We start from the raw sequence: 57,671 nt of genomic DNA, 5'->3' as shown, positions 1-57,671 counted from the left end.
AGATGACGCGCTCCTTGGCGCGGCTCTTGTCCTCGTCGCGCCGCGCCCCGCCGAAGGCCGCATCGAAGCCATGCGCGTCGAGCGCCTGCTTCAACCCTTGCGTCTTCCACATGTCGGTATGCAGCGGGCCGTGATCGAAGGGATTGATCCCGCGTTCCTCGGCTTCCGGATTTCGGTGGACGATCAGCTCGACCCCGTAATCCTCGGCCACGTTGTCGCGGAATGCGTACATATCGCGGAATTTCCACATCGTATCGACATGAAGCAGCGGGAAAGGGATCGGGGCGGGGAAGAAGGCCTTGCGCGCGAGGTGGAGGAGCACGGCGGAATCCTTGCCCACCGAATAGAGCATCACCGGGTTTTCGGATTCCGCGACGACCTCGCGAAAGATGTGGATGCTCTCGGCCTCGAGCATCTGGAGATGGCTGAGCGGCGCGGTCATGCTACGTCTCCGAGTGCTGCGGCACCATTCTCGCGCGCGACTTGGCCGATCACGACCAGAACAGGAGCGCCTTCGGGCAGTTTCGCCGCCATCTGCGGCAGAGAGGCGAGCGAACAGCGGACGTCGGCCTGCTGCGGCAGGGTGGCCGAGGCCACCGCGAGTGCTGGAGTCAGCGGGTCGAGCCCGGCGGCGATGGCGCGGCTGGCGAATTCGGCGAGCGTGGCGCGCGGCATGTAGACCGCGGTGGTGGCGTGAGGATCGGCGATGGCCCGCCAGTCGAGGTCTTCGGGCAAGGTCCCGCTCATCCCGTGACCGGTGACGAACTGGACCCGGCGGGCGTGAACCCGCTCGGTCAGCGAGAAGCCGAGCGCCGCAGCGGCACCCTGCGTCGCGGTGATGCCGGGCACGATGGTCACCGGAACGCCGGCGGCGCGGCATGCGTCGAGTTCTTCGGTCGCGCGCCCGAAAACAAGCGGATCGCCGCCCTTGAGCCGCACGACCCGCTCGCCGGCACGCGCGAGCCTGACCAGCTCGGCATCGATCACATCCTGCCCGACCGAGGGGCCGCGCCCGCGCTTGCCGACGGACACTCGCCGCGCCTCCCGGCGAGCCAGTTCGAGCACTTCGGGCGCGACGAGATCGTCGTAGAGGATCACGCTCGCGGTCTGGAGCGCGCGAACGGCCTTGAGCGTCAACAGTTCGGGGTCGCCGGGTCCCGCCCCGACCATGGTGACGCTGCCGCCGGTCTCGCCTGTGTCGTTCAGGAGTTCGGAAAAATCGGACTCGACCGGAGCGTGCTCGGGCGCGTTCCAGGCAGCCGCGGTGAAGCGTTCCCAGAAGCGACGCCGCGCCTTGCCGTCCGGGACCTTGCGCTTGAGGCGTTCCCGCCAGCGGCTGGCCGCGGCCGCCCAGCCGGCGAGGCCCGGGGGCAGCACGGCCTCGATCCGGCTGCGAATCGACTGGCCGAGCATCGGTGCCGCCCCGTCCGTCGAAATGCCGATCACGACCGGTGATCGATTGACGATCGAACCGATCTGGAAATCGCACAGGGCCGGCTTGTCGACGACATTGACCGGCACATGCGCCGCGCGGGCAGCGGCGGCAAAGGCCTCACCCTCCGCAGGCTCGAGATCGGCGATGGCGAGCGCCAGGCCGTCGAAATCTTCGGTTGTCCAGTCTCGCGCTTCGAGCAGGACCGGGCCGTCGACCGGCGAGGCGGTCAGTCCCTCCCAGCGCTCGCGCTGCGGAGCCTCGCCCGCCAGCACCAGCACCTGCGCACCGGCGGCGCTGAGCAATTCCGCCTTCCAGCGCGCGCCATCGGTATCGCCAGCGACGAGGACGCGGCGATCGTGAAGGGCGTGAAACAGCGGCAGCTTGGCCAGCGGCGCGATGCGCGGCGGGGTCTGCAGTGGCTCGCGATTCATACCACCGCCTCCTTCGCGCGCACGAACTTGCCGTCGGCACCGACATGCAACCCGCATTCCTTCGCTGCGTCCTGTTCCCACCACCAGCGGCCCGCGCGTTCGGGTTCGCCCGGTGCGACCGCGCGGGTGCACGGCTGGCAGCCGATCGACAGATACCCTTCGGCATGAAGCGGGTTTACCGGCACATCGTGGGCCGCGCAGAATTCGGCTACGTCCTCGCGCGACCAGTCGAACAGCGGCGCCGTCTTGATGAGGCCATGCCCCTCGTCGTATTCGATGCCCATGATATCGCCGCGCGCCTGCGACTGGTCGGCGCGTAGCCCGGTAACCCAGGCCTGTGCCCCGGCAAGCGCCTGCTTCAGCGGCCCAACCTTGCGCACCCCGCAACAGGCGAGCCTCGCGTCCTTCGCGAGGTAGAAGCCGTTAGCGCCCCAGTCGTCGAGCAGCTGGGCCAGTTCGGCGGGATCGGGATGGAAGGAACGGATGCGCAGGCCGTAACGCGCCTCGGTCTCGGCCCACAGCGCATGGGTCTCACCGAACAGCCGTCCGGTATCGAGCGTGACGATGGCGATATCGTGGCCGCCTTCGCGGATCATATGCGTGAGCGCCTGATCCTCGAGCCCGAAGCTGGTGGTGAACACGATCCGGCCCGGAACCGCGCCGCGCAGCGAAGCCAGCCGCTCCTGCGGCGTATCACCCTCGATGACGGGAAGATTCACGCCGCGCTCCGCCTGGCGAAGATACCGTCCGACCCGACATAGGTCCGTGATATCGTGCCCGCGGAGGCGAGCCATTGGTCGAGCGGTTGGCGTGCCAATTGTTCGTCGGTGATTTCCACCTGATCGATGCCGCAGGCCAGCGCGAAGGCGAACTGATCGGGGATCAGCGGGCCCACGGCGCGGATGATTCCGTGATAGCCGCGCTCGCGCAAGGTCGCGGCCAGGCTGAACACGCGCCCGTCTCCGGTCCGCGGCACTTCGATCGCGATCGCGCCCGCACTGCCGGCACGCCGCGCCAGTTCCTCGCCATCGACGTCGCAGGGGACCCGAACGCCGAAGCGATCGCCAGGTCCCCGGTCCGCCTGTTCCTCCTCGAGCGCGTCGAGATCCACGAATTCGGTGGCGTCCGTGGCCAGCCCGCCCTTGTCAAGCAGTGGCATCGGCCGCCTCCTTCTTCGCTTCGAGCGCTGGCTTGAAGGGATCGTGCCCGACACGCGCGAGCGTCTGCAGGAACTGCTCTTCCGGGCCCTGGCGCAGTTGCAGATAAGTGTCGACGATCGCCTCGATCGCACCCGGAACGGCATCGGCATCGATGCCCGGGCCGAGCCGCTCGCCCAGCGCCGTCGCATTGCCGGGATCGCCGCCGAGCGTGATCTGGTAATTCTCGCGCCCCATCCGCTCGAGCCCGAGGATACCGATATTGCCGACGTGGTGATGTCCGCAGGCATTGATGCAGCCGGAAATCTTGATGCTGAGCTTGCCGATCTCGGCCTGGCGCGCAGGATCGGCGAAGACGCGCTGGATGTCTTCCGCGATCGGGATCGAGCGCGCGGTGGCGAGCGCGCAGTAATCCATGCCCGGGCAGGCGATGATATCGGTGATCAGCGCGGCATTGGGCTCGGCCAGCCCCGCCTCGAGCAGTCGTTCGTGGATCGCAGGCACATCGTCGAGTCGAACGTGCGGCAGGATCACGTTCTGCATGTGGGTGATCCGCATCTCGTCCTGCGAATACTGCTCCGCCAGATCGGCCAGGACCCGCATCTGCTCGGCGGTCGCATCCCCGGGTGGCTTGCCGATGGGCTTCACCGAGACGATCAGCGCGGTGTGGCCGCGGACCCTGTGCGGCACCAGATTGTGCCGCGCGAAGAGCTCCAGCGCCGGGTCGGCCGCGCGGGCCTCGGCCAGCGTATCGGACGGTTCGGCACGCTCTTCGAGCCTGGGCGGCGCGAAATATTGCGCGATACGTTCGAGTTCGGCCCGCGCGACCGCAATTCCGTCGCGTTCCAGCTGGCGGTATTCCTCCTCCACCTGCGCGGTGAATTCCGCCGCGCCCAGTTCGTGGACGAGGATCTTGATCCGCGCTTTGTACTTGTTGTCGCGGCGGCCGTGGCGGTTGTAGACCCGCATGATCGCCTGCAGGTAATCGAGCAGTTCGGCACGCGGCAGGAAATCGCGCACGGTCTTGCCGACCATCGGCGTCCGGCCGAGCCCGCCGCCGACCAGGATGCGATAGCCGACCTCGCCCTCGCCATTCGTCACGATGCGGATGCCGATGTCGTGGACCGAGATAGCCGCGCGGTCCTCCTCGGCGCCGGTCACCGCGATCTTGAACTTGCGGGGCAGGTATTCGAACTCGGGATGCAGCGTCGACCATTGCCGGATCAGCTCGGCGGTAGGGCGCGGGTCCTCGATCTCGTCAGCGGCGACGCCCGCGAAGTGATCGGCGGTGACGTTGCGGATGCAATTGCCCGAGGTCTGGATGGCATGCATCCCGACATCGGCAAGCAGGCCGAGGATATCGGGCACGTCGACCAGTTTCAGCCAGTTGTACTGGAGGTTCTGCCGGGTGGTGAAGTGGCCGTAGCCGCGATCGTAACGCTCGGCGATCAGCGCAAGCTGGCGCATCTGCGCGGAATTGAGCGTGCCGTAGGGAATGGCGACGCGCAGCATGTAGGCGTGCAGCTGGAGGTAGAGCCCGTTCATCAGCCGCAGCGGCTTGAACTCGTCTTCGGTCAGCGAGCCGTCCAGCCGGCGCTCGACCTGACCGCGAAACTGTTCGACCCGTTCGCGGACCAGCTGTTCGTCGAATTCGTCGTAGCGATACATCAGGCAGTCTCCCCGAAACCGATGGTTGGGCCGGCGGCGCGGATCGCCTCGCGGTAATGCGCCGGGGCGGGCCTGCCATCCTCTCCCTTCGCAGCGGTCACCAGATAGGGATCGACCACGATCCCTGCGCTGTCCGCAGCGATCGTCTCCAGATGACGCGCGGCGGGCTCGTCCTCGGCGAGGAAGGCGCTCGCAAGGTTCGCGCCCCAGCCCTCGCCATCGAAATAGACGACCTCGCCGCCACGCAGCAGATTGGCGGTCAGCACGACCGGCAATTTCGGAAGCTTGGAAGATTTTTCCATCACGGGCATATAGCGCAAGGAAGCCGCCTTCCCAATCCGGGCTTGGCAAAAACACGCGGGATGCTAATTTTCACGGCGATTGAGCATTTTCTTCCAATTTAACGGTAGCTGACGCATGGATGCCATCGATCGGGCCATTCTTCGCCTGTTGCAGGACGATGCCTCGCTGCCCGTCACCGAGATCGCCGACCGGGTGAACCTGTCGCAAACGCCGACCTGGCGCCGGATCCAGAAGCTCGAACAGGCGGGGGTGATCACCCGCCGCGTGGCGTTGCTCGACCCGGCGGCAATCGGTCGCGACATCACCGTCTTCGTCGATGTCGAGACCTCCGACCATTCGCCGCAATGGCTCGACAGTTTCGCCAGGGCGGTTTCGGACATGGCGCAGGTCATGGAAGTCTATCGCATGGCGGGCGAGATCGACTACACGCTGCGGATCTCGGTGGGTTCGATGGCCGATTTCGACGCCTTTTACCGCGACCTCATCGCGGCCGTCCCGCTCAAGAACGTCACCTCGCGCTTCGCCATGGAGCGGATAAAATATTCCACGGCCTTCGACATCTGATCCTTTTGCGTGCGGAGGCGGGTCGACGCAGCCTTCATGAGCCACAAACGTCGGTCTACTGCTTGTTGGGAGCCGTGAGCGTGTTCGCCGTGCCGTAGCGGTCGAGCCAGTCGGGGGGCGGAAGCGGAAGGGCGGCACTCTCTCTCGGCCGAGCGGGGGTGAATGCCCGTGCCGGATGCGGGTGCCGGATCTGTTCCAGCCAGATCACGCCGTCGAATGCGCCGCTGTTGCCCCGCGTGGTGACAAGGTCGGGATCGCCGTCCCCATCCATGTCGCGGGCGATGAAGGCATCGTACATGCCGCGCACCCGCCGCGAGATGTCGTGCCTGACCCAGCCCTCCCCTCCCGTGCCCGGATTGGCGAACCAGGCCAGGCGACCGACCGTGGAACTTGGCGTTACATTGGGGCTGTCGAAATCGCGGGCTGCATCGGAATAGCCGCCCTGGATAATGTTGAGGCCGGAGTAGCCCCCGGTGACGACATCCGGATCGCCGTCGCCGTCGAAATCCGCGATTGCGATCCCGATCGGAATGTCGGGCAGGATGTCGCCGATGCGGTGGTAGCGCCAGGGCATGTCCGGCGCGGTCGGCTGCCGCAGCCAGCCGAGCGCCGGAAGTCCGTTGGGTGCCCGCGGGTCGCCGCAATCTTCGATGACGCCGACGACCAGATCGAGCCGCCCGTTGCCGTCCATATCGGCAAAGTCCGACTGGAAAGCGGAAGTGACGACGGTGCAGGGGGAACTGCCGACATCGATCTCGATCGGGTGCGCTTCGATGCCGACCTTGCCGTTCGAACCGGTGCCGGTGTTCACCAGCAGGAACGCCTGCTGGGCCAGCCGCGCCGCCGCGAGGATGTCGATATCGCCGTCTCCGTCGATATCGACCGGCATGGCGGTATTGGGCAGGTCGCGCCTCAACAGCACTTGTTCCCGCCAGCTCGCATCGTCCAACGGGTCGCCCGCGATGGTGAAGAGCGACGTAGAGCGGTCCGCCCGCGGGGCGGCAGGATCGACGATGTCGCTCGCCCCCTTGTTGGCGCCGAGAACGTCGGACCGTCCGTCGCCGTCGACATCGGCGATGAAGGTGCGCAGCCATGATCCGCGTCCGCGCGTGATCTCCGGGATCAGAAAGGGCCAGCGACCGTCGCGGGCCCGTTTGCCCGGGTTCCTGAAGAACGCGAGGTGCGCCTCCTCGCTGGCGGTGACGAGATCGATCCACCCGTCCCCGTCGATATCGCCCGCCGCGACATCCTCGATCGCCCTCGCCACGTCGCCCTCGGCAACGCTCGCCAGGATCCAGCGGTCGGGATCGGATGTGCCGAAAGCGATGCGCAGGTGGTTCGAATCCTCGTGAACCGAGACGATGTCGAGACGGCCGTCGCGATCGATGTCGGCCTCGACCAGCCCGTCGCCGCCGCGGACCGGCACACCGCCGTTGACGCCCTCGTCGTCGATCCGGTGTTCGCGCCAGGAGATGTAACGGCCGTCCACCGCCAGCGCCCGGCTCGGCGTCTCCGCCACTGTCGCGCCGCTCGGCCGATCGACCGGGGCCAGCGGTGCGCAACCCGCCAGGATCGCCGCAAGGAAGCAGCCGATCCCGGACGCGCGCATCGTCATGCTAGGCCGACATCCCGTCGTTGGTCGGGCTGGCGTCGAGATCGGCGCGAACGGTGCGCGACGCCAGCACATAATGCAGCACGGCCCATAGCGACGCGAAGCAGCCGGTGATCAGCATCGCATGCGCCAGCGCATCGTCGTTCCCCCCGGCGGCGAAGCTGTCGCTGAGATAGCCGACGATCACTGGCCCCAGCCCGAGGCCGATCAGATTGATGAAGAAGAAGAAGATCGCCGAGGTCAGCGCGCGCATGCGCAGACCCACGAGGCCGTGCGACACCGCCAGCGCCGGCCCGAGATAGGAGGCGGAGAGAAAGTGGAACACGCCGGTCAGGATCAGCGCAACCAGCAGCGTCGGCGTGGTCAGGATCACCAGCAGGACCGGGGCGATCGCCAGCATCAGGATCGCCGGGCCCCAGACATACCAGCGGGCATCGCGCGCGCCGAGCCTGTCGGCCATCCAGCCGCCGAAGAAGGAACCCGCACCCCCGCCGAAGCCGGAGGTCAGGGCCATCCAGATGCCGAGTTCGGTCAAACCGATCTCGAAATTGCGCAGGAAGTAGGACGGCAGCCAATTGCCGATTCCGTAGATGACCAGCGCCTGGAGGCTACCGGCCAGCGCCAGATTGCGGAAGGTCCGCCGGGACCAGAGAAACCCGAGGACCTGGCGGAACGGCGGAGCGGGCGTGGTGTCCGCCTGCCGCCCTTCAGACCAGCCCCGCATCGGTTCCTTGACCGTGAACCGCAGGAAGACCGCGACCAGCACGCCAGGCAGCCCGACGACGAAGAATGCCGTCCGCCAGCCGAAGGTGTCGGCGACCCAGCCACCGAGCGCGAAGCCCAGCAGAATGCCGATGTAGATCCCGATCGAATAGATCGACAGCGCCGTCGCCCGCTCTTCCTTGCGGAAGATGTCGGAGATCATCGAATGCGCGGGCGGGCTGCCCCCGGCCTCGCCGACACCGACGCCGATGCGGGCCAGCAGCAGGTGCAGATAGTTCTGCGCAAGCCCGCTCGCCGCGGTCATCACGCTCCACACCGACAGCGCGAGCGCGATGATGCTCCGCCGGGTTCCCTGATCCGCCCAGCGAGCGATGGGAATGCCGCAGGAGACGTAGAACAGGGCGAAGGCGAAGCCGGACAGGAGACCGAGCTGGGTATCCGAGAGGAGCAACTCGGCCTTGATCTGCTCCTGCAGAATGACCAGCAGCTGCCGGTCGAGGAAATTGAGTGCGTAAACGAGAGTAAGCACCCCGAGCACGAAGTAGCGATAGGATTTGCGCGCATAGGGATTCGCCGAATCCGGCGGCACCGCTGCTTGGCTCGTGGTTTCGGTCATGTTCGCGCTCTCCACATGGATTCCGTCCCTAGTTCCCGTCATCGCGCGCCGGCATGGGTGCCGCGGCAAGGCCGATCAGCTGACCCCAGGAACGGCCTTCGCGCCGTTCGCGGTCGGCGAAATCCTCGTGCAGTTCGAACATGCCCGGCCGGGGATCGCGCCCCGCCACCGGGCTGTCGGCGAAAAGCATGAAATTCTGCTGCTCCCCGTAGGCGGGCCAGACGGGAAGCCTCGGCGCCAGCGGACGTCCGCTGGCCGCGAAGCTCGTCCAATAGGCGATCATGGCGTCGGATACCGCCCTGTCGTGGGTCCCGTCGGGCACCGGCCAGCGGGCGGGCAAATCCTCCGCTGCCATGTTGCCGAAGGTGAACGGCAGTTCGCTCGCATGAAATCCGCACAGGTCGCGCGCGGCGGCGGAAGGATAGCAATAGTCGAAAATGTAGAAATAGGATGGCAGGCCCAGTTCGCGCTGGCTGCGCGCGATCCGTTCGCCCGACCAGCCGAAGATCCCGTCGCCGGTCGCATCGAGCAGCGCGTCGACCCCTTCGCTTTCCGGATAGAGCCGCAGATATTCGGGGGCGAGATCGCCGTAAATGCTGGCGATCGCGGCCTCGTATGCCCCGGGAACGGACGGCATGCGCACGGCCGGCACGCCTTCGGGGCGATATTCGTGCGCGTTGTAGCCGACGATCACCGGCACATGCGCCTGTTCGCCGCTGTCGAACACGTCGATCAAGTGGCGTGGCAGGAAATGTCCGTCGATCGTGCCCTGAGGCGAAAAACCGGCCGCCGTCGCCCGGCTGGTCAGGTCCCGCGCGTCGAGTTCGCGGGCGGCGGCTATGTCGGGGACGCCCAGTTTTTCCAGGACATCGGCGCCGATCTGCTCGCCAGAAGGCATGGCGTTTCTGGCCTCGCGCAATTCCGGGAAGCTGCGCACATTGGTGCTCTGGATGATCGCCTTGTCGAACAGGCCCCGCGCCTGGGGAGCGACCATCAGATAGGTGACGCTGAGAGCGCCGGCGGATTCGCCCATGATCGTCACATTGCCCGGATCGCCGCCGAACGCGCCGATGTTGTCCCGCACCCATTCGAGCGCGGCGATCTGGTCGAGGAGTCCGTAATTGCCGGAGACGCCGAGCTCCGATTCCCGGCTCAATTCCTCATGGGCCAGCCAGCCGAGCGGGCCGAGCCGATAGTTCACCGAGACGAAGGCGACGCCCTTCTCGGCATAGCGCGTGCCGTCGTAGATCGGCAGGCTGTTCGCTCCGATGCGCAGCGAGCCGCCGTGCAGCCAGACGACGACCGGCACGTCCTGCGCGCCCTGCGGTGTCCAGACGTTGAGATTGAGGCAGTCCTCCGACATCGCCGCCGGCGGATCGTTGTAGATGCTGGCGGCCGGAACTTCGGGCTGGACGCAGGCGGGGCCGAAACTTTGGGCGTTCCGGACACCGTCCCAACCTGCCGGTTCGCTCGGCGGGCGCCAGCGCATCTCGCCCGCCGGCGCGGCGGCATAGGGAATACCGAGGAAGCGGTTTACTCCGCTCTCGCGCGAACCGCGGACATCGCCGTCCTGCGTGCGAACGATCGGCGCACCCGAAGATCCTGGTGCGGTCGGCGCGTGCATGCACCCTGCCAGCGTGGCGAGCCAGGCCAGCGAGGCGAGGCGCAGAAAACCGAGCGGATTCATTGCGTTCCGTACTCCGACCGGAGTTGCCGCTTGTCGATCTTGCCGGTCGTGGCGAGCGGCATCGACGCGACCCTGATGATGTCGTCGGGCAGCCACCATTTGGCGAAGCGGCTGCGCAGCGGATCGAGAAGCTCGGCATCGCTCATGCTGGCCCCGTCCGCCAGCTCGACGATCAGCACCGGCCGTTCCCCCCATTTGGGATGGCTGCGGGGGATGACGGCGACCTTGCGGATGCCGTCGAGCGAACCGACCACCGTTTCGAGCTCGACCGGATTGACCCACTCGCCCCCCGACTTGATCAGGTCCTTGCTGCGCCCGGTGATCTCGACGCTGCCGCTTCCGTCGATCACTGCCAGATCCCCGGTGTCGAACCAGCCGTCGGCCGTGGCCGGTGTCCGTTCGCCGAAATAGCATTCGACCACGGAGGGGCCCCTGACATGGAGCCGCCCTTCCTTGCCGCGCTGCTCGGATATCGGCACGCCCTCGTGGTCCATCAGGAGAAGATCGAGCCCGAGTGCCGGAGTCCCGGAGGCACGCGAAGCGCCATGCCCCGTTCCGGGTCGTATCGCGGTGCCGAGGGGCGACAGCTCGGTCATGCCCCAGGTCTGCTGCACCTCGATCCCGCGCGCAAGGATGCGCCGCGACAGGGCTTCGGGCATGGAGGCGCCCCCCACCATCAACCGCTTGAGCGAAGGCAGTTCGATGCCCTCGCGCTCGGCATGGTCGAACAGGTCGAGCCAGACGGTCGGCACGCCGACGGCGATGGTGACCCCGTGCCGGGCGATCAGCGCGGCGAGGCTGGCCCCGTCGGTCCTGCGGCCCGGCAGCACGAGGCTCGCCCCGACCGCCGGACAGGCGAAGGGAAGACCCCAGCCGTTGGCATGGAACATCGGCACCGCCGGGAGCACCACGTCGGCCTCGACGATGCCGGCGACGTCGGCCTGCAATTGCCGCAGGGTGTGCAGGAAAATCCCGCGGTGGGTGTAGGTCACGCCCTTGGGCGCCCCGGTCGTGCCCGAGGTGAAACAAAGCCCGCAAGGTGCATTCTCGTCGAAGCCCCCCCATTCGGCGGGGGCGACATCCGCATCGACGTCCAGCGAAAGAATCCGCACGCCGGGCTGCGGCGTCGACCATTCGGCCTTGCCGTCGATCACGAAGATGGTGTCGAGCGAGGGACAGCGCGCCGCGATCCCGGCCGCCAGTTGCTCCTGGTCCGCGCTCGCGATCAGGATGCGCGCCTGCGATTGAGCCACCATGTCCGCGAGGGTCTCGACCGGCAGCCTCGGATTGAGCGTATGACAGACCGCGCCGATCCCCATGATCGCATACCAGCATTCCATATGCGCCTGCGTGTTCCACGCCAGCGTCGCGACACATTCACCGGTCTTCGCGCCCTCGTGGCGAAGCCGGGTGGAGATGGCCCGTGCTCGATCGCGCAGAGTGTCGTACGGCAGGTAAGTGTTCTGACCATCCTCGCTCGCGGTCACAACGCCCTTGCCGGGGTGCCATTTGGCCGCGTGGTCGATGAATTTGTCGAGCGTCAGCGCATAGGGCTGGGAACTGCCAGGGATTATCGACACGATGGTATCGGAGCCGGATTGACGGGAGAGGCGATGCCCACGTTCCAATGCCACGGCGTGGCTCCCTGCGCGCTGCGCCGGCACACCACCTCGTCCTGCAGCGCGAAGGCCGGGCCGATCCCTCCCGAGCGAACATCGAACCCGTCCGCCAGCACCATCATCTTGCCTTCCGAACCATAGGCGGGCCACGCCGGCGCGCCGGGGGCCTGTGGCTGGCCGCCCCGGGCGAAGGACACCCAATAGGAAAACAGCGTGTCTGCGAATCGGCGTTCGGCAGGCGTGTCGGGAATGGCCGGCCAGTTCGGCGTCACCTTGTCGGTGTTGCCGAGGACGAAGGGAATTTCCGCCGCATGGAAGGCGTGCAGCCCAGCCGCATCGGTCGAAGGATAGCCGTGGTCGTAGAGGTAGAGCCAGGCATCCTTTCCAAGCGCATGCTGATCGCGCACCATCCGCTCCGCCGTCCAGCCGTAGAGCGCGTCCCGCGTGGTCGCGAGCATGCTCTCGTCGATATCGGTCGGCGGGTAGAGCGCCAGGAAGCGCGGAGCTAAATCGCCGTAGCTGGCCTCGATAGCGGTACGATAGGCCGCTGCATCGTCGGGAGGCGGCGGCAGCAGGCGGCGCAGCGTGCGGATTTCCCCGCTGTTGAAGCCGGCCAGAAGCGGCACCGGTGCCTGCTCGCCCCGGCGGAAGGATTCGTAGGTCTGCCGGGGGATCACCTTGCCGTCGATCGTGCCCCAGGTGAGGAACCCGGCCCCGAGCGCAGTATCGGTCAATTGCCGCGCGTCCATCGCGCGCAGGCCCGCCAGATCGGCCTTCCCGAGCTTCTCCTGCAGCCACAGCCCCTGGTTTTCGGCGGATAGATGGCCGTGGACCGTCTCGTCGAGAGCGGGGCTGGAGATCATGTAGCCGCTCTGCGAGATCGCCCGGTCGAACAGTCCGCGCGCCGCGGGCGAGGTCATCAGATACATCACGCTGAGCGCACCTGCGGATTCCCCCGCCACCGTGACCTGGTCGGGGTCGCCGCCGAACGCCGCGATATTGTTTTCCACCCAGCGCAACGCCGCGATCTGGTCGAGCAACCCGTAGTTCCCGGAGACACCGTCCGCCGATTCCGCCGAAAGCTCGGGATGCGCGAGATAGCCGAGCGGGCCGAGGCGATAGTTGACCGAAACGAAGACGATCCCCTGTTCCGCCATCCGGGCCCCGTCGTACATTCCGAACTTGCTGCTACCCGAAACCAGCGCGCCGCCGTGGATCCAGACGAACACCGGCGCATCCCGCGCGTCCTCCGGCGCCCAGACGTTGAGGAACAGGCAGTCCTCGCTGATCGGAGTGGGGTCGTCGGCATAGACCGAATTGGCGGCGGTGCTGACGACCGGCTGGACGCAGGACGCACCGAATTCCACAGCCTGCCGGGTTCCGCTCCAGCCCGGGTGGGGCCGTGGCGCCTGCCAGCGCAGTGGGCCGACAGGAGCTTGCGCGAAGGGAATGCCCTTGAAGCTGCGGACGCTGCCGTCGCGCGATCCCTGCAGGCCACCCTGGGATGTCCGGACGACGGGTGCATCGCTGCTTGCCGGTGCCAGGACGGGGTCGACGGGCGAATGCGCGCAAGCTGCCAGGCTGGCGGCGGCGAGAAATGCGGTGAGGTATCTGATCATGATTCTGCGCCCGTCTGCTGTTGAAACGCCGAAAGGCGGAAGGAGCACTTTGGAAGAGGAAAAAGTGCGCTCCTTCCGCCCGCTCGCCCTTCAGAAGGCGAAGCTCGTGCGCACGCCCCATGTGCGGGGCTGCAGCCGCGCATAGCGTCCGTCGAGAAAGGCCTCGGGATGCACATAGACGATCGCGTCGTTGTCGAAGACGTTCTCGACATAGGCCGTGACCGAGAGGTCGGGACTGATCTTCACGCCTGCGTAGAAATTGGCATAGGTGTAAGCGTCGGTGAAATCGTATTGCGGCGATCGGACCCCCGGCTGCCCCGGCACATTGGGGAAGAGACCGGGGAAGGACCCGACATAGGACAGGCTGCCGGTGACGAAGGCTTCCTCCGTATCGCCGACCGGAAAAGTATAAGTGGCCGAGGCGGAGCCCGAGAATTTGGGCGCTGCAAGCCGGACATCGTCGACCGCACCCGAAATCGCCGCTTCCTGCGCCGTCAGATCGTCGATTCGCGCGTCGATATAGGCCCCGCTCGCGGCCAGCCGCAGAGCATCCGTCGGCCGGGCGATGAGCTCGAATTCGAACCCCTTGCTGACCGCGCCGCCGATGTTCGTGGCGAACTGGACCGAATCGGAAACCCGGTTCGCCTGGACCTGGATGTTGTTCCAGTCGATGTAGAAAGCGGCGAGATTGGCGATCAGCCCGCCCCGGAAGAAATTGCCTTTCAGCCCGATCTCGTAATTGGTCAGCTTGTCCGAAGTCGCACCCGGCGGGATGATGATGTCGGCGGGATTGACCGTGCTGGCGAGGCCGGCGCGGTCGTTCACGACCGGCGGGCGGAAGCCCGTCGAGACGGTCGCGTAGGTCGTTACGCTCTCGCTGGGCTTGAAAGATGCGCTCGCCTTCCAACTGAGCCGGCTGTCGCTGGCTTCCAGTCCGACCGCCGCGGGAATGGGCGTGACCGTAAGGCGGGTGTTGCGCAGCCCGAGGATGGCGGCGAGCAGATAGTTGCTGTTGTAGCCCCCGGCGCGCGTCGTCGTCTGCACTTCGGTTCCGCCGTAGCGCAGGCCGCCGGTCACCCACAGCGCATCCGAAAAGCGGAAGGTCGCTTCGCCGAAAACCGCCTTTTCGTTGATGTCGGTATAATTGGCGAAGCGCTGGTAATATTCGTCCGGGAGACCGGTCAGGTTCCGGGCCGCGAGGAATTCCGGCGAACTGCGGTATTCGAAGGTCACGTCGCGCCGCTTGTCGAAATAGTACGTCCCGACGATCCAGTCGAGTGGGCCACCGTTGGGGTTGGACGCCAGCCGGGTTTCCTGCACGAAGATCGTGTCGTAACCGACCGCGTCGAGCGCGAAGGGAAAGGCCTGCGCGAAAGTGCCGGCAAGATCGACGATGAATTCGCCGTTGATGTCGGCGAAGGTGCTCGAGCTTGTCAGTTCGGCGAAGCCGATGTCCCAAACGACCGTCGCGTTGAGGTTGCTCAATTCGCTCTGGAAACGGTCGGGCCGATCGGTCCGGCGGATGTAGGTGCCCAGCGTCGGATTGGTCAGCCCGCTGTCCGCAGGCTTGCTGTGCTCGTAGTTGCCCGTGATGCGGACCGAGAAATTGGGACTCGGTTCGACGAGAAAGGATGCCCGGGCACCGTAATTGACCAGCGAATTGGCATTCTCGATACCGGTCCCGATATTGTCGACCCAGCCGTCCTCGTCCTTGTAGAAGCCGACCAGCCTGAAGGCGGCCTCGTTCTCCTTGACCGGAAGGTTGATCATCGCGTTGTAGCGCTGCCGCAGACCGCCACCCTCGGTGTAGCCCAGATCGACCAGCGCCGAGGCTTCGAAAGCGTTGGGATTGGGAGCGTTGGTGATGATCCGCATGGCCCCGGCGAGCGAACCCGAACCGAACAGCGTGCCCTGCGGTCCACGCAGGAATTCGACGCGCTGGACATCGTAGAGATTGGGGTCGAGGATCGTCGAATTGCCGTTCGCCGAGATCGGCAGCTCGTCGATGTAGATGGCGACAGGAGCCTGCAGTCCGGCGCTGTAGCCATTGGTGGAAATCCCGCGAGCGGTGAAATTGTTGAAGTTCTGGGTCGGCCGGTTGAGCACCACCCCCGGTGTCTCGCGCGCGAGCCTTTCGTAGCCCACGATGCCCTTTTCGGTCAGCTCTTCCTGCTGGAAGGCGGTGACGCTCAGCGGCACGTCCTGAAGCCTTTGCTCGCGCCGTGTGGCCGTGACGATGATCGTGCCGCGATCGGCATCCGCGGCCGGAGAGAGATCTTCCAGGGTTTCGGTTTCGGCCTCCTGCTCCTCCTCGCCGGTTTGTTGCGCCAGGGCGGGGGTGGTGACCAGGGCGATAGCCGCGAAGGACGCGGTCGCCGCGAGATGCGATCTCATATTCTCTCTCCCAATCCGACCGGAGTGTTCTCTCGGTTGAATCGGGAATTACCATCGTTCACGCGTGTGTCAACATTCACTCTCTTGCGCGTGAATGATGTTTTTCTAGCACGGTATTTCCATCCTTCGGTTATTCACACACTTGATAATCATTCCGACGCCGATTACCCAGCTTCATGGTGCGCCCGGCCGGTCGCATCGCCTCCATTCCAGCACAGGTGAGCAAATTGCCCGCTTCCACGAAACGAAAAGGAAAGGTGCAGACCAAGGCGGAGCGGCGCGCGGAGACCACCGAGCAATTGCTCGATGCCGCCGAGACGCTCTTTTCCCAGCGGGGATTCCACGGGGTCGCGCTGAAGGACGTCGCGAAACAGGTCGGCGTTCACCACACGCTCGTGAACTACTATTTCGACGACAAGCAGAAGCTGTTCGACGAGGTCTTCGCGCGGCGCGCGATCGAGGCGAACCGAGTCCGCCTGGAGGCGCTCGACCGTTACGAGGAGGAAGTCGGGGAGAACGTCACCGTCGAGGGCGCGCTGCGGGCCTTTCTCGACACCAATCTCGATCTCTATGGAGATGGCGGCCCGCAATGGCGGGACGCCGGGACGCTCGCGGCCCTGGTCGCCAGCACACCGGATTGGGGCGCGGAAATCTTCGACAAATGGTTCGACCCGGTGGTTCTCCGGCTCACCGGACTTCTCGAGAAAGCCATGCCCGAATGCGACCGGACGGAAATATTCTGGGGCTTCCACTTCGTCTCGGGCGCCCTGATGCTGACTCTCGCGCGGACGGGGCGCATCGACCAATTGTCCGGCGGCCTGTGCCATTCGGACGATTTCGACGCGGTAAAGCAGAGGATGGCCTCGTTCATGGCGGCAGGTTTCCGCCAGATCTGCTCGAAGACCCCGGCCTGACCGCGACGACGACCGATCGCCCGAATACGGTGAAATGCAAGAACAAATGGTGCCCAGAAGAGGCATCACATTCGAACTTCTTTTCCGTTTAATTTCTGATGTTTAGATATTTCGGTCAAGCTGAAAAGCCCGCAAAAGGCCCGCAAAATCCCTCTAATGTATTGGTTCGATGCCTTTTTTAGGACTCGGAATTTCAATTTCAAACTTGACCGCGGAGTAGGTCGTTATCCGCTTTGCGCTCCAATCTCCGCTATTTTACGGGCTGCGCGCTCTGCCCGGAAGCAGTCATCCGTTCGGTTTACTTTAAATCATCGATATTCGTTCCAGCTTCTCTTCTTTTTGGCCGATAGTCTGGGAGGGGAGGATTTGATGTAATTCCCTCAACCTGAATATCTTCGATTTTTTCACTGAGAGGAGCAAGTTCGCGACTAAGTTCGCGAAGGTCCGTTTCACCTTCAACCAAAGAATCTTCGACCGCCGGAATGCCACTCCTTATCTGGGAAAGTTTGTTTTCAGCGTTCTGCACCCCCTCCCTGAATTGGCGAAGGCGTAGTTGCGCGATAGCAGAAGCGCTCCGCCCTGAGATCCGCCGATCTGCATCTCGAAGATTATTTCCCCATCCACCAACCCTTTGCCCTAAGTCTAACAATCTTCCTTTTGTTGAGGCCAATCGTTCGTCCCAACCTTCGGCGTCCGATGCGAGTGCGGCCGTCGTGACTCGAAGCCGGACAAGATCGGAGGTGATCACCCGTTGCTTTTCTGGCTCCAGTCCTTCGTTCAGAGCGCGAATGCTATTTGCCACGGTCTCTACAGTGGCGGTCGCATCCCTCCCCAATAGTCCGGTTTCGTCCGCGGCGGGAATGATCTTTTTTCCTGACTTGTCGGTGTAAATGCCCTCACGACCCCGTCGGCCCTCGAGCACGAGCGCAGCCTCTCCAGTTATCAGATCCGTGCTGATTGTCGCTTCAAGGCCGTGGACTTTCGCCGCAGAAGGATCGAGAGTCAGAACAACGACCACGTTTTCCGGTTCATTTTCCGCCAGACGGACCGATGTTACCTGTCCCACAGGGACTCCCAATAGTGTTACAGTCGATCCCGACTGAAGGCCTTCCACGGAGCGATCAAACTTGATCTGATATGTTTCCTGATTTGGTCTGGGATCGATTAGCCACATCGCGAAAGCGATGGTCGTAAGCATCAGAATGCCAACGATCCACGCCACTAGGGAGAAGTTTGCGTTAGTTTCCATCTAGCACGCCGCCAGCGGTTTGTTCGTCCGGCAGAGGGCCGGTGCAATGAAAGTTCGCGTCCCGCATGCTCCATTCGGTTGTCCGCTATAGAACATGACCGAGGTTCGTCCCCTGGCGCAATCGCCACGAGCGGGGCATCCGGGCGCGTCGAATGTGTTTTGGTTTGAGATCGGCCTAGTCCCAACACGGGCGTGATGCCGCCCCGCCCGTGGCGACCGAATATTGCTATGACTTGCGCAAGCCGCGTCCGGTCACTCAAGCGCGAAGGCGTCATGTCTTCCAGGCCGCTGCTGGAGGATGTGATTTCAAGTCTCCTGGCGATGTCCGTCTGGTTCAGGGCAGGAGCTCTGATGAGCTGCGCCAACACACGCCACTGCGTACGATTGAGGCTCAGCGGCTGTGCTCGGTCATCGAATGCCTTGCGCGCGGCGCGGCTGATCTGGCCCATCATGAAGATCGCTCGATCATCGTGGGTGATGACATTGTCGAGTGCGAGAGTGCCCTCATCTTCTGGCATGAGACATTCCTATCGATCGGAGAAAAATAGTAAAGGACTTTCGCATTTTGTTTTGGCCGCTATATCGCTCGCGCAGCGGCTCAAACGATGGCGAGGAGCGAAATAATCATGGCGGACGAGACAGCAGGGGCTAGCGATGAAGGCGCACGTCCGACGGGGTTGTCCAGTCCGCGGGTCCGGCTGGGTCTGCTGATCGCCGGCATTCTGGTCCTGCTCGCCGGGAGCTACTGGTATTACAATCATCAGACGTACGGCAGATTCCAGCAGTCCACCGACAACGCTTATATTGCCGCCGACAGCGTCATCATCTCCCCCAAAATTGCGGGCTACGTCGAGCGCGTATTAGTGACGGAGAATCAAACGGTCGCGTCGGGCGATGCACTTGTCCAGCTGGACGTGCGAGATTATCGTGCCCAAACGAACCAGGTCGAAGCCCAGATCGCCGCGTCGCTCGCCGGAGCAGATACGGTACGCGCCCAGCAACAAGAGCAGGACGCGGCAATTGCCCAGGCCCGTGCACAGCTCGCAGCAGCATCTGCACAGGCTGGTCTCGCTGCTGAGCAGGTTGTCCGGTACCGCCCCCTTGCCGCTTCGGGAGCGGAGCCGCGCGAGAGGCTCGATCAGCTGGAGGCCCAGGCCAGAGAAGCGCAGGCTCAAGTCGCGGCAGCGCGCGCCGCGCTCACGGCGGCACAGCGCCGACAGAACACGCTTAGCGAGCAGATAGACCAGGCCAATTCGCAAGCCAACGCCGCTCGTGCGCAACTCGAGGCCGCCCGTCTGAACCTGTCATCGACCACGCTCCAGGCCAGTATTTCCGGGCGGGTGGGTGACCTCACGGTCCGACCTGGACAATTTGTCCAGCCTGGCCAACGCCTTATGAGCCTCGTACCGACCGACCGCCTCTACGTGACAGCAAATTTCAAGGAAACGCAGCTCGGACTTGTCCGCCCGGGGCAACCCGTCACCTTGGAAATCGACGCGCTGCCGGACCTCGAGCTATTAGGAAGAGTGGAAAGCATCGCCCCCGGGACCGGGGCAGAATTCTCAATCCTTCCGCCACAGAACGCGACGGGTAATTTCACCAAGATCGTTCAGCGCGTCCCGGTGCGCATATCCATTCAGGCTTCGCCCGAGATCCTGCGTCTGCTGGTGCCGGGCATGTCTGTTGTCGCGAGTGTCGATACGCGCGCCGCTAGAGACCAACTCGATTCGATCCGCAACGCGGCCGGAGACTGACCGATGGCAGGCGCCGCTGCAGCGGTTTCGCCGCCGGTCGAAAAGGCCGATGCTACGGCCTGGATCGCCGTAGCCGCCGGTGCGCTGGGGGCGATGCTGGCAACGCTTGACATCTCGATCGTCAATTCGGCGCTGCCGACGATCCAGGGGGAAATCGGCGCGACCGGAACCGAAGGCACCTGGATCGCGACAGCCTTCCTTGTTGCCGAGATCATCATCATCCCTCTGAGCGCGTGGCTGGAAAGACTGCTCGGCCTTCGCACGCTGCTCATCGTCGCGGTTTCTGCCTTCACGGCCTTTTCGGTGTTGTGCGGCATTGCCACCGATCTGACGACGATGATCATCGGTCGCACCGGTCAAGGGTTCATGGGCGGCGCGCTTATTCCAACCGCCATGACCATCGTCGCAAAGCGACTGCCTCCATCGCAACAGCCGATTGGCATGGCGCTCTTCGGAATGACCGTGGTTCTTGGGCCGGTAATGGGCCCGTTGGTGGGGGGCTGGCTTACCGAGAACCTGAGCTGGCACTACGCCTTCTTCGTCAACGTGCCCGTCTGCGCGTTGCTCCTTGCTTTACTATTCATCGGGTTACCCCATGAAAAGCCCGACTGGGTTTACCTGCGCGAGGCTGATTGGGCGGGAATAGCTGGTATGATCCTTGGGTTGGGTGGGCTGACCATCGTTCTGGAAGAAGGCCACCGTGAGGAGTGGTTCGATTCCACGCTGATCGTCCAGCTCACACTGATGACGGTCGTGGGTTTTGCACTTCTGACCTACGGACAGCTTTACGCGCGCAAACCCGTGCTCAAATTGCGCCTGATGCTCAGCAGGCAGTTTGCCAGCGTCGTGGTGATGGCACTGGCGCTTGGCATGGTCATGTATGGCTCGACCTACGTGATCCCGCAATTTCTCGCGATAATTTCCGATTATAATGCCTTGCAGACCGGACTTGTGATCTTCTGGATGGGCGTTCCGGCTTTCCTGTTGATGCCCGTTCTCCCGTTCATGATCCGCAGGATTCACATCCGCATTGCGGTCGGCGCGGGCATGTTCATCATGGCGCTAAGCTGTTTCGTCAGCATAAATCTGACAGCGGAATCGGGAGGTGGAGTGTTCACCGAAAGCCAGTTCCTGCGCGGCATCGGCATGATCCTCACGATGATGTTCCTCAACCAGGCGACGGTAGCTTCGGTTGCCAAGGAGGATGCCGGCGATGCTTCGGGCATCTTCAACGCGGCGCGAAACCTAGGGGGCTCTTTCGCGCTCGCCGGGCTTGCTTCGTTCCAGGACCAGCGCCTGTGGCATCATAGTCGGCGGATGGAAGAAACTCTCAACGCCAACAGCCCCCGGCTACAGGAATACCTGGACACCATGACGGCGTCGTTGGGCAATCCACAGGCCGCGCTGGAGATGCTTTCCGGCATCATTCAGCGCGATGCGTTCGTGATGACCTACAACGATGTCTTTTTCGCCATGGGCGCGATTACCCTGGTCACGGTGCCGCTGGTACTGTTCCTCAAGCCTCTCCCGAAGAACTTATCCCTTTCGATGCACTGAGAACTCTATGCGCAAGACCCTAACCCTCCTCGCTCCCATGGCGCTCCTCGCGGGTTGCATGTCCGGTCCCGACTATGCCGGCCCCCCGCAACTTGCGACCGACGCAGGCAATGCGTTCGTACGGGCCGGCCCCGAAATCGATCCGTTGGCGCCGATTGCCGGCGACTGGTGGACGCTGCTCGGCGATCCGGTTCTCAATGAACTTGAGGCGCGTGCGCTGGCCGGCAATCCGGGCGTGGCCGCAGCGCGCGCTCGCATCGAACAGGCAAGGGCTTCTGTCCGCCAGGAGCGCGCCAACCGGCTACCCGCCGTGGCTGCGCAGGCGACTGCGGTCCAGGCGAATATCCCAGGGCTAGATATCGGCAGCGGCCCGCCCCCGGGATCGCCCGGCGCTCCTGCAGACACCGAAGAGCAGGACAGCCTCAGCGTCTACAACCTCGGGCTCAACGCAAACTGGGAGATCGATTTCGCTGGGGGGCAGGCACGGCGTGTCGAGGCCATTAACGCTCAGGCTGCGGCCTCGGTGGCGAACGCCGAGGATGCGAAAGTCCAGCTCGCCGCCGAAATCGCGCGGGCGTATGTGAGCCTGCGAGAAGCGCAAGGGCGGCTCGAGCTTGTCCAGCGAGAGCGCGACTTGCAGCAGCAAATTCTCGAATTGACCTATCAGCGCTATACACAGGGCGCTCTCGCGCTGTTCCCGGTCGGTAACGCGAACGCCGAGCTCGAACTGCTCAAGTCGCAGATCGCGGAAGCTCAAGCGGACATCGATGTATTCAAAGACACGCTCGCGGTGCTGACGGGCGAAGCGCCCGGCGCACTCGACGGGCTCCTGGCGGCTCAGGCCGAAATTCCGCTTCCCCCCGAACGGGTCGCGGTGGGCGATCCCGCAGCGCTAATAGCGCGGCGGCCGGATGTTCGAGCCGCCGAACGCATGCTGGCCGCGGCGAATGCGCGGATTGGCGTGGCAGAGGCTGCTCGCTTCCCCAAGATTTCCTTCATGGGGATTCTCGGTTTGGGCGGATCGGAGCCCGACGACATCCTGGACCCGGGCAACTTATCGGCAATCGCTTTGCCGCGGCTACAGTGGAACCTGCTTGATTTCGGCCGCACGGCAGCATCGATCGATCAGGCCGAGAGTGCGCGCGACGAGGCCGAAGCGCGTTATGTTGAAGTGGTCCTTGGCGCACTGCGCGACGCCGAACAATCGCTTGCCCGGTTCGGGCAACAAAGAGCCAACGTAGCCGCGCTGGCGCAGATCAGTCGACAGGCCGACACGGCTGCGGAGCTTAACGAGCAACGCCGCGCCGCGGGGGTAATCTCGCAAGGCGAACTCAACACTTCGATCCGCAAGCGCGAACAGGCCAGAGCAAATCTCGATCGGGCGATCGCCGCCATGACAAATGGCTGGATCGCGATCCAGAAGTCGCTTGGGTTGGGATGGGTCGAATTGTCTCGCGACAATCGCACGTCGGTTGAGCCTGCTCCGGTCGATCGAAAATCAGTTATGAAACCTGAACAGAGTTAGGATAAGTTTTCTCAGAAGTCTGCCCCGCAGCCCCTTCCAACTTTTCCTAACGCGTCAGCACCTCGTGCACTTTGACCCAATCTTGGATCATAGGGGTCAGCATGTTTCCGCCTTTCGCAGAGTGCGTTTGCCAGTATCACCATCGGATATCCCGATTGCACTATTCGGTGACTCTTCATTGTCGTATCTATGTAAGGCCTTAAGCTTTCCGCGAGCATCTCGTAGCGACATCAACGAGCGATCGTAAAAGCATTTCGAGTGCAGCTCGCATTTGGCCGGTTCGATGACCGCCTTGTCGGTAGGCTTACGAGGCGGTCATCGAGCATTACGCCGCTCTGGAAAAGCTATAAAGTCATGGGTCGAAATACGAACTAGCTGGCACTGTCCGTTCGGGTCGTTGGGAGGACCACCAATCTCCCCGCCAACACGATCTGGACCTGTTAGAAACTGAACCCCAAAGCAACACCATATCTACGAGGATCCAAAGTGTAGATATTGGTAAAATTCCCCGAGGATGCGTCGGTCAAGTACAAGCCTGTCACCGAGCTGCTGTCGAAAATGTTCTGAACAAATCCGCGCACGAACCAACGCTCATCCGCACTGTTCAACTGCACGATCGCGTTGGCTTGCACGAATGGCTCGATCCGGTTGACCCTGCCGTTAAAGATATTGCCGTATTGCTCACCAGTCAGCGCTACGTCCACGCGAGGAACCAGAGTCATGCCATTGTCGAAAGTGGCGGTGTACTGCACACCCATCGAAACCTTCATTTCGGGGGCCTGCGGCAACTTGTTCCCTTTTAAGTTGACCTCTACGCCAGGGCTTAATACCGCAAGGCCGCTGCCCGCCGGAACGGCTCCGGCCAAGACATCGCAAATGCTGAATGCGCCGCTTGACGCAAGATTGCCGTCGTTAGGAAATTCTTCGGGACCACGAAGACCCAGAGCTGCGTTCACTCCGGCGACGAATGCGTCGGCCACGCCGGGGGCTGGCCCGGTTACGGCACAATTAGCACCGTTGCTGATATCCTTGATGATGACGGCATCAGGATCGCCGCCACCCGGGTCGCGCGGATTGGAGAAGAACTGGTCGCCGGCAACTTCCGCGTTGAGATAACTGAACGTCAAGTTGACAAGCCAATCGGGATCGGGCCGGATAACGGACTCTAGTTCCACACCCCAGATATCGGCATCGATAGTATCATTAACTGAGGTACGGGCGACGATGCGGCTAAGCTGCAACCCGCTATACTTATAGTAGAATGCAGTAGCGTTTAATTGCAGTGCGCCATTCGCAAAGGTATTTTTCGATCCGATTTCAAATGCGTCGATGGTTTCTGATCCGAAGCTTTCAGCCACATCGAAAACGGGCGAAAGGGGCGGGTTGATACCCCCGGATTTATAGCCCCTGGCATAAGATGCGTAAATCGAATTGTCAGGCGTAACTTCGTAGTCGAGCACCGCACGCCCGGTTATTTCATCGAAACCTACTTCTCTAAATTGCGTCAGCTGCTCACCTGGCGTACCAGGATCGGCATCAAAAAGACCAGAGGGACCGGTTAAGGGAGTGATCGGGCTGTCGAACGGCTCCCCGTCATTCGCGTAAGGATTGAGGAAGCTAATCAAGGTCGTGCGCGCAGTCACGTCTTTCTTGTCGTCGTTATACCGCAAACCTCCGGTGAAGGTCAGACGCTCGGTCAGGTCGACGTAGATCTCCCCGAACACACCGAAGCTCTCAAGATTAGCCTCGAGAGAATTGTTGCGGTACATGGATGTTGCGAAGTAGGATGGCGGTGCACCGCCTGCCAAAGTACCAAACGATCCCAGAATGGCACTGGCGTAGTCAAGCGCGAATGAGTTTACATAGTAACTGTTGTCGGTAGTCTTGGACTTTGCATAGATCCCTCCGAGCAGGAAATTGAATGCTCCGTCGAAATCACTGGAAAGGAGGATTTCGCCGCTCCAGGATTCGCGTTGCTCTGAAGACCTGTCGAAGGATAGCGGCGTTTCGCCGCACAATACATTACCTTCGAACGCGCCCCTGTTCCCATCATCGTTATCGGAGGTGCACAATACGCCCCCTGGGCCATTGGGGATGAGAGCCTCCACAATCGGGGTAAAATACGCCGACGAACCTGGCACGAACGCCGGTGCAGGTGCGGGGAGGCCGGTAGGCAAACCGTTGGCCGCGAAGCCGGACAACACGTTCAAGGCCGTAGCAAAGGCGGTACGATCCTGAATGCCCAGAAAGTAGTCCTGCCGGGAATCGACTTCGGTGTCCTGATAAAGACCGGTTGCAGTCAGTGTCATAGCTCCGATGCGCTGCTCGAGACGGGCCTGTAGCTGCACTTCATCGGCAAAATAGAATGGAGTATACGCCGTGTTTACCGTGCGCACATCGTCGGGCTTATCGAATCCTGCAAATGCATCGGGGCCGTACAGGCTTCCCAATCCCAGTACTGAGGGAATTCCCTGAATAGCGAAGAACTCTTGCGAACTGAGCGTTGCGCCGACTGTGGAATTGGCATTGGTGATGTCAAAGTCGCGGCGATTGTTCAGACAACCCAGCACGCCGAGCGGGTCACGCTGGCAGGCCTGCTTTTGATTACGTAAACGGGTGTCATCTTCCCTGAAATAATATGCCATGAAGTCGAGAGTGGTATCGGCACCGGGTTCAAAACGAAGAGAACCACGAACAGCGTACATGTCTCGGTCGTCGACATCCGAATTGTCGAAAAGGTTTGTGGTGTAACCGTCGCGATTCAGAAAGAATCCGGCTACCCGAACGCCGATAGAATCGCCGATCGGGACATTGACCACCCCCTCGGCCTTGATGCTGTTGTAATTCCCATACTCGAACTCTCCGGCCGCGCCGAAAGAACCGAGGTCAGGCTTGGCTGTCACAAGGTTGACAACACCCGAGGTAGCGTTGCGGCCGAAGAGGGTGCCCTGCGGCCCCCGTAGGACCTCAATTCGCTCAAGGTCAAAATATTCTGTTTCGAACAGCCGGGTACCAAAAAGAGGGGAACCATTGATATGGATAGCCGTCGCTGCGTCACACGTCACACCAACACAAAGATCGCCGATACCACGGATGGTGAAGGACGACCCGGTGAAGTTGCCCTTCGAAAATGAGACGTTCGGGAGCGTCAATTGAAGGTCAGCAGCGTTTTCGATCTGCTGGCTTTCGAGAGCCGTAGCATCGAAGGCACTGACCGCGATCGGCACCTCTTGCAGACTTTGAGATTGGCGTTGGGCCGTCACGATGATTACGGATCCTTGGGGTTCCGCCTCATCAGTTGTGGAATCCTGCGCTAAAGCCATCTGCGGCCAAGCCAAGATGGCCGAAGTGGCGAGCACCATCGCTCTCAGTGTCATATAGCATCCCTTCCCATCTCTTCAGTGCGACGATAATTGGCTCCGCCGCTTACTGCAAAATGGGGCGACCTCGAGGGTCGCCCCTTAGTCTGTGGAGAGGAGAGGGAAAGAATTAGCCCAATCCCCGTCCATGGGCATATACGTCCGCGTGATATTAGTAAAGCGCCTTATCTTTTGACCCCATGGGCCACGATCCAGATCGCACGCGGAGTGAACGTTTGCTAAAGATCAGCAATGGTTGGCGCGCTAAGCGAGTTGCTCCCGATAAAGCTTTTGCCCCAGCTGGCATCGAGACCAACGAAGCGTTCGTCGTGCCGACGGCGACAATGGTTCGGATATAGTACAAGATGAATATGAACGCCCTTTGCCCCCATCTCGCTGGCCTCTGACCAGGAACCAGCCTCTTAGTATGGGGGATCTCAGAGGCTCCAAAAGGCCAGTACCGCCCGAAGCGCAGCGACGAACGCGAGCGGCTGATCCAGCATGAGATGATGGCGTGCATCGGGCACTGCAACAATTGGTATCTTTCCCCCTCCCAGTTCCCGGATATAGCGGGCGGAATCGCGATCAAAGAGCTGACTTTTCTCGCCGTACACAATCGCTTTGCGCCCGGGCGCATCGACCAGCCTCTGGCCTACTGTCAGCCATTCGTCGGGCTTGTTGCTGCGCCGGAACACTTCGGGAGAAAACTTCCATGTCCACTCCTCGCCATCGCGGCGGAGAGAGTGATAGGCCATGTAATCCATCAGGAACGGCTCACCAACTGCCTGCGGCGGCGACAGGATATACCTCTCGCGCGCCGCTTCGTAGGTGGGGTAGCGTCGCACCGGTTTGTCAGGATTACCCGACCCGGGGCTCGATCTGCCCATGGTCCAGTATTTCTCCAGCTTTTCGGGCCGCATCACCATGAGATCGCAGACAATAACGCCGGCGAAGGCATCCGGCGATTGGGAAACGGCGGTCAGCGCTGCACCCGAGCCGAAGCTATGGGCGATGATCGTCGGTCTGCTTCCATCCGCAAACAAATCGAGCGCTTCGCTGATCTCGACAAATTCCTTTCCCCGCGCAGCTATATCGGCCACGCCGCGCATCTCGCTATCGCCCATACCGGCCAGATCGAACGCCACCACGTCGTAGTCTTCGGCAAGGTACGGTGCGATGAAGGCAAAGCAGCGGGCATGGGCGAGAAAACCGTGAGTCATGAGCAATTTGGGCCGGTCACGCCTGCCCCAGCGAAGATAATGCACCCGCGCGCCACCAACCTCTACGAAGCCTTCCTCACGGGGCACGCTCAGCGCCCAGGCGAACCATTCGGGTATATCCGCCCCGTCGCCGGCCCATACGGGATCAATATCTGTTGACCCGTCGTGGATTGGTTTCATTTCATTCATTTCGGCGCAGTCTCCATACCGGATAGTGTATTCCTGATAAAACCACGATAATCGTGCCGTGCGACATCGTGGCATAGATCGGCGTAACCAGATACGCTGGGGAAATTGATCAGTTGTCGGGGTTTGCCGGGAATATTGGCGCCCATGTACCACGATTCAGCCTTGGGGAAGAGCGTCATCGACCCTACTTGGGCGACCATATCGGTCCAGCTTCGCTCGGCCAGCGCATCGGCTTCGAAAAGGCCGATCCTGTTATCGCGCAGCCAGATCAGGAAATCGCAGATCCAGTCACCCTGGATTTCGGCGCTTGTCGGACCGTTGGAAAAGCCTGAAGGGCTGAGCGGGCCGTAGGCGAACAGCATGTTCGGAAATTGGGCGACGGCCATGCCCAGATAGGCTTTGATCTCACTCTTCCATGCTTCTGCCAGCGCCAGCCCACCGCGGCCGGTGATGTTCATGTCGATGAGCCCGCCACGACCGGCATCGAAGCCGGTCGCGAAGACAATGAGATCGCACGGGATCATGCCAGTGGCTGTTTCTATCCCGGCCTCGGTGACGCGAGTGATCGCGGTGTCGTTCAGATCGACCAGCGTCACATTGTCTTGTGCGAAGATCTCGTAATAATTCTGTTCGAGCGATGGTCGCTTGGTCCCGAAGGGATGTGGCGGCTCATCGGGAGCGAGCTTCTCGGCAATGGTCGGGTCGCAGATCCGCTCGCGCACCTCGTCACGCCAGAACTCGTAGGCGTGGCGATTGGCGTCCTCGTTCGTCAGTATGTCAGCGAAATTATGATACCAGAAGCGCAACCCTCCTCGCTGCCACAAATCCTCGAAATGCGTAGTCCGCTCTTCCTCGGTCACAGCCAGGGCCGAGATGTCCAGCGATTGGCATTCGAAACCGCCACTTGTCGTAAGCCTTTTCTGGAAGACAGCGGGATATTCGGATTTTTCGCGAAGCTGACGATCAGCGTCCAGTTTTTCCTGCCGCATGGGAAGGGCGAGAATCGGGGTTCGCTGAAAAAGCGTCAGCTGCTCCGCACAGCTTGCCGCCTCCTGCGCCACCTGTACGCCGCTGGCACCCGTGCCGATCAGGGCGATCCGGCGGCCGGAAAGGTCGATGCCTTCCTGCGGCCAGCGGGCGGTATGGCACCATTCGCCTTCGAAATCGCTAAGGCCCGGGATATCGGGAATGTAGGGTTTCGAGGCGAACCCCAGCGCCGGCAAGAGGAAACGCGCGCTTACTTTTCCGCCATCGTCGAGCTTCAATCGCCAGCAGGCGGTGTCTTCATCGAACGGCGCGCTTTCGACCCGTGTTTTCATTCGCATTGCCGGCCAGAGGTCGAGCGTATCGCAGACGTGGAGGAAATAGGCGCGCAGTTCTTCCCAGCCTGGAAATCGTTCGCTCCACGTCCAGCTTTTCCATACTTCCGCAATGGAAAATTCGTAAAGTGGAACCTGGGAATCGACCCGTGCTCCCGGATAGCGGTTCCAGTACCAGATTCCGCCCGGCTGCTCCGCTGCGTCTACCAGCAGAACATCGAACCCCGCCTGACGCAGCTTGTAAAGCAGGTATATTCCGCTGAACCCGGCCCCGACGATTACGACATCATAGTCAGGAGGGGGCGAATGGCTCACGAGGCCCCGGCACCCGCTTTCGCGATGTCTTTAGCCGTAGTATAATCCGCCTTGCCGTTTGACGCGCGCAAGGCGGTTTGCGTTGGGCAAATCGCCTTGGGCGTTTTGTAACCTGCCAGTTGCTGGCGCACGTGATCCTTGATCGCTTGCGCGTCGAAGTCCGCATCCTGGGTCAAATGCACCACAGCGGTCACCGCTTCGCCCCATTTTTCGTCAGGCACCCCGACGACAAGCGCGTCGGCAATGGCGGGATGGGTTTTGAGCACTTCCTCCACCTCCTCGGGGTAAACCTTTTCACCTGCGGTGTTGATGCAGACGCTGCCGCGGCCCAGCAAGGTCAGGCTTCCATCGGATTCCACCCGGCACCAGTCGCCCGGGATGGAGTAACGCACGCCATCGATCGTCCTGAAAGTCTTGGCCGACTTTTCCGGGTCCTTGTAGTATCCTGTGGGGATTGCGCCCTTGCGGGCAATAAAGCCGGGCACGCCGCTCCCCGCCTCGACCTTCCGGTCGTTCTCGTCGAATACGTCGCAAAATTCCCCGATCCCGAATTTCGCGGTGTTGGTGCCGCCCTGTGCGGTCGTCACCGACAAGCCGTAGCCCAGCCCTTCCGAAGCGCCAAAACTGTCCATGAGGATGACCTGGGGGATATGTTTGCACAGGCCCGCCTTTACCTGTTTACTCCACATGACGCCGGACGAGATGATCGAAATCAGGCTGCTCGTGTCCCAGCGCTTCGGGTGGGCGTCCAGCGCCTGCAGCATGGGTTTGGCAAAAGCGTCACCGACAATGGCGATGCTCTGCACCTTGTGCTGGTCCACCGCATCCCACAATTCTTCCGCGTCGAAGGATGGATCGGACAGCGTGACGATGGCCCCGCCCGACATGAGCGTGCCGATAGCAGTAATGAACCCGGTTCCATGCATCAGCGGGCACGCCGGCAAAGTGATGCGCGCAAGCTCGCCCTGCTTCACCAGGGCCACCATTTCCTCCATGGTCTGGGGAACCGGACCCAGCAGCTTTTGCGCGTCGAGCTGAGCCTTGCGCATATCATCGTGTCGCCACATCACGCCCTTGGGCATGCCGGTGGTACCGCCTGTATATATGAACAGCAGGTCATCGGGAGAACGCTCGATATCGAGAGGCGCGCCGTTACCTTCTACAAGTTTTTCGTAAGGAAGCGCGAAGGAAGCGATCTGCGAAGCATCGCCGATTTCTACAAATGTATGAACCTTGGTCAACCGTTCCTTCAGTTCAAGAATGCAGTCGCGGAACTCGGAACTGTAAACAATTACCTCGCTATCGGAATCGTCGAAGATGTAGAAAACCTCCTCGGGACGGTAACGATAATTGATGTTCACGTGCGTGAGGCGGCCCTTGAAGCACGCGGCCATCAATTCCCCGTATTCGGAACGGTTGCGCATGTAGAAGGCTATCTTCGCCCCGTCGCCTGCACCTTGCGCGCGCAGATTGCGCGCCAAATTGTTCGAACGCTTCGACATTTCGGGCCAGCTAATGATCCGGTCGCCGTGAATCAGCGCCGGAGCATCTTCCGGGACCGCAGGTTCGATTGCATCAAGGATGTCGCCAAGGTTCCAGTCGATCACGTATTAATTCCTCTCTCCTTGGTGGCCACGATTTTGTCGGTAGCGTGCGCCTAATTCATCGTCTCATGCGACCTGCGTCCACCCCTGCAAGGCCGCTGCTTCGGCCCGGACCGCTTCGGGACTTCCCAGAACCTGGCGGTCGAAACCGATTCGCTTGAACCAGAAATGCAGACCTAGGAGATCGGTAAAACCCATCCCCCCATGCACCTCGGTTGAGGTTCGGGCGACAAAACGGTGGACTTCGCCCGTATGTGATTTGGCATGGCATGCCACCAGCGAAGCCTCGTCGGGCGTCGCATCGAACGCATGGGCGGCATACCAGACCAGCGAACGGCATGGTTCATGGCGGGCAGCCATTTCCGCGCACATATGCTTGACCGCCTGGAAGCTGCCGATCACTCGTCCGAACTGTTCGCGCTGCCCGGCATAGTCGACCGCTTTTTCGATCATAGCCTGGCCCGCACCGAGGCTATCGGCGGCCAGGAGCACCCGGCCGGCGTCCCGCAGGCGCCTGACTGTGGCCCCACCATCGTCCGCGAGAGCCTCGCCCGCTACGCCAGAAAACCGCAGCTCCCCTACGCTCCGGGTGCGGTCGATCGTTTTGAGAGCAACCTTCTCCAGACCCGCAGCATCGCCAGCTACGAAGTGCATACGACCGGCGGTATCGGCTACCAGAAACGCGTCGGCTTCCAGGAAGTCGAGCGCGAACAAAGCCGTTCCGTCGAGCTTTGCGCCGTCGAAGTCCACGCCTGCCCGGTCCCGGATCTCCACCGTTTCCGCGATCGCGACGGCGATTTGCGCCTCGCCCTTCGCTATCCTCGGCAGCCAGTGCGCCTTCAACTCCTCGCTACCGCCCTGTGCCAGCGCAAGGGGTGCCAGTACATGGGCACCGATAAAAGGCACCGGCGCGACGGCATAGCCGAGCTGCTCGGCCACAGCGGCGGCATCGAGCATTGTCATCCCGAGCCCGTCATGTTGCTCGGGAACCATCATTCCCCAAATGCCGATTTCGCCCAGCGCCGAACGCACGTTGTCGCTGAAGGGAACCGAGCCCTCCGCGCATTCGCGCACATGATCGAGCGGACAAGTATCAGCAAGAGTGCGGCTGATCGCGTCGCAGAGCATCTCTTGGTCTTGCGAAAGTCCGAAATCCATCAGGCGGCTCCCTTATTCTGCCCGCTTGCAACGGCCGTCGCCTGTTCGACGGCGGGAGGCGTTGCGAACTTGGGTTCGCGCGGCATTTCCAGCCCGCGTTCGGCGATGATGTTCTTCTGGATCTGGGCGGTGCCTCCACCGATGATCAGACCAAGCTGGAACATGTAGTTCCACTGCCAGGCACCGTCTTCGCGCTCGCGCTCGCTTCCGTGATAGAGTATGCCCATCTCGCCCATTGCGTCGATCGCGAGCGCGGAAATCTGATGGGCGAGCTCACAGCTCTGCAGCTTCACGACAAGTTTCGCCATGCCGCCGGCATCCCCCCTAAGGCTGTTCGACAGGATGCGCATGCCGTTGAATTTCATCGCCGCGACTTCGGCTTGCAATGCAACCAGCCGGTCACGCAGAACGGCGTTGTCCATTGCGCAACCCTGGCCGATGCGTTCTTTTTGCATCAGCCTGACCAGCGCCTGGAGCCGGTTTTCCAGTGCATCGGGGTCGCCCAGCATGCCACGTTCATGGCCCAGTGTGGCATTGGCCACGTACCACCCCTGCCCGCGCTGCCCGACGATCTGATCCAGGGGAACCCGCACGTCGGTAAAGAACGTTTCATTGAACTCGGCATGACCGGTCATGGTCTTGAGTGGTCGGACCTCGATCCCTGGTGTGTCCATCGAGAAGATCAAGTAGGAGATGCCGCCGTGCTTGGGCGCGTCCGGTTCGGTCCGAACAAGGCAAAAGATCATGTCCGCCTGCTTGGCCGTGCTGGTCCAGATCTTCTGTCCGTTGATGACAAAGTCGCCATTTTCGACGCGGGCGCTGGTCTTGAGCGCGGCGAGGTCCGATCCCGCTCCAGGTTCCGAATATCCCTGACACCAGACTATCTCGCCATTTAGGGTCGGCTCGATCCATTGCCGTTTCTGGGCTTCGGTTCCGAGTTCCAGCAGCGTGGGAACGAGCATGGAAATGCCCTGGTTCGCAAGGCCTGCGGGGATGCCAGCGCGCGAAAATTCCTCGGCAATGATCCGCGATTTCAGGATGTCCGGCTCGGCTCCGTATCCGCCGTATTCCTTGGGAATCGTACGCGCCGTGTAACCATGCAGGATCAACAGCTTTTGCCATTCGACGGCTTCGGGGGAAGGGCGCGCGGCACGGCCTTGGCCATCGGGTGCGCGGTGACCGTGGGTTTGCAGGAACTGGCGCACTTCCTCGCGAAACGCGTCATACTGGGGTCCGTAGTCGAGATCCATCTTGGTCTATCCTTCTGCGCGCGCGATCGCGACGGGTCGGAATACTGGCAGGCGAAAATCTTCGGAGATCGGCTCGAAATCCAGCGTGACCGGCAGATCGAGCTCAAGCTCGTCGAGCGCGCAATCGACCAGCCGGGTTGCCATGCGCACTCCCTCCTCCAGTTCCACCACCGCAGCGATGAAGGGAATCTCGCCGGCGAAGGCGGGATGCAGTGCCTGATGGGTCACCGTCCAGGAAAACAGCGTGCCATTGCCGGTGCTACGCTCCCACGACCATTCAGGAGAACCGCATCGGGCGCACATATAGCGCGGCAAATGCCGAAAACTGCCGCATCCTTCGCACTGCTGGAAGTAAAGGTTGCCGTCCTGACACCGGTTCCAGAATTCCTGCTCCACCGGATCCTGCGGGCGCGGCTTTGGCTTGGCTGGTGCGGCCTGCGCCGAGGGGCGCATCTTGGGCGGCAGATCTTTCTCGTCGCTCACGCAAACCTCCTCAAAATCGCTATACTGCCGTCACCCAGATCGCCCCAGCCGGTCACCAGGCCGGTCTGGGCGCCTTCGACCTGCCGCTCCCCACAATCGTGGCGCAACTGACGCACCGCCTCGACGACATGGTTCAGTCCCCAAACATGGGCCTCGCTCAGCAGGCCGCCATGGGTGTTGACGGGATAGCGCCCGCCCAGCTCGATCTGGCCATTCGCGACGAACTCTGCCTGTCCACCTGGTTCGCAATAGCCCAGGGCCTCCAGCTGAAGGAGAACCACGTAGGTGAAGCAGTCGTAGATCTGCAGAAAATCCATGTCTTCGCGATCGACCCCCGCCATTTCGAACGCGCGCGGCGCGGCGTAGCTCAGGCCGATCTTGAAGGGGTCGGGACGCGAAGGGATATCGTCGGCGGGGTAAGGATGCCCTTCAGCCGCACCGGCGATGCTCACGGGAACATGCGGCATGTCCCTGGCGCGGTCTATTCGCGAAACCACGACTGCGCATGCCCCGTCAGTCTCCAGACAGCAATCGTAGAGGCGAAAGGGTTCGGATATCCAGCGCGCGGAATGGTAGGTTTCGGCATCCAGTTCCCGGCCATAAGTGAAGGCCTGCGGATTCATCTGCGCATGGCGACGGCACGCCAGTGCAACGGCCGCCATCGCTTCCGGGCCGATATCGTAAATTCGGGAGTGCCGGGTGGCGAGCCAGGCATACATCTGCACCGGCAGGAACACGCCATACGGAATGTAATAGCCTTGGATCGTATTCGTCAGGGTGTTCATGTTCATCGGCCGCGTCGGCGGTGCGCCAGGCTTGGGCCGCAAGGCGGAATAACCGTTCCACCCGAGCGTCACCAGCACATGGTCGCATAAGCCGCTGGCAATTGCCATCGCGGCGTTCTGGAGTGCCGTGGTAGGGCTCGCCCCGCCCATGTGGACCGTAGAGGCATAGCGCAGAACTTCGATACCGAGGTTAGCCGCCATCTCTTCCGAGGTGGTGTAGATCGGCGGAGGAACCATGCCGTCGATATCCGACGGCTTCAGCCCTGCATCTGCTATGGCTTTGCGCGATGCTTCCAGCATCATGTCGACCGCGGTTTTCTCGGTGCCTTTCACGAAAGCGGTTTCGCCCACTCCGGTGATGGCCGATTTGTCGCTTAAGCTCATGCCTGCCTGACCGCCTGGTAATCGCGTTCGAGCTGTTCGGAAAGAGCGCGCACCCTCTGATAGGTCTCCGGCGGACGCAGTCGCAACTCGCGGCGGACATCCTCCAACGGACGATCGAGATTTTCTTCCCAGTAGAAGGTGGTCAGATCGGCTGCAGCCCGGCCCCGGCGCCACGCTTCAAATGCAGCGCGCGCCACTGGCAACTGGGCAGCTTCCAGTTTCATCTTGGGAATGCCGACGCCCACGATGAAAGCGATCCCGTGATTATAGAATTGCGCGTTTCCGAAGGACAGCACGCACAATTCGCCCAGTGCGTCCCTGCCGTATCCGGTGACGACATGAAACAGGTCATGCGAATCGCGAAGGCGCCGACGATAGAGGGAAACATCGGGGTCGCCGAGGTCCTCCAGACCTCCGGCCTCGCTGGCTTCCGCCAGACCTTCTGCTGTCAGACCCTCCCCGTAAACAAAATCGAGGTAGGCTCGGCCAAGCGTGCCAGACGCACAGGTCGCAAGGCGTTTGCGATCGCACAAGGTTTCAAGTAGGTCGGCCCGGTCGGAAGCGATACGCCGCCCATCGCTCGACTTCATGAAGCGATTGAAATTCCGATAATAGGAATTGCCCGACAATGCCTTGACGATACGGAACACCTGCGCCGTATCCTCCTTGTCGGCAATCAACTGCCTCATTGCCCCAGCGCTCTGAGAGGCTCTACGGGGCGGCGCAATTCATGACCTTTGGCGTAAGCCATCTTCTTGCCTCCTGCGCTTCACTTGTAGATACCAGCGGACGCCAACGCCTTCTCGGCTCCATCGACCAGGTCGCGCATCACTTCGGCGGCAGGCCGGATCGAATCGATCAGGCCGATGCCTTGCCCCGCGAAGCCGGGGATGACATCCTTGCGCTCGGCCTTGATCCCGGAGGCCATGACCGGGCCGGAGATCATCGACTGATAGGGCATCGGCAGAGGTTCCTTTCCGGCCTGCACCCAGGCGTCGGCCCATTTGTTCCGGATCATGCGCGCCGGTTTGCCGGTAAGCGATCGACTAACGACCGTATCGGTATCGCCGCTTTCGGTGATCGCCTCTTTCTGGAAGCGCTCGATGCCCGCTTCCTCGGTCGCGAGAAATGCCGTGCCGACCCACGCGCCCTCTGCCCCCAGCATCATCGCAGCGGCAACACCCCGGCCATCCGAGATACCGCCGGCCCCAAGGACAGGAACACGATCGCCAACGGCGTCGACCACCTGGGGAATCAAGGAAATAGTCCCGATCGGCGAGTTGTGACCTCCGCCATCGTGCCCTTGCGCGACGATCATGTCGATGCCCGACCCGACGACCTGTTCGGCGTGCTTGACCTTGCCGATCACCGCCATGACCTTGGTGCCATTGGCATGGAGCCGATCCATCCAGGGTTCAGGATTGCCAAGGCCGGCAGCATAAACCGGCACCTTTTCCTCGATCACCACTTCCATCTGCGCCTCAAAGAATTCCTTCGAGAACAACTGCGGGCCGCCCTTGCCCATTTCAGGCGCGCCCGCCGCCCGCATGGCGGCGGCAGCATCGACCTCCGGAAGCTCTTCACGATCCATGAAGTCGCGCGCGAACTGCTGATATTCACCCATCAGATCCATGGGATTTTGGGGTGCAGCACCGCTTTGAGGGGCAGAGCCGCGCCTGACCGACGCGGGGAGCAGCGTATCGACACCGAAAGGTTTGTCGGTCAATTCCCGGGTCTGGCGAATCCAGTCACGCAACTGATCGGGCGAACACGCCGCGGCACCCAGGACCCCGAGCCCGCCGGCATTCGAAACCGCAGCCGCCAGCGCCGGAACGCTCGCTCCGCCCATCCCGGCAAGCAGGATCGGGTACCGGATCCCCAGCATTTCGCATATTCGGCTCTTCAACGCCATTCTTCCTCTCCAGCCACTTGCCTAAACGCACACTCAAACTATTGAAAATTCTACAGCTGCCCCCACCGCACCCGCTGCGAGACCAGCTCGGGACTGCGCTCCGAAAGATAGACGGCAGAGCCGGCCACCAACCGGCTCATTGCTTGACGGGCCGCGGCGCTGTCGCCAGTCCGCACTGCCTCGAGCACCCGCACCAGAAACTTCATCTGCACCGCCCGTTCCTGTGCCGAATATCCCAGCGAATGGGAAAACTCGCGGGTCAACAGATGCATCGCAGAGGTCAGCAAACCGAACAGCGGATTGCCGCTCGCCCAACCCAACAAGTCGTGAAATCTGCGATTAAGTTCCTCGAATTGATCAGAGGCTTCATGATGCCTCAATTCCGCCAGACACCCTGCCAACGCGCTGAGATCAGCGGTAGTTGCACGCTGGGCTGCATACCCTGCGACATCGGGAGCAATTGCTTCGCGCAATTCAAGCAAACCACGCAAATCGGCTTCCATGAAATGCAGAATCAATGACAAACTGCTTGCAAAATCGCCGGTCTGCGGACGGGCTACGACGGGACCTCCACCACGGCCGAGCTGGAGATGGATGACCCCTTGCAATTCCAGGAACCGCAAAGCCTCCCGCAAAGTTGCGCGCGCAACCTCGTAACGCGCGAGCATTTCATCCTCGCGCGGAAGCCTGTCACCCGGGTTATGGCGACCCGCCTCGATGTCCCTCACGATGCTTTGCGCAAGAGAAAGGGCACGCTTGGCCTTCTTCATCGCCGGCATCCGCCACTCATCAGCACACCCGCACCTCTCGAATAAACAGTATAAGGATATTAGCAAACCTTCGCTGGATCGGCACACTATCCGATGGGATTGGTGTCTGCAAGGGACTAAAAGAGTATACGATTTATTGACTGCACGAGATGTCTCCCTTAAGGATGACTGAAGGCCGATCAGGCCTGAGATGTAGAAGGAATAGTTCTTATGGACAGCCAGATCGCCGAGCCGGATGCCGCGGCGAGGATCGCGTCAATTCCGATCGAGGAAATCGACGTGGCCCGGCCAAGCCTGTTTCAGAACGATACCATCGGTCTATTTTTTGACAGGTTGCGCGCCGAAGAACCTGTCCACTACTGCCGCGAGAGCTATGTCGGCCCTTACTGGTCCATTACCAAGTTCGACGACATCATGTCGGTGGACACCAATCATAAGGTCTTCTCTTCGGAAGCGAAGCTAGGCGGAATTGCAATCCAGGACATGCATTCGGTGGAAGGCGCGCTCGAACTTGAAATGTTCATAGCGATGGACCCGCCCAAGCACGATCAGCAGCGCAAGGCGGTGACTCCGGCAGTGGCTCCGTCCAACCTGCAACTGCTCGAGCCGATCATCCGCAAGCGCGCGGGAGAGATTCTCGATGAACTCCCGATTGGCGAAGATTTCGACTGGGTGGATAAGGTTGCGATCGAGTTGACGACGATGACGCTGGCAACCTTGTTTGATTTCCCTTGGGAGGAGCGGCGCAAGCTGACGCGCTGGTCCGATGTAGCAACTGCGGCACCTGAAACCGGGATCGTCGAATCCTACGAGGCGCGGCGCGAAGAACTCATCGGTTGCGCGATGTATTTCAAGACTCTGTGGGACGAACGGATAAACGAGGAGCCGAAGAACGACCTCATCTCGATGATGGCTCATTCTCCCGCCACGCGCGACATGCCGTTCCTCGAGTTTCTCGGCAATCTTATGCTGCTGATCGTCGGTGGAAACGACACAACACGCAATTCCATCAGCGGCGGCGTGCTCGCCTTGAACCAAAGCCCGGACGAGTACGCGAAACTCGACGCGGATCCTTCGCTCATTAGCAAAATGGTTCCGGAAATCATCCGTTGGCAGACCCCCCTCACTCATATGCGCCGCACCGCGCTGGAAGATTGGGAGATCGGCGGCAAACAGATCAAGAAGGGCGACAAGGTGGTGATGTGGTACCTGTCAGGCAACCGCGACGAGAGTGCTATCGAGCGCGCGGACCAGTTCATCATCGACCGCAAAAATCCGCGCCATCACCTCTCATTCGGCTATGGCATTCACCGCTGCATGGGAAACCGGCTCGCGGAACTGCAGCTGCGGATCATCTGGGAAGAAATTCACAAGCGCTTTTCCCGGGTCGAGGTTACAGGTGAACCAGAGCGTCTTTTTTCAAACCTCGTCCGCGGAATCACCAGGCTGCCGGTGCGGCTCCGCGCCCGCTGACTCTCGAGATCGAAATGCGGAGTTCAAGATGATCAAAATTACGTTCGTGGCTAGCGATGGTGAGCGACGGGAGGTCGAAATAGAAGAAGGCGAGACAGCCAGGGAAGCGGCGCTATACAATGACGTGCCGGGTATCGATGGCGATTGCGGAGGGGTATGTGCTTGCGCGACCTGTCATGTGCATGTCGATCCCGAATGGATCGACAAGGTGGGTCGGCTTATGCATGATGGAATGGAGGCCGACCTCTTGCAGTTCGCCGAAGGCACCACTGAATACAGTCGCCTTGCCTGTCAGATTCCGATGAAGCCGATGCTGGATGGATTGGTTCTTCACCTACCCGAACAACAATACTGACGGAGGGATCCTCGTCCCCGTAGCCTACATTCTTATCTGTCTTTCCTTGATTCTTCGAGAAAACACCCATGGCCACACAAATCGAGCCCGCAACCCAGACCGACGAAGACGCCTTCCGCGCGGAAGTGCAGCAGTTTCTGGCGGACAATTTTCCCGCCGAACTCAAGGGCCAGTCGAACGCGCTGGCCGGCGTGGACGGCCCCACCAATGAAACGCCGGCGCAGACCAAGTGGCGCGAAGCCGTGGGCGCGCGCGGCTGGGGCACCCCCACCTGGCCGAAGGAATACGGCGGCGGCGGCCTCACCAAGGCGCAGGCCAAGATCATCGACCAGGAATTCGCCAAGGCGGGTGCCTACAACCCGATCGGCGGCATGGGCGTCATGATGTTCGGGCCGACGCTGCTCGAATACGGGAACGAGGCGCAGAAAAAGGAACACATCCCGCCGATCACCCGCGGCGAGATCCGCTGGTGCCAGGGCTATTCGGAACCCAATGCCGGCTCCGACCTTGCCAACCTCCAGACCTTTGCCGAGGACAAGGGGGACCACTACCTCGTCAACGGCCAGAAGACCTGGACCAGCGGCGGCCAATGGGCCGACAAGTGCTTTGCAATTGTGCGAACCGACAAGAGCGACAAGCACAAGGGCATCAGCTTCATGCTGATCGACATGGACAAGCCCGGTGTCGAAGTTCGCCCGATCACCATGATCAGCGGGACCAGCCCGTTCTGCGAAACCTTTTTCACCGACGTGAAGGTGCCCAAGGAAAACCTCGTCGGCGAGGAAGGCCAGGGCTGGACCATCGGCAAGCGCCTGCTGCAGCACGAGCGCACCAATATCTCGGGCGGCGGCAGCCTCGCCCGTCTCATGGGCCAGAGCCTTGGCGATATCGCCAAGAAGTACCAGCCGACGGGCGCCGACGGCGAACTCGCCGATGCGGTGCTGCGCGACAAGATCGCTGATTTCGAAATCCGCTGGAACAGCTTCCTGCTCACCGCGCGCCGCGCGATGGAAGAGAGCAAGGCAGCTGGCGGCGTCTCCGAAATCAGCTCTGTGCTCAAGAAGCTCGGCACCAAGCTGAGCCAGGAACGCAGCGAATTGCTGATCGAAATCCGCGGGTTGCAGGGCCTCGGCTGGGAAGGCGACGGCTTTTCGGACGGCGAGCTGGAGGCCGTGCGCGCGTGGCTCTTCGGCAAGGCGACCACCATCTATGGCGGCTCGACCGAAATCCAGAACAACATCATCGCCAAGCGCGTGCTCGGCATGCTCGACCACCAGTAAGAGAGGGGAGCAAGGACAATGGCCGTTCTCAACGAAGAACAGGAAATGCTGCGCGACATGGCGCGCGAATGGACCGTCAACGAAAGCCCGGTCACCGAATTCCGCAAGGTCCGCGCCAGCGGCGAGCCCGAAGCCTTCAACCGCGACGCCTATGCGACGATGGCGCAGATGGGCTGGGCCGGGGTCATCATCCCCGAAGAGCATGGCGGGTCGGACTTCGGCTTCCTGTCCGCGGGCCTCGTCGTCGAGGAACTCGGCAAGACGCTCACCGCCAGCCCGCTGGTGATGAACACCGTCGCCGCCTCGGCGATCGTTCTTGGCGGCAGCGACGAGCAGAAGGCCAGGTGGCTGCCCAGGCTGGCGAGCGGCGAGGCCATCGCCACCCTCGCCGTCGACGAAGGGCCGAGCCACGATCCTGCGAAGATCGAGACCAGTGTGTCCGACGGCAAGCTGAGCGGCACCAAGGCCTTCGTCCATGAAGCGCATGGTGCGGACCTGTTCGTCGTCGCGGCGAAGGACGGGCTTTACCTGGTCGAGAAAGGCGACGGCGTCGCGCTCACCACCCGCAAGCTGACCGACCAGCGCAGCCATGCCGACGTCACCTTCGACGGCGCGGCGGCGGAGAAGCTCGCCAATGGCGGCGACAGCCTGCTCGATGACGTGCTCGACCGCGCGCGCGTGCTCACCGCAGCCGAAATGCTCGGCATGGCGCAGCAGGTGTTCGACGACACGCTCGACTATCTGAAGCAGCGCGTGCAGTTCAACCAGGTGCTGGCGAGCTTACAGGCGCTGCAACACCGCATGGCGGACCTCTTCGCCGATCTCGCCCAGATGCGCAGCGCGGTCGAGGCGGGCCTGCAAGCCGTCGATGCCGGCTTCGGCGTGGCGCGCGCGGCGACCATCGCCAAGACGGAAGCCAACCGCGTTATGCACACCATGGCAAACGAGGGCATCCAGCTGCACGGCGGGATCGGCATGACCGATGAGTACGACGTCGGCTTCTATCTCAAGCGCGCCCGCGTGCTGGAGCAGAGCTTCGGTTCGTCGAGCTGGTTAAAGGACCGATTTTCCAAGCTTTCTGGCTACTAGAAACCTGCATGTAGTGACCTGCATGGCATTTTTGCCACATGCTTGTCGACAATGTGAAATAATCCGTCAATTCATCTACCAAGTCTTGAAATGAAACGCGCTTATCGGCATCGTTTCTAACATCGACTAGTGCCTAGGATGGGGCACATTCTTAGAGGAGAGGCACATGAAAAGATTTCCATCACGCCACCATTGCGCCCTTGGTGCATTGGCAGCGGCACTTGCCTTCACACCGACAGCCGCCTTCGCCCAGGATGTTGGCGAACCCGATGCGGATCTGGTTGAAGGGGCCGATGTCGAAGACCAAAACGTAATCATTGTTACCGCGCAAGGGCGATCGCAGGTCTTGGCGGATGTTCCAGTCGCCGTGTCAGCTGTTTCCGGAGAAACCCTCCAGAATTCGGGCGCCAGCGACATACGTGAGCTGAACCAGGTTGCACCGTCCCTGCTGGTGTCTTCCACCGGCAACGAAGCTAACGGTTCCGCGCGTATTCGCGGTATCGGCACGGTCGGCGACAACCCTGGTCTGGAAAGTTCGGTCGCGGTTTTTGTCGATGGAGTCTATCGCTCTCGTTCGGGAAGCGCCCTGAGTGAGCTCGGCCCTATCGACAGGGTCGAAATCCTTCGCGGTCCCCAAGGTACTCTGGGCGGGCGGAACTCATCGGCAGGCCTGATCAATATCTACACCGCACCGCCCGAGTTCGATTTCAGCGCATACGGGGCCTTCACTTATGGCAACTATGATGCGATCCGCGTCGAAGGTGGCATAAACGCTCCGCTTGGCGACACCGTAGCTGCGCGTGTGGACGGCGTTTACTTTGAGCGCGACGGCTTCTACAACGATATTACCAACGGCGGGACGATCAACAATCGCGATCGTTATCTGGTCCGCGGTCAGCTCCTGTTCGAACCCAATGACGACCTGTCCATTCGCCTTGTCGGGGATTATTCCAAAAAGGACGAAGCGTGCTGTGCCGCGACGTTCGTCCAGCCCGAGTTTGCTCCGCTTGCACGGATCAGCGCTGGATTTGATCCCTTTACGAGGCCATCGGATGGGGCCGCCCTGACGAGTACCGCAAATCCGATCGTTCCCGTGTTGCTTGCGCTTGGGCAGGATCCGCGTGCCCTCACCCAGGATACATTCAACCGCGACCTGTACCCTACGCCGGGCAGAAGCTATGAAGGCGAAACCGAAGACTACGGTATTTCGGCTGAGATCAATTGGGATTTCGGGAACGTCACGTTGACGTCTATCACGGGCTACCGTGAATATGCCAACAGCCAGGGATCTGACACCGATTACACTACTGTCGATATTCTCTACCGCGCTCCGACCGAGAATGCTCTTGCTCGAGACTTTGAAACATTCACTCAGGAACTGCGCCTTACCGGTGAGGCCTTCGATGGCAAACTCGATTGGTTGATCGGCGCGTATTACGCCAATGAAGAACTGCAGGTGCGTGACAATCTGCGGTTCGGCACCCAGTACGGCAATTTCGTAGCGTGCCGCATCGCTATCGCGATCAACCCGGCTTTGGTCAATCCGGGGGCTTCCAATTGCCTGGGTGCCAACGTGGCGGCATTGGACGGTACGCTGACCGGAAGCCCGGCATTCGGCGCTGCAACCCCGGCGATCCTCGCAGGTATCAACAACCTTGCAAGCATCAGCGATTTGGGAACGGTCAGCGAGGTCTACAATCAGACGAGTGAGAACTTCGCGTTCTTCACGCATAATATCTTTGCGATCACGGATACGCTCGATTTGACGCTGGGGCTTCGTTATACAAACGAAACCAAGGACTTCGACGCAACTTTCCGCAACGACAACACGGTTTGTCCGACAAACCGCAATCTGCTCGGAGGCTTTCTGGGTGTTCCGACTTTGGCACCTCTGGCCGGTGGTATCATCAGCCTTTCCTGCCAAGGCAATTCGACATCGGAGCTCGATGGAGTTTCTCTCGAAGACTCGCGCGAAGAAGAGGAGTTTACCGGCACGGCTATCCTGAGCTGGAAGCCAACTCCCGATCTGCTAGTCTACGGTTCGTATTCACGCGGCTACAAGGCGGGCGGTTTCAACCTCGACAGGTCTGCACTGTCAAATCCGCTTGCGTTCGATCCGGCCAATATCTCGGCAGCCGCGCTGCAGTTCGATGAAGAAACAGTCGATGCATATGAGATCGGCCTCAAATACTCGACACGCGAGTTCGGGGTTAGCATTGCAGGCTTCCGGCAAGAGTTCAGTAACTTCCAGTTGAACACGTTCAATGGGGCGTTCTACATTGTGCAGACGGTCAATAGTTGCGATAGCGATCTCGGCGGGGCCGACAGAGACGCAAGCGCGACAACCGGTGCATGCTCTTCCGATGAAGTTGCACCAGGTCTGATCGCTCAAGGTGTCGAGATCGAAACCTATCTACGGCCCGCTCGTGATTTGGATATTACCCTTGGCGTCACCTATTCTGATACGAGCTTTGAAGACAATCTTATCGGGGACGATACCGGGGCACCGCTCGACCCCGCACTACGCTTGCTGCCAGGCGACAACCTGTCGAATGCACCAGAGATCGTGGCAACATCGTCGCTTACGTGGACGCCGCCAATCGGCGACAGTGGGCTCGAAGGCCTGGTCTTCGTGAACGCTCGTATGGCTGGTGATTACAACACCGGCTCCGACCTGCTCTTCGGCAAGGAACAGGACAGCTTCGTCGTAGTGAACGGGCGTGTGGGTCTGACCAATATTGCGGATCGCTTCGCGATCGAGGGATGGGTCAATAATTTGTTTGACGTTGGGTATACGCAGGTGGCCTTCAACACGCCTTTCGTGGCTCCGCAACAAACGTTCTCCGCTTTTCTTGCGGAACCCCGGACTTACGGCATCACCGTGCGCGGCAAGTTTTAAACTTACTCGCTAATTGCAAGAGGGTTCGGCGCTTCGCTGTGTCGAGCCCTCTTTTTCGAACTTTTATTTGCTCACGACTAGGTGGCGTCCGAACAAAAGTTCCGTGTGCTCAATATCGTCGATGATGTGATAGGGAGAGGCCGGCAGCGGTGTTCGCTGCAGGAATCCCTCTTCGCTGGGCTACCAGCCGCCGGCCCCACAAACAATCTTGCCTCGTCCTGCCATGCTGCCTTACGCTGCGCTCCAGGCCGCCCAGCAGGGCGACCCCAACCGCCGGAACTCTAACTTAACCGGTGGACCACCCTGATGGGGCAGGTCAGGTGGAAGACTACAACCGAGAGAGACCGCCCTCATCCCTTGGCTACGCGACACCGGCGGCGTTCGCCGCCGAACTAGATAAGCAATGGCCTGCTTCGCCACGCCCTACGGGCTCCGCTGCGCAGCCCATTGCTTCAACCGCGCTCATACGCATCAACGCAGCTCGGCTCTAATCCCGGCTGGGGGGAAGATCAGGGGGTCACGTCACTCATTGGAAGGCGGCTATCGCGACGCAATTCGCTCTGAAAGTCGTGGGACTATTTTGCAGGTCTTCGAGGAACAGACCTGCTAATTTTCGCCCTGCAGTTAGTTCCATTAGGATAACGCTGTTAGCATACGTAGGCACCGCGGCCGCTAGCCAAAAGGTTGCCAGTAGGACCGTATACACGTGTTTCAGCGACCGAGATATTTTTACCGATCTTGATTATTTTGCCCGATGCTACGAGTGGTCCCGAGGTTGCCGGGCGGTGGTAGTCGACCCTCAGATCGGCGGTCGCCTTGGCCCCTGTACCTTGCGACAATAAGGTGTAGAGCCCGGTTAAATCGATCAGAGAGGCGAGCACGCCGCCATGCGCTGAACCGATTGCCGGGTTTGACACGATCTCGTCGCGCCAAGGCATCTCCAGTTCAAGCTGCTCGTTCGAGCATGACCGTAAAGTGAGGCCAAGCCACCGGTGAAACGGGGCAATCTGCAGGATCTCTTCGAGGCGCTTAGGATCGATCCTTGTCAGATTATCGGTCATGTAACGGCTCCCTGCGGACTGTGATTACGCTTGAGAAAATCGAGTATCGCTGCCGAAAAGGCATCGTTGGCATCGCCAACCACCATATGTGTTGCCTCTGCGATGTCGGTGTATTCAGCGTGTGGAACAAGTTCGAGCAATTGCGCGACCGCGTCTTCGGAAACCAGATCGCTCGATCCGCCGCGAATAATATGCAATGGCAGCGAAAGCCTGCTGGCTGCATCGTTCAGCGCATCAAACTGGCGTTCCTGATGAGCCGGATCGCTTCGCTTGGCTAGTGTGATGTTGCGGATAAAGGCCGGATCCCAATGCCAGTAGTAGCGGCCGTCTTCCTTCTCTCGCAGATAGCGCCGTAAGCCCTTGCCGGCTCCGCGCTTGCGGCGATGTGGCATGTAGCGCGCGATGACCTCTGCCGCTTCGTCCGGTGAAGAGAAACCGGTCTCCACGTGCTCCTCCATAAAGCCGACTACGCGCATAACGCCCCCCGTCTCCATACGCGGCGCGATGTCGACGAGAGTGAGCGACGCGAAGCGGCCCGGCGCAAGGTGTCCTTCGGCGATCAGTCCGGCCAACCCGCCAAGGGAGGCCCCGACGAGCGCTGGCTTGCGGTCCATTTTTGAAGCGATCGCAACGAGATCTGAAGCGAAGTCGCGCGTTTCGTAAGCGCCCTCGGCAGACCATTCGCTGTCGCCATGACCGCGCATATCAATTGCGATCGGACGAAATCCCGCATTGGCGAGATCGGCTGTGACACGTTTCCATGCGTGACGGGTCTGGCCGCCCCCATGCGCGAGCAAGACCGGTAAAGCATCGGCATTTCCGGTCGCTTCGGCTGCTATGGAGATGCCACCATTTCCCCCGATATGGAAAGTTTGCGACTGCATACCGCAACCTCATATTGTAAATCGATTTACAGTAAACGGCTTTATTTCCTGATCCGCTATGGTAGGTTGCCCTAGATGGCTGCCATGACGGGCTATGACGCGGATACAAAGGGGGGCAAGTTCCCTCACCGATACCGATCGGCTGTTCTTTCTTATGGAGGAAGTGACCCGGCGTTTGCGCAGGACCGCCGATTCTTCGGTTGAACAATTCGGGCTCACGCGGACGCAATGGAGTATATTGGCTTATCTTTCGGAGCCCAGGCATGACCCAGACAGAGCTGGCTCGGGAACTGAAGCTAGAGCGCGCTAGCATCGGCCAGACTATTGATAGCCTGGAAGAACTTGAGCTGGTGGAAAGACGCAGGCGCGAAGAACGACAGGCGCGTTTGGCGGGTTCATTTACGCCCTGCCGCAATCGAGCTACTTCCCAAGATGCGAGTAGAAGCTGATGCAATGTATGCTCGCTTGCTCGGGGGGATCCGTTTTGGGGAACTGGAGCGCTTACGCGGATCGCTGGCTAGGATGCATGACAATCTGGGCAGCGAGCCATAATCACTCGAAATCGAGCCCATGCCCCGCGTTCACGCCCGCGTTTGCCCTTCAGGGGGTCTGATGCTCAGATGAGGGACGCCGAGCGCATGCGATCATAACATCCCGGCAGTCGTGGCAGGCGAGGTGGCCGGAGCCCCCGCACTCACCCAGCGCCGTTCGGTTCCTTATCAGCTTGAGCGACCATCGGATTCAGTTTCTGCTGTAGCGTGAAATCAGCGAGTGTTTGCATGGCGGCACTGCTAGCGAATATGGTTGACGCTGAGCTTGAACACGCCAGGCATGCGCGAGCCTTCCAAGATAGCGCTATGGATAAGCATATGCCGAAAGATGAGATACGTGATTACGCCCCCAACGAAAAGGATGACATCCTTTATTTGCTAGAAGAGGTGAACAGGACCGCTCGGCGGACCTTCGACGCTCTGATCGTGGGGCTCGACCTCAATCAAACACAATGGCGGATCATCGCGTCCTTGTTGCGAGAACCTACGCTAACACAGACCGAGATTTCTCGCCTGCTCGAGCTTGAATCGGCGACGATAGGACAGGCTGTCGCAGTTTTGGTTGAAAAAGGTTTGATCGAGCGAGAGCGGGCGGCGCACGATCGAAGGGTTTGGAACCTCCACCTCACCGAGCAAGTAGGAACCATCTGGCCGGAACTGCGCGAAGCGGCTGATCGACTCCACGAAATTCTCTGGAAGGGAATGTCTGCGCCTCAAATCGACCTCCTGCGTACGATGCTTCGAAAAGTTGCGGAGAATCAGAAGCAGGCTGACACTTGCGAAGAAAGCCGATGAAGCATGATCTGGAAAACAGTGTCGGTGAACTGACGCGGCTAGCAGAACTCGGTCAGATTTTCGCCCGGCACGGTCTGAAAAATCTCGGAAGCTTGCTTGGCTTTATGCCGGTTTCGGAGAATGAGCCAGATACCGAGGACTTGCGTCCTGCATCGGTGGTGGCGCTGTTGCGCGATGTCGGCCCTGTCGGAATAAAGCTTGGCCAGCTCCTGGCGACCAGAAGCGATCTGTTTACACAACCCTGGATTTCCGCGTTCGGCACTCTCCACGACCAGGTGGAACCGCTGCCGTTCGATAAGATCGAACCGGTGATTGTATCGGCTTGGGGCAGCGACTGGGAACGTGAATTCGCCGCTTTCGAGAGAAACCCGATCGCCTCAGCCTCTATCGCGCAGACTTATGTCGCAACCCTGCTGGACGGAAGCGAGACTATCGTGAAAATCCGCCGACCCGGCATGGCGTCCAGGATCGAGGCGGACATGAGGCTGTTGACACGGCTCGCGGGCCTCGCCGAGCGTCGGTCAAGCGACATTGCCCGCTATCGACCCGTGGAATTCCTTCAGACATTCGCCAAGAATTTAGCGCGGGAGATGGACCTGGCGGCGGAAGCACGTGCCTGTGAAAGGATTGGCGGTTATCTGGAGATGCTTGGGGTGAAGACGCCCGCGATCCACTGGGAACTCACAGGCTTGACGATCAATGTGCAGGAAGCCCTGGGCGGAAAGCCCGCGTCGCGGCACCCGGCAACTGATCCGGCAGGGAATGCCCAGTTCGCGAAGCGCTATGCCGATGCAGTGCTACGGATGATCCTTCTCAATGGAGAGTTTCATGGCGACCCGCATCCCGGCAACGTCTTCTGGATGGAAGGGAACCAGGTAGGCTTCATCGATTTCGGCTCGGTCGGCTTTCTCAGCGGCGCGCGGCGTCAGGAAATCGTCCGACTGATTTTCGCTATCGCGAACGGACAGATAGACAAGGTGGCCGATCTGCTGCTCGACTGGGCAGGCAATCCACTCGTGGATCGCGCGCAATTGGTGATGGACCTGGATGAGCTGATCGCGGAATTTAGCGGCACAGCTCTTGCCGGGATAGAATTCGCGGCAATTTTCGATCGGGTTTTCGGATTGTTGCGCGATTATCGCCTCGTATTGCCGCCCGACCTCGCTATTTTGCTGCGCACCCTGCTGACCGCAGAGGGCTTCGTTCGCTCTTTGGCGCCGGACTACAATATCGCCGAAGAAACGAAGCCGATCGTGATGCAATTGTTTGCCGAGCGATTTTCGATCGGAGCCGCGCGGGATCATTTGGCCAAGGTCCGCAGTGGCCTGCTTGATTTCTCGGCATCGCTGCCCGAGCTAATCGATAACGTTGCCTCGGTCGCTCGATCAGGTACGATTCAGGTATCCATCGACCCAGCCAGTCTGAACCATCTGACGCGGGAAGAGGACCGCAGCACCCCCGTCAAGGGTCCGGTGGTGGCAGCGTTGATCATCTCTGCCGCATTGCTGGCCGACCAATCGTTGTTACTGGCAGGAATTGTTCTGGCTTTCGCGGGAATAGCACTCATTCCTAGATGGAACTGATAAGACCACACACAATGAACGCTTAGACCACGGCCGCCCGGCACCGATATTGGCTACATCAAGGGAGAAGAGTGGAAATGACCGAACAGAAACCTGCCGAAGCGGTGCCTGCCGCCACCATGCTGCTGACCTGCCCCATCAGGGTGGTCCACCGGTTAAGTTAGAGTTCCGGCGGTTGGGGTCGCCCTGCTGGGCGGCCTGGAGCGCAGCGTAAGGCAGCATGGCAGGACGAGGCAAGATCGTTTGTGGGGCCGGCGGCTGGTAGCCCAGCGAAGAGTGTGGCCGGACGGTGTTGTAGTGGATACGCCAGCGCTCGATCAGGATGATTGCCTCCTTCAGAGTGTAGAAGATCTCCCCGTTGAGAAGCTCATCCCTGAGCTTGCCGTTGAAGGATTCGTTGTAGCCATTCTCCCATGGTGATCCGGGTTCGATGTAGAGAGTCTTCACACCAATCCGCCAGAGCCAGTCGCGCACGGCATGAGAAGTGAACTCAGCGCCATTATCGCTACGGATGTGATCAGGCGGACCATGGCGTTGGAACAGCTCGGTCAGCACGGCCAGGACATCATCGCTCTTGAGCTTGCGCTGGACATGGATCGCCAGGCACTGGCGGCTGCACGACATCGAACTTCTCAAGCATCACTCGAACCGCGAGTTTTTCGTCAATACCGGTCTGTTCGCGATCCGAGGGCGAGTAGACACCGAGCGCCGCTTTCAAATTCTGAGCGATGCCGATGTAGTCAACAACGAGCCCTGCTTCTTTGTCGCGGAACACCCTGTTGACCCTAGCAATAGCCTGCATGAGGCCATGTCCCTGCATTGGCTTCGGGCCTTGATGCTCTACCCTCTCAATGCACTCATCGCGAGCCAGGAGAAGCGCCTTACAGCCTGGACCAAGCCGCTCCGCGGCGATGTCCGCTTTGCCCTCTACAACGGATTGATGGGAACGGCGCGGAAGTCCAATCGCGACAAGGCCGAGCACGAGATCCCGCATCAGGTTCTTTACCGCGAAACCCTCCGAGCCAACCCACCACCGATCCTCGTTACCAACCAGACGATGCTCGAATACATGACGATCCGGCGCGAGGATCGTCCGATCCTAGACGCATCAAAAGGCAAGCTGCGCTGGATAGTTATCGACGAAGCGCACAGTTACATAGGTTCGGCAGCGGCGGAGCTCTCGCTCCTGCTTCGCCGGGTAATGAACGCGTTCGATGTGACGCCCGATCAGGTCCGGTTCGTTGCGACGTCGGCCACCATCGGCTCTGCTGACGACCAGAAGGCCCGCGAAGACCTTCAGAGATTCCTTGCCGACATTGCTGGCGTTCCGCTTGAGCGGGCGCATGTCGTTGTGGGAAAGCCTCAGCCGGTCGACCTCTCGAAGGTCCTGACAGCGTCCGATGATCCGGCAGCTTCGTCGGTTGCCGAGAGGCTGGAAGGCGAGCCTCAGACTCTGGCCTCACTTAAAGCACTCTCGCCGGACGCCGAAAGGATTTTGCTCGATCTGTCAGCCCATAATGCCAGCGAAGCGAAGCCTGTCCTGCCGATGCGAGCCCACAGCTTCACGCGGGCAGTTGCTGGGCTCTGGACCTGCATCAATGTCGATTGCCCGGGTGAGATGCGGCCCAAGGATTGGCCATTTGGCGCTGTGCTCTTCGACCATCGGGACCAATGCCCCCATTGTCAGTCGATGGTGTTCGAAATTCAGAACTGCCTCGATTGTGGTGAGCCCTTCCTCCCGGCCGATGACATGGGCGACAGGATCGTACCGCGGCGAAGTGATCATGATGCAGATGAGTTTCGCGAAGATAGCTATCGTGACCGTGATCATGATGATGACGAAGATGAAGATGAGCACGAGGGGATCGGCCATCCGCGTCTGATTGCTATCAACCCGAAATCCGAAGCGACCGCGACCGCTTTCGATGTATCCAGTGGCGAGTTCACTGGCGAGGCGGGGCATTTTCATCTGACCCAGCTGGACGAAGGACGTTGCCCGGCCTGTCTCGGAAACAAGCGGCGCGGGCGACCGGCGGTCTTTCCCTTTCGCTTTGGTACACCATTCCTCACCCAGAATGCGGCACCGATCCTCCTTGAGGGTGTTTCGCCACATCAGGCGGAGCACGCCCTGCCGTTCGATGGCCGTCAGCTGATCAGCTTTTCGGACAGCAGGCAAGGAACAGCTCGCTTTGCCGCCAATATTGAAACCAACGGAGAGCGGGCCTTTGTCCGCGCCTTTATCTATCATGCCGTTCAGAAGGCTGCCCAGGGTAGCGACCTGACCGAAGAGCGCAGGGAAGAGCTGCTCAAAAAGAAAGCTGCTCTAGCGAACCTCGTGGCAGACATGCCTGCGTTCAAGGATGATATCGCCAAGATTGACGCGGAGCTCGCGGGCGGCGCGGCAACCGGAATATCCTGGAAGGACCTCGTATCCGGGCTCGCTTCTGAGCCAGCCATCGGCATGATGGCCCAGGTCTGGGACCTCGATCGCAGCGAACGTTTTCACGATAACCGGGAAGCGCTGGCCCGCTTCATGCTCTTGCGCGAACTTGCCCGTCGTCCGCGCAATGCCAATGCGATGGAGACGCTTGGCCTGGCACGGCTCCGTTTCCCGGATATCGAGCGGATTGGCCCGGATAGGCTACCTGAGCTTGTCGGCCAGAAGGGCTATTCGATCGAAGATTGGCGCGGCTTCCTCTACTACATGGTCGACTATCTTCGCGGCCAGTTTGCCCTTGAAGTGGACGATGGTGATGCGCGTTGGATGCCTGGGCGCGCGCGGCCTCGCAATGTGATCGGGCCCGACCAGCCCCCTGGCGCCAAGCGTGATGTCTCTTGGCCCTTGGTCAATACCAAGGGACGTCAGCCAGACTCCATTCTTCTCTTGGCGTCAGCTCTGAACCTTGACCTTACGTCTCAGCGCGACCGCCATGAAATCAATCAGGTCATGCATGCCGCCTGGAATCAGCTTGCTCCCCTTCTGTCGGGTGTTGGTGGCACATTCAGCCTGCGATTGGAGAAAACCGCCGAGGTCGAAGCGGTTGGCAAGGCTTGGCAATGCCCCTTGACCCGGCGTGTCCTGCCCCGCCTGGTCTTTGGCAGGTCGCCCAACCTGGTAAGTGCTGGCAAGATGTTCGCTAACAAGCCGGCGCGTGGAATCGAGTTTCCGCGTCTCCCAAGAACAAGGCCTCTCGCAGTGGATGGCCAAAAGGAAATCGCAGCCTGGCTCCAGACCAACGAAGAAGTCGCGGCCCTTCGCGAGGCTGGCATCTGGATGAACTGGCACGATCAGGCCGCGCTCGCCACGCCTTACCTGCGGGCCGAGGAACACAGTGCCCAGCAGCCCCCGCACCGACTGCGGGAGTTCGAGGAGCAGTTCAAGGAAGGCGATATCAACCTGCTCGCCTGCTCGACCACGATGGAAATGGGTGTCGACATCGGTTCGATCGAAGCCGTGCTGATGACCAACGTTCCACCCTCAATCGCCAACTATAATCAGCGGGCCGGTCGCGCGGGGCGCCGCGGACAGGGCTTTTCGACAAGTCTCACAATTGCCCGCAATACACCGCTCGATCTTGAAACGTTTGCCGATCCTGCGGGCTATTTGCGTCGTAAACTCGCCTCGCCGCGCGTATCGCTTGATTCAGATCGGATCGCACAGCGTCATGCGAACGCCTATCTGCTCGCCCAATGGTTTCGCGAGGTTGAGGGGGAGTTTGCCCGGACCAAGACCGGGGATTTCTTCGGCTGTCGCGCTGACCTTCGTCCTTTCGAAGGTCTCGCTCCCGTGGATGCCTTTTGCGAATGGCTCGATCTACCAACTACGGCTTCCGCAACCGAAGAGGGTCTACTGCGGCTCCTCAGGGGAACAGGTCTCGAATACGACAGCGAAATCCGGGGGCATACGGCGGAGATGTTTGGGCAGGAAGCTGCGAATTTCCGTCGTACATGGCAGCGCCTAAAGGAAGACTCGGACGCGCTCGAAGGGCCGGCAAAGAAGGCCATCGAGTTTCAGGCACGGCGATTGTGCAAGGAGTTCCTCTTGAAGGAGCTTGCCAATCGCTCGCTTATCCCTGGAAGCGGTTTTCCGACATCAGTTGTCCCGTTTGATACCCTCTGTGCCGAGACGCAGAAGGCGCAGGAGCGCAATCGTTCGGAAGAGGAAGGCGCACGTGATCGGCGCTATGAATGCCCGACGCGCAACGCCGATATCGCCATTCGGGAATATGCCCCGGGGGCAGAGGTCGTCGTAGACGGGCTGGTTTGGAAATCGGCCGGGGTCACCCTCAATTGGTTGAGCCCGATCGACAGTGGCCAGCGTGAGCCACAGAACCTTCGTTGGGCCTGGTGGTGCGACCATTGTGGTGGGGCGGGCAGCGATCACCAGATGCCAGACCAGTGCGCCCATTGCGGCGAACGAAGCATTAGCATCGAGCAGTTTCTTGAACCGGCTGGGTTCCGGGTCGACTGGAACGCGCAGCCGCATGCCGACACCGATCAGGCTGTCTACATCGAACCCAAGTCCCCGAAGGTCAGTGTCGGTGGTGCCCTGTGGCAACCCATGCTGCAGCCTGAAACCGGTCGGATCCGGGCATCGCATGAAGGTTACATCTACCATCACTCTCGCGGACCCAATGACAATGGCTACGAGATTTGCCTAGAGTGTGGGCGGGCCGGGGACGCTGGGACCGACGCTCTCAAAGACCATCGTCCGCTCACGCCGAGGGACCGAAAGGCGACAGATCGCTGCCCGGGCAATGACGAAGGTTATGCGATCACGAGCGCTCTAGCGCTGGGCCATGAAGTTCTAACTGACGTGGTGGAGCTGCAATTGCCTGGGCTGGAAAGTGACGGCGCAGCTTGGGCGCTTGGCGCAGCGTTGCGCGAAAGTCTTGCACGCTGGCTTGGAATCGAGCCGCGCGAGCTTGGAATTTCTGTGGCAGCTCGAGACGGCAAGCTCGGTCGCAGAGTGCCGTCGGTCTACATCTTCGATGAGGCATCTGGAGGTGCCGGATACGCTCCGAGACTTCTCGACGACATCTATCATGTCTTCGAACGAGCGGCTCGCGTCCTCGATTGCCCCAAAGAATGCGAGATGGGGTGTTCGGCCTGCGTCCTGGCTGCCGATCTCTACAAGCAACAGGGACGTCTCGACCGGCGGTCTGCTCTCCTCGCGGTTCAAGCATTTCTTGAGACGAATGCTGAACTGCCGCAGGAAGATCGTGCGGTCCCCGATGCCAGGGCAATCAATGACGCGGCAAACACACTCCTTTTGAGAGCGCGAAGCGGAGACAGCATTTCGGTCCTGTTGCCCACCGTGTTCGATCTTGCAGAGCTGACTTCGACTAAGATGCGCACCTTCTTTTCTGCCGCCTCGGCCCGCGGCGTTCCGGTGACTCTCGTGCTTGATCCGAGTTCCTTTGATAAGCTCGAAGAGGTCGAACGGCGCTTTTTGCGCGATGCCTCGGTGCGTTTCGAATTTTCGTTGGCCCTGGGTAAAGGAGAAGACGCCCCCTTTGAGAGCAAGCGCCTGGCCGAATTGATCTCGACTGATCGCGCCACAGGGTTCTTCTCCCGCGATATGTCTGCGACGCAGCCGGGTGAGCGCTGGGGCATGGGTGAAACGCATGCGGTTGTTGCTGGCACTCTCAGCGGCCCCACCGCCTACAGCCCGATCAATCCTGAAGATCTGGAGCGACAGGTTGCGGTTGGGGATCAGGTCGAGCTGATGCAAGGTTTCGGGCAATGCCCGGTTGGCCAATTTGGCAAACGCTTTGGCTCGAAACTGAAGCAGCAGATGGAAGCGGCTGGTGTTTGGAGACCTGGCAGTCTTGTGCGGATCACCTACGCCGACCGCTACCTGAACTCTCCGCTGACCATGCTCCTCTTCCTGCGGACGTGCGAAGCTCTATCCACTGACTTGAAGGCGGATCGCTCGGTTGAAGTCGATATCCTGGTTCAGCCACTAAAGAATGATCGTAGTCCTTATCAGATCAAACACGATTGGACTTATGAGGATGACCGAGCGGAAGTAGCCGAGCTATTGGGCGAAAAATTTGGCCTCGATGTCGATCTGCGGGTCACGGAAAACTCGGACCATGGCCGCAAGCTCGAGCTTGAATACGCCGATGGTCAGAAGGTGCTCGTGCTGCTCGACCAGGGTTTTGGATACTGGCGCATAGCCGGCAGCCCGCCGCGGCATGACTTTCGTTCGGCACCTGTGGCGCAGGCGAGTGAGCTCTTGCGCGCATCGACTGCGGTCGCCGGCGTTGGGGAAAGCTATTTTGCTGTTAAGAAGGTTTGATGCGCCGGCTCGCAGCCTTGCTGCGTTTGATATTCTTGGAGTGTGGAATTCGGATGATCGGAAATGAGTAAGGGCGGCACCAAAAATACGAAGGCCAGTGCAAAGGGTGGCGATCTGGGTTTCGAGGCCGAGCTATTCAAAGCTGCGGATAAGATCCGCGCCAACATGGAGCCGTCCGACTACAAGCACGTCGTTCTGGGGCTCATCTTCCTGAAGCATATCTCTGATGGCTTCATGGCGAAGCGCGCTGAGCTCGAAAAGGACTATCCTGAAGGCGTCGAGGACGAAGACGAATACCGCGCCGACAATGTGTTCTGGGTACCCAAGCCGGCACGCTGGAGCCACCTGCAAGCCAACGCCAAGCAGCCGACCATAGGTAAACTCATTGATGAGGCCATGCTCGAAATCGAGAAGGTCAACCCCTCGCTCAAAGGGGTCTTGCCGAAAGACTACGCGCGTCCCGCTCTCAATCCGGTAATGCTCGGAGAGCTCATCGATCTCATCTCCGGGATTGGCTTCAAATCTGACGATGGTCAGAGCCGAGATATCCTCGGACGTGTCTACGAATACTTCCTTGGCGAATTTGCCGGCGCCGAGGGGAAACGGGGTGGTGAGTTCTACACGCCGCGCTCGGTCGTGCGGACGATGGTCGAGATGCTGCAGCCGCACGATGGGCGGGTTTACGATCCTTGTTGTGGATCGGGCGGTATGTTCGTGCAGTCCGAAAAGTTCGTCGAGAACCACGGTGGGCGCATTGGCGACATCGCCGTTTACGGTCAGGAATCAAACCATACGACCTGGCGACTATGCATGATGAATCTGGCAGTGCGCGGAATCGACGCTGACATTCGGTGGAACAGCGATGGCAGCTTCGGCCAGCGCCTGCAGCGCGGCGAGACGGCGACCGCCGGCTTCGACCTCGAACTTGCCGCGCTTTCCTTTGCGCACGACGAGGTTCTGCAGCAGGCCGCGCGCAGCAATGTCTGCCCGCAGCTGGAGGTCGGCCAGCACGTCGCTCGACTTGCGAACGTTGCGCGGGCTCGGGACGAGCTTCTTCAAGGGAATCGACTGGATCATGGGTGTTCTCCTGATGGAATGAAGGCGCAGGTGAGGATCACGAGGCCCACAAGCCCAAAGGGCTCCCTCCACTCTCATTCTGAGATTGGGGTCTGCCCGAGGGATCAGGCGGCAAGCGCGGGGAGGACCGACGAGGCTTTCGACACCGGGACGAACAGCCGCGTGCGGTAGCGGATGATCTCGGTGAAGCAGCCCTTGTTCTTGTACCAGTCGAGGCGATCCGGCGAGAATCCGGTCAGTTCAAGGCGCTGTTCGCCGCCGACCAGCGATCGCTTGACGGTCAAGGCATCGTGGCTTGCGAGGACCAGCGGCTTTCCGCTTGCGAGGACCAGGTCGCCGATCTGCTCTGCAGCTGGCCCGGTAACTCCGCAAAGGCCAAAGGTATCGGCAATTGCCGCGAGATCGACATCGAGCACTTCGCGCCCGATGATCGACTGGCCGTCCTCGGCAACGAGCCGGGTGACACGGACATGATCGCCGGGAAGGCGCTTCCAAACCGGAAGCAGAAGTCCGGTGGCGAGATGGACGCGCTCGGTGACCGGTGATTTGGCCGCCTCTTCTTCCTCGGTCCGCCAGGTGCTGGTGAATGCGGTGACGCCAATTTCTTCCCAGTGGCTCTCAGCGAGTGCCTCAAGGGTCCAGTTCGCGGACTTGAGCGGGCGCAGCAGGCGCCGGCGTTCGATCACGGCCCCGTCGTCGGCGATGAGGCGACGGGCTGGAACCGACAGCGCGACCTTGCCTGACC

The 57,671-nt window shown here is 61.0% G+C and carries 42 protein-coding genes and 5 pseudogenes (2 of these 47 cut by a window edge); 16 read left to right on the top strand and 31 right to left on the bottom strand.

All coding sequences use genetic code 11. From position 1 onward, the window contains the following. The 6 genes in view from cysD to ACGHN1_RS02370 are tightly spaced (each overlapping or abutting the next) and all read right to left on the bottom strand, a layout consistent with a single transcriptional unit that may run on beyond the window. Nucleotides 1–442: the 5' end (the start) of a sulfate adenylyltransferase subunit CysD gene (gene cysD / locus ACGHN1_RS02395; RefSeq protein WP_390547987.1), read on the bottom strand. Its footprint begins 461 nt before the window's first position; only the first 442 of its 903 coding nucleotides appear in the window; its start codon is at nucleotides 440–442; its stop codon lies beyond the left edge, outside the window. Next, nucleotides 439–1,866, bottom strand: a complete 1,428-nt coding sequence (gene cysG, locus ACGHN1_RS02390) for a siroheme synthase CysG (protein WP_390547985.1) — start codon at nucleotides 1,864–1,866, stop codon at nucleotides 439–441. The genes cysD and cysG overlap by 4 nt, the downstream gene beginning before the upstream one ends. Then, a complete protein-coding gene (locus ACGHN1_RS02385) occupies nucleotides 1,863–2,585 on the bottom strand; it encodes a phosphoadenylyl-sulfate reductase (RefSeq protein ID WP_390547983.1) in 723 nt (240 codons plus the stop codon). Before ACGHN1_RS02385 ends, cysG begins: the two co-directional genes overlap by 4 nt. Beyond that, nucleotides 2,582–3,025: a DUF934 domain-containing protein gene (locus ACGHN1_RS02380; RefSeq protein WP_390547981.1), complete on the bottom strand. Its 444-nt coding sequence runs from the start codon at nucleotides 3,023–3,025 to the stop codon at nucleotides 2,582–2,584. The genes ACGHN1_RS02385 and ACGHN1_RS02380 overlap by 4 nt, the downstream gene beginning before the upstream one ends. Then, on the bottom strand, nucleotides 3,012–4,691 hold the full coding sequence (locus ACGHN1_RS02375) for a nitrite/sulfite reductase (RefSeq protein WP_390547979.1): 1,680 nt from the start codon (nucleotides 4,689–4,691) through the stop codon (nucleotides 3,012–3,014). The genes ACGHN1_RS02380 and ACGHN1_RS02375 overlap by 14 nt, the downstream gene beginning before the upstream one ends. After that, nucleotides 4,691–4,993: a DUF2849 domain-containing protein gene (locus tag ACGHN1_RS02370; RefSeq protein WP_390547977.1), complete on the bottom strand. Its 303-nt coding sequence runs from the start codon at nucleotides 4,991–4,993 to the stop codon at nucleotides 4,691–4,693. Before ACGHN1_RS02370 ends, ACGHN1_RS02375 begins: the two co-directional genes overlap by 1 nt. A gap of 115 nt (nucleotides 4,994–5,108) precedes the next feature. Here ACGHN1_RS02370 and ACGHN1_RS02365 point away from each other — a divergent pair, with 115 nt between their 5' ends. After that, nucleotides 5,109–5,558, top strand: a complete 450-nt coding sequence (locus tag ACGHN1_RS02365; RefSeq protein ID WP_390547975.1) for an Lrp/AsnC family transcriptional regulator — start codon at nucleotides 5,109–5,111, stop codon at nucleotides 5,556–5,558. A 55-nt stretch (nucleotides 5,559–5,613) separates the two neighbouring features. Here the strand turns inward: ACGHN1_RS02365 and ACGHN1_RS02360 are convergent, their stop codons facing one another. The 6 genes from ACGHN1_RS02360 to ACGHN1_RS02335 form a co-directional block, all read right to left on the bottom strand. Continuing rightward, entirely contained in the window at nucleotides 5,614–7,173 is a 1,560-nt protein-coding gene (locus tag ACGHN1_RS02360; protein WP_390547973.1) for an FG-GAP repeat domain-containing protein, read from the bottom strand. A gap of 1 nt (nucleotide 7,174) precedes the next feature. Then, nucleotides 7,175–8,509 (bottom strand): spinster family MFS transporter, encoded by a 1,335-nt coding sequence (locus ACGHN1_RS02355; protein WP_390547971.1) that lies wholly within the window; start codon nucleotides 8,507–8,509, stop codon nucleotides 7,175–7,177. Nucleotides 8,510–8,537: 28 nt separating this feature from the next. Next, nucleotides 8,538–10,196 carry a carboxylesterase/lipase family protein gene (locus tag ACGHN1_RS02350; RefSeq protein WP_390547969.1) on the bottom strand — a complete coding sequence of 553 codons (1,659 nt, stop codon included), beginning with the start codon at nucleotides 10,194–10,196 and terminating at the stop codon, nucleotides 8,538–8,540. Then, the gene (locus tag ACGHN1_RS02345; protein WP_390547967.1) at nucleotides 10,193–11,776 is read right to left on the bottom strand and encodes an AMP-binding protein; all 1,584 of its coding nucleotides are present in this window, start codon (nucleotides 11,774–11,776) and stop codon (nucleotides 10,193–10,195) included. Before ACGHN1_RS02345 ends, ACGHN1_RS02350 begins: the two co-directional genes overlap by 4 nt. Beyond that, on the bottom strand, nucleotides 11,767–13,434 hold the full coding sequence (locus ACGHN1_RS02340) for a carboxylesterase/lipase family protein (RefSeq protein WP_390547965.1): 1,668 nt from the start codon (nucleotides 13,432–13,434) through the stop codon (nucleotides 11,767–11,769). Before ACGHN1_RS02340 ends, ACGHN1_RS02345 begins: the two co-directional genes overlap by 10 nt. Before the next feature lie 90 nt (nucleotides 13,435–13,524). Further along, nucleotides 13,525–15,828: a TonB-dependent receptor gene (locus ACGHN1_RS02335; protein WP_390547963.1), complete on the bottom strand. Its 2,304-nt coding sequence runs from the start codon at nucleotides 15,826–15,828 to the stop codon at nucleotides 13,525–13,527. Between the two features lie 257 nt (nucleotides 15,829–16,085). Between ACGHN1_RS02335 and ACGHN1_RS02330 the strand changes: the two genes are divergently transcribed. Further along, nucleotides 16,086–16,742, top strand: a complete 657-nt coding sequence (locus ACGHN1_RS02330) for a TetR/AcrR family transcriptional regulator (protein ID WP_390547961.1) — start codon at nucleotides 16,086–16,088, stop codon at nucleotides 16,740–16,742. Between the two features lie 298 nt (nucleotides 16,743–17,040). On the opposite strand, the gene ACGHN1_RS02325 is transcribed toward ACGHN1_RS02330, so the two are convergent. Then, on the bottom strand, nucleotides 17,041–17,991 hold the full coding sequence (locus ACGHN1_RS02325; RefSeq protein ID WP_082837520.1) for an MlaD family protein: 951 nt from the start codon (nucleotides 17,989–17,991) through the stop codon (nucleotides 17,041–17,043). Further along, nucleotides 17,964–18,440, bottom strand: coding sequence for a MarR family transcriptional regulator (locus tag ACGHN1_RS02320; RefSeq protein ID WP_390549741.1), 477 nt, complete (start codon nucleotides 18,438–18,440; stop codon nucleotides 17,964–17,966). The genes ACGHN1_RS02325 and ACGHN1_RS02320 overlap by 28 nt, the downstream gene beginning before the upstream one ends. A gap of 177 nt (nucleotides 18,441–18,617) precedes the next feature. Between ACGHN1_RS02320 and ACGHN1_RS02315 the strand changes: the two genes are divergently transcribed. Genes ACGHN1_RS02315 through ACGHN1_RS02305 form a run of 3 tightly spaced genes read left to right on the top strand, consistent with a single transcriptional unit; the run spans nucleotide 18,618 to nucleotide 22,827 of the window. Then, a complete protein-coding gene (locus ACGHN1_RS02315; RefSeq protein ID WP_063511170.1) occupies nucleotides 18,618–19,745 on the top strand; it encodes an HlyD family secretion protein in 1,128 nt (375 codons plus the stop codon). A gap of 3 nt (nucleotides 19,746–19,748) precedes the next feature. Continuing rightward, nucleotides 19,749–21,302, top strand: a complete 1,554-nt coding sequence (locus tag ACGHN1_RS02310) for a DHA2 family efflux MFS transporter permease subunit (protein WP_063511168.1) — start codon at nucleotides 19,749–19,751, stop codon at nucleotides 21,300–21,302. 37 nt (nucleotides 21,303–21,339) lie between these two features. Next, entirely contained in the window at nucleotides 21,340–22,827 is a 1,488-nt protein-coding gene (locus ACGHN1_RS02305) for an efflux transporter outer membrane subunit (protein ID WP_067506500.1), read from the top strand. A 440-nt stretch (nucleotides 22,828–23,267) separates the two neighbouring features. On the opposite strand, the gene ACGHN1_RS02300 is transcribed toward ACGHN1_RS02305, so the two are convergent. From ACGHN1_RS02300 to ACGHN1_RS02250, 11 genes are all read right to left on the bottom strand, one after another. Beyond that, nucleotides 23,268–26,204: a TonB-dependent receptor gene (locus ACGHN1_RS02300; RefSeq protein ID WP_067506363.1), complete on the bottom strand. Its 2,937-nt coding sequence runs from the start codon at nucleotides 26,202–26,204 to the stop codon at nucleotides 23,268–23,270. Nucleotides 26,205–26,623: 419 nt separating this feature from the next. After that, nucleotides 26,624–27,595, bottom strand: coding sequence for an alpha/beta fold hydrolase (locus ACGHN1_RS02295; protein ID WP_050599570.1), 972 nt, complete (start codon nucleotides 27,593–27,595; stop codon nucleotides 26,624–26,626). After that, complete coding sequence (locus ACGHN1_RS02290; RefSeq protein WP_067505813.1) at nucleotides 27,592–29,229, bottom strand: NAD(P)/FAD-dependent oxidoreductase; 1,638 nt, start codon at nucleotides 29,227–29,229, stop codon at nucleotides 27,592–27,594. The genes ACGHN1_RS02295 and ACGHN1_RS02290 overlap by 4 nt, the downstream gene beginning before the upstream one ends. Beyond that, a complete protein-coding gene (locus tag ACGHN1_RS02285; protein WP_006834182.1) occupies nucleotides 29,226–30,836 on the bottom strand; it encodes an acyl-CoA synthetase in 1,611 nt (536 codons plus the stop codon). Before ACGHN1_RS02285 ends, ACGHN1_RS02290 begins: the two co-directional genes overlap by 4 nt. A gap of 63 nt (nucleotides 30,837–30,899) precedes the next feature. After that, entirely contained in the window at nucleotides 30,900–31,991 is a 1,092-nt protein-coding gene (locus ACGHN1_RS02280; RefSeq protein WP_050599567.1) for an acyl-CoA dehydrogenase family protein, read from the bottom strand. Further along, nucleotides 31,991–33,241, bottom strand: a complete 1,251-nt coding sequence (locus ACGHN1_RS02275) for an acyl-CoA dehydrogenase family protein (protein ID WP_063506922.1) — start codon at nucleotides 33,239–33,241, stop codon at nucleotides 31,991–31,993. Before ACGHN1_RS02275 ends, ACGHN1_RS02280 begins: the two co-directional genes overlap by 1 nt. A 6-nt stretch (nucleotides 33,242–33,247) precedes the next feature. Then, entirely contained in the window at nucleotides 33,248–33,724 is a 477-nt protein-coding gene (locus ACGHN1_RS02270) for a Zn-ribbon domain-containing OB-fold protein (protein WP_006834185.1), read from the bottom strand. After that, nucleotides 33,721–34,893, bottom strand: coding sequence for a transporter (locus ACGHN1_RS02265; RefSeq protein ID WP_006834186.1), 1,173 nt, complete (start codon nucleotides 34,891–34,893; stop codon nucleotides 33,721–33,723). Before ACGHN1_RS02265 ends, ACGHN1_RS02270 begins: the two co-directional genes overlap by 4 nt. Further along, a complete protein-coding gene (locus tag ACGHN1_RS02260) occupies nucleotides 34,890–35,582 on the bottom strand; it encodes a Coq4 family protein (protein WP_063511645.1) in 693 nt (230 codons plus the stop codon). Before ACGHN1_RS02260 ends, ACGHN1_RS02265 begins: the two co-directional genes overlap by 4 nt. An 80-nt stretch (nucleotides 35,583–35,662) precedes the next feature. Then, entirely contained in the window at nucleotides 35,663–36,805 is a 1,143-nt protein-coding gene (locus ACGHN1_RS02255; RefSeq protein ID WP_063511644.1) for a nitronate monooxygenase family protein, read from the bottom strand. A 50-nt stretch (nucleotides 36,806–36,855) separates the two neighbouring features. Continuing rightward, nucleotides 36,856–37,575, bottom strand: a complete 720-nt coding sequence (locus tag ACGHN1_RS02250; protein WP_225982198.1) for a FadR/GntR family transcriptional regulator — start codon at nucleotides 37,573–37,575, stop codon at nucleotides 36,856–36,858. 210 nt (nucleotides 37,576–37,785) lie between these two features. Between ACGHN1_RS02250 and ACGHN1_RS02245 the strand changes: the two genes are divergently transcribed. From ACGHN1_RS02245 to ACGHN1_RS02220, 6 genes and pseudogenes are all read left to right on the top strand, one after another. Next, on the top strand, nucleotides 37,786–39,048 hold the full coding sequence (locus ACGHN1_RS02245) for a cytochrome P450 (protein ID WP_063511642.1): 1,263 nt from the start codon (nucleotides 37,786–37,788) through the stop codon (nucleotides 39,046–39,048). 28 nt (nucleotides 39,049–39,076) lie between these two features. After that, complete coding sequence (locus ACGHN1_RS02240) at nucleotides 39,077–39,403, top strand: 2Fe-2S iron-sulfur cluster-binding protein (RefSeq protein WP_006834191.1); 327 nt, start codon at nucleotides 39,077–39,079, stop codon at nucleotides 39,401–39,403. Between the two features lie 68 nt (nucleotides 39,404–39,471). Further along, entirely contained in the window at nucleotides 39,472–40,683 is a 1,212-nt protein-coding gene (locus ACGHN1_RS02235; protein WP_063511641.1) for an acyl-CoA dehydrogenase family protein, read from the top strand. Nucleotides 40,684–40,701: 18 nt separating this feature from the next. Further along, nucleotides 40,702–41,772, top strand: a complete 1,071-nt coding sequence (locus tag ACGHN1_RS02230; RefSeq protein WP_067506366.1) for an acyl-CoA dehydrogenase family protein — start codon at nucleotides 40,702–40,704, stop codon at nucleotides 41,770–41,772. Between the two features lie 166 nt (nucleotides 41,773–41,938). Further along, complete coding sequence (locus ACGHN1_RS02225; protein WP_067506369.1) at nucleotides 41,939–44,671, top strand: TonB-dependent receptor; 2,733 nt, start codon at nucleotides 41,939–41,941, stop codon at nucleotides 44,669–44,671. Between the two features lie 311 nt (nucleotides 44,672–44,982). Then, nucleotides 44,983–45,162, top strand: a pseudogene (locus ACGHN1_RS02220) (IS3 family transposase); the annotation flags it as partial. Between the two features lie 156 nt (nucleotides 45,163–45,318). Here the strand turns inward: ACGHN1_RS02220 and ACGHN1_RS02215 are convergent. Both ACGHN1_RS02215 and ACGHN1_RS02210 read right to left on the bottom strand, forming a co-directional pair. Next, a complete protein-coding gene (locus tag ACGHN1_RS02215; RefSeq protein WP_006834195.1) occupies nucleotides 45,319–45,732 on the bottom strand; it encodes a hotdog fold thioesterase in 414 nt (137 codons plus the stop codon). Then, nucleotides 45,729–46,616, bottom strand: coding sequence for an alpha/beta fold hydrolase (locus tag ACGHN1_RS02210; protein WP_006834196.1), 888 nt, complete (start codon nucleotides 46,614–46,616; stop codon nucleotides 45,729–45,731). The genes ACGHN1_RS02215 and ACGHN1_RS02210 overlap by 4 nt, the downstream gene beginning before the upstream one ends. Before the next feature lie 263 nt (nucleotides 46,617–46,879). Between ACGHN1_RS02210 and ACGHN1_RS02205 the strand changes: the two genes are divergently transcribed. From ACGHN1_RS02205 to ACGHN1_RS02195, 3 genes are all read left to right on the top strand, one after another. Next, nucleotides 46,880–47,065: a MarR family transcriptional regulator gene (locus ACGHN1_RS02205; RefSeq protein WP_390547953.1), complete on the top strand. Its 186-nt coding sequence runs from the start codon at nucleotides 46,880–46,882 to the stop codon at nucleotides 47,063–47,065. Between the two features lie 330 nt (nucleotides 47,066–47,395). Beyond that, nucleotides 47,396–47,962: a MarR family winged helix-turn-helix transcriptional regulator gene (locus tag ACGHN1_RS02200; RefSeq protein ID WP_390547951.1), complete on the top strand. Its 567-nt coding sequence runs from the start codon at nucleotides 47,396–47,398 to the stop codon at nucleotides 47,960–47,962. Then, nucleotides 47,959–49,545 (top strand): AarF/ABC1/UbiB kinase family protein, encoded by a 1,587-nt coding sequence (locus ACGHN1_RS02195; protein ID WP_006834199.1) that lies wholly within the window; start codon nucleotides 47,959–47,961, stop codon nucleotides 49,543–49,545. The genes ACGHN1_RS02200 and ACGHN1_RS02195 overlap by 4 nt, the downstream gene beginning before the upstream one ends. Before the next feature lie 138 nt (nucleotides 49,546–49,683). Here ACGHN1_RS02195 and ACGHN1_RS02190 read toward each other — a convergent pair. After that, a pseudogene (locus ACGHN1_RS02190) lies at nucleotides 49,684–50,160 on the bottom strand (integrase core domain-containing protein); the annotation flags it as partial. Continuing rightward, a pseudogene (locus tag ACGHN1_RS02185) lies at nucleotides 50,159–50,371 on the bottom strand (hypothetical protein); the annotation flags it as partial. The pseudogenes ACGHN1_RS02185 and ACGHN1_RS02190, both read right to left, overlap by 2 nt. Between ACGHN1_RS02185 and ACGHN1_RS02180 the strand changes: the two are divergent. Both ACGHN1_RS02180 and ACGHN1_RS02175 read left to right on the top strand, forming a co-directional pair. Then, nucleotides 50,354–55,849 (top strand): Zn-binding domain-containing protein, encoded by a 5,496-nt coding sequence (locus ACGHN1_RS02180; protein ID WP_390547949.1) that lies wholly within the window; start codon nucleotides 50,354–50,356, stop codon nucleotides 55,847–55,849. The pseudogene ACGHN1_RS02185 and the gene ACGHN1_RS02180 sit on opposite strands and share 18 nt — an antisense overlap. 63 nt (nucleotides 55,850–55,912) lie before the next feature. Next, nucleotides 55,913–56,680 (top strand): annotated as a pseudogene (locus ACGHN1_RS02175) (N-6 DNA methylase); the annotation flags it as partial. Nucleotides 56,681–56,719: 39 nt separating this feature from the next. Here the strand turns inward: ACGHN1_RS02175 and ACGHN1_RS02170 are convergent. Next, nucleotides 56,720–56,926: pseudogene (locus ACGHN1_RS02170) on the bottom strand (ParB/Srx family N-terminal domain-containing protein); the annotation flags it as partial. A gap of 104 nt (nucleotides 56,927–57,030) precedes the next feature. Beyond that, nucleotides 57,031–57,671, bottom strand: the final stretch of a protein-coding gene (locus ACGHN1_RS02165) for a strawberry notch-like NTP hydrolase domain-containing protein (RefSeq protein WP_390547947.1). Its footprint extends 2,062 nt past the window's final position; the window shows 641 of its 2,703 coding nt (coding positions 2,063–2,703); its start codon lies beyond the right edge, outside the window; it ends in the stop codon at nucleotides 57,031–57,033.

The sequence above is a fragment of the Qipengyuania sp. MTN3-11 genome, from assembly GCF_042851825.1.
GTDB lineage: Bacteria > Pseudomonadota > Alphaproteobacteria > Sphingomonadales > Sphingomonadaceae > Qipengyuania.
The sequence above is the reverse complement of the archived record's forward strand: the minus strand, read 5'-3'. Positions and strand labels throughout refer to the sequence as shown.

Excerpts from the sequence above, each read along its gene's own strand:
- ACGHN1_RS02260 (WP_063511645.1), bottom strand. The coding sequence starts at position 35,582 with ATGAGGCAGTTGATTGCCGACAAGGAGGATACGGCGCAGGTGTTCCGT.
- ACGHN1_RS02355 (WP_390547971.1), bottom strand. The coding sequence starts at position 8,509 with ATGACCGAAACCACGAGCCAAGCAGCGGTGCCGCCGGATTCGGCGAAT.
- ACGHN1_RS02300 (WP_067506363.1), bottom strand. The coding sequence starts at position 26,204 with ATGACACTGAGAGCGATGGTGCTCGCCACTTCGGCCATCTTGGCTTGG.
- ACGHN1_RS02275 (WP_063506922.1), bottom strand. The coding sequence starts at position 33,241 with ATGGATCTCGACTACGGACCCCAGTATGACGCGTTTCGCGAGGAAGTG.
- ACGHN1_RS02250 (WP_225982198.1), bottom strand. The coding sequence starts at position 37,575 with ATGAAGAAGGCCAAGCGTGCCCTTTCTCTTGCGCAAAGCATCGTGAGG.
- ACGHN1_RS02195 (WP_006834199.1), top strand. The coding sequence starts at position 47,959 with ATGAAGCATGATCTGGAAAACAGTGTCGGTGAACTGACGCGGCTAGCA.
- ACGHN1_RS02295 (WP_050599570.1), bottom strand. The coding sequence starts at position 27,595 with ATGAATGAAATGAAACCAATCCACGACGGGTCAACAGATATTGATCCC.
- ACGHN1_RS02320 (WP_390549741.1), bottom strand. The coding sequence starts at position 18,440 with ATGGGCCAGATCAGCCGCGCCGCGCGCAAGGCATTCGATGACCGAGCA.
- ACGHN1_RS02325 (WP_082837520.1), bottom strand. The coding sequence starts at position 17,991 with ATGGAAACTAACGCAAACTTCTCCCTAGTGGCGTGGATCGTTGGCATT.
- ACGHN1_RS02235 (WP_063511641.1), top strand. The coding sequence starts at position 39,472 with ATGGCCACACAAATCGAGCCCGCAACCCAGACCGACGAAGACGCCTTC.
- ACGHN1_RS02255 (WP_063511644.1), bottom strand. The coding sequence starts at position 36,805 with ATGGCGTTGAAGAGCCGAATATGCGAAATGCTGGGGATCCGGTACCCG.
- cysG (WP_390547985.1), bottom strand. The coding sequence starts at position 1,866 with ATGAATCGCGAGCCACTGCAGACCCCGCCGCGCATCGCGCCGCTGGCC.
- ACGHN1_RS02280 (WP_050599567.1), bottom strand. The coding sequence starts at position 31,991 with ATGGATTTCGGACTTTCGCAAGACCAAGAGATGCTCTGCGACGCGATC.
- ACGHN1_RS02350 (WP_390547969.1), bottom strand. The coding sequence starts at position 10,196 with ATGAATCCGCTCGGTTTTCTGCGCCTCGCCTCGCTGGCCTGGCTCGCC.
- ACGHN1_RS02365 (WP_390547975.1), top strand. The coding sequence starts at position 5,109 with ATGGATGCCATCGATCGGGCCATTCTTCGCCTGTTGCAGGACGATGCC.
- ACGHN1_RS02245 (WP_063511642.1), top strand. The coding sequence starts at position 37,786 with ATGGACAGCCAGATCGCCGAGCCGGATGCCGCGGCGAGGATCGCGTCA.
- ACGHN1_RS02370 (WP_390547977.1), bottom strand. The coding sequence starts at position 4,993 with ATGGAAAAATCTTCCAAGCTTCCGAAATTGCCGGTCGTGCTGACCGCC.
- ACGHN1_RS02240 (WP_006834191.1), top strand. The coding sequence starts at position 39,077 with ATGATCAAAATTACGTTCGTGGCTAGCGATGGTGAGCGACGGGAGGTC.
- ACGHN1_RS02205 (WP_390547953.1), top strand. The coding sequence starts at position 46,880 with ATGACCCAGACAGAGCTGGCTCGGGAACTGAAGCTAGAGCGCGCTAGC.
- ACGHN1_RS02375 (WP_390547979.1), bottom strand. The coding sequence starts at position 4,691 with ATGTATCGCTACGACGAATTCGACGAACAGCTGGTCCGCGAACGGGTC.
- ACGHN1_RS02360 (WP_390547973.1), bottom strand. The coding sequence starts at position 7,173 with ATGACGATGCGCGCGTCCGGGATCGGCTGCTTCCTTGCGGCGATCCTG.
- ACGHN1_RS02380 (WP_390547981.1), bottom strand. The coding sequence starts at position 3,025 with ATGCCACTGCTTGACAAGGGCGGGCTGGCCACGGACGCCACCGAATTC.
- ACGHN1_RS02180 (WP_390547949.1), top strand. The coding sequence starts at position 50,354 with ATGTCCCTGCATTGGCTTCGGGCCTTGATGCTCTACCCTCTCAATGCA.
- ACGHN1_RS02265 (WP_006834186.1), bottom strand. The coding sequence starts at position 34,893 with ATGAGCTTAAGCGACAAATCGGCCATCACCGGAGTGGGCGAAACCGCT.
- ACGHN1_RS02210 (WP_006834196.1), bottom strand. The coding sequence starts at position 46,616 with ATGCAGTCGCAAACTTTCCATATCGGGGGAAATGGTGGCATCTCCATA.
- ACGHN1_RS02315 (WP_063511170.1), top strand. The coding sequence starts at position 18,618 with ATGGCGGACGAGACAGCAGGGGCTAGCGATGAAGGCGCACGTCCGACG.
- ACGHN1_RS02340 (WP_390547965.1), bottom strand. The coding sequence starts at position 13,434 with ATGATCAGATACCTCACCGCATTTCTCGCCGCCGCCAGCCTGGCAGCT.
- ACGHN1_RS02230 (WP_067506366.1), top strand. The coding sequence starts at position 40,702 with ATGGCCGTTCTCAACGAAGAACAGGAAATGCTGCGCGACATGGCGCGC.
- ACGHN1_RS02225 (WP_067506369.1), top strand. The coding sequence starts at position 41,939 with ATGAAAAGATTTCCATCACGCCACCATTGCGCCCTTGGTGCATTGGCA.
- ACGHN1_RS02215 (WP_006834195.1), bottom strand. The coding sequence starts at position 45,732 with ATGACCGATAATCTGACAAGGATCGATCCTAAGCGCCTCGAAGAGATC.
- ACGHN1_RS02305 (WP_067506500.1), top strand. The coding sequence starts at position 21,340 with ATGGCGCTCCTCGCGGGTTGCATGTCCGGTCCCGACTATGCCGGCCCC.
- ACGHN1_RS02335 (WP_390547963.1), bottom strand. The coding sequence starts at position 15,828 with ATGAGATCGCATCTCGCGGCGACCGCGTCCTTCGCGGCTATCGCCCTG.
- ACGHN1_RS02310 (WP_063511168.1), top strand. The coding sequence starts at position 19,749 with ATGGCAGGCGCCGCTGCAGCGGTTTCGCCGCCGGTCGAAAAGGCCGAT.
- ACGHN1_RS02200 (WP_390547951.1), top strand. The coding sequence starts at position 47,396 with ATGGCGGCACTGCTAGCGAATATGGTTGACGCTGAGCTTGAACACGCC.